Annotated in this window: 57 protein-coding genes (1 of these 57 only partly in view); 29 read left to right on the plus strand and 28 right to left on the minus strand. The window is 69.1% G+C overall.

The window, feature by feature from the left end; all coding sequences use genetic code 11:
• The first annotated feature begins 17 nt into the window (after positions 1-17).
• Both paaG and H261_RS01640 read left to right on the plus strand, forming a co-directional pair.
• The gene (gene paaG, locus H261_RS01635) at positions 18-803 is read left to right on the plus strand and encodes a 2-(1,2-epoxy-1,2-dihydrophenyl)acetyl-CoA isomerase PaaG (RefSeq protein WP_008613612.1); all 786 of its coding nucleotides are present in this window, start codon (positions 18-20) and stop codon (positions 801-803) included.
• Between the two features lie 53 nt (positions 804-856).
• Entirely contained in the window at positions 857-2,956 is a 2,100-nt protein-coding gene (locus tag H261_RS01640; RefSeq protein ID WP_008613613.1) for a thiamine pyrophosphate-dependent enzyme, read from the plus strand.
• Between the two features lie 2 nt (positions 2,957-2,958).
• Here H261_RS01640 and H261_RS01645 read toward each other — a convergent pair whose 3' ends face one another.
• Positions 2,959-3,357, minus strand: coding sequence for a hypothetical protein (locus H261_RS01645; protein WP_008613614.1), 399 nt, complete (start codon positions 3,355-3,357; stop codon positions 2,959-2,961).
• A gap of 30 nt (positions 3,358-3,387) precedes the next feature.
• Entirely contained in the window at positions 3,388-3,843 is a 456-nt protein-coding gene (locus H261_RS23160) for a BPSL0067 family protein (protein WP_008613615.1), read from the minus strand.
• A 131-nt stretch (positions 3,844-3,974) separates the two neighbouring features.
• Between H261_RS23160 and H261_RS01655 the strand changes: the two genes are divergently transcribed.
• Genes H261_RS01655 through H261_RS26630 form a run of 5 tightly spaced genes read left to right on the plus strand, consistent with a single transcriptional unit; the run spans position 3,975 to position 8,524 of the window.
• Positions 3,975-5,486: an indolepyruvate oxidoreductase subunit beta family protein gene (locus tag H261_RS01655; RefSeq protein ID WP_040475587.1), complete on the plus strand. Its 1,512-nt coding sequence runs from the start codon at positions 3,975-3,977 to the stop codon at positions 5,484-5,486.
• A 41-nt stretch (positions 5,487-5,527) separates the two neighbouring features.
• Positions 5,528-6,469, plus strand: a complete 942-nt coding sequence (locus H261_RS01660) for an HlyD family secretion protein (RefSeq protein ID WP_008613617.1) — start codon at positions 5,528-5,530, stop codon at positions 6,467-6,469.
• Entirely contained in the window at positions 6,466-7,392 is a 927-nt protein-coding gene (locus H261_RS01665; RefSeq protein ID WP_008613620.1) for an ABC transporter ATP-binding protein, read from the plus strand. The genes H261_RS01660 and H261_RS01665 overlap by 4 nt, the downstream gene beginning before the upstream one ends.
• A complete protein-coding gene (locus H261_RS26625; RefSeq protein ID WP_322096277.1) occupies positions 7,389-7,955 on the plus strand; it encodes an ABC transporter permease in 567 nt (188 codons plus the stop codon). The genes H261_RS01665 and H261_RS26625 overlap by 4 nt, the downstream gene beginning before the upstream one ends.
• Complete coding sequence (locus tag H261_RS26630) at positions 7,955-8,524, plus strand: ABC transporter permease (protein ID WP_322096278.1); 570 nt, start codon at positions 7,955-7,957, stop codon at positions 8,522-8,524. The genes H261_RS26625 and H261_RS26630 overlap by 1 nt, the downstream gene beginning before the upstream one ends.
• 44 nt (positions 8,525-8,568) lie before the next feature.
• Here H261_RS26630 and H261_RS01675 read toward each other — a convergent pair whose 3' ends face one another.
• Positions 8,569-9,252 (minus strand): lipid-binding SYLF domain-containing protein, encoded by a 684-nt coding sequence (locus H261_RS01675; protein WP_008613622.1) that lies wholly within the window; start codon positions 9,250-9,252, stop codon positions 8,569-8,571.
• 161 nt (positions 9,253-9,413) lie between these two features.
• Here H261_RS01675 and H261_RS01680 point away from each other — a divergent pair, with 161 nt between their 5' ends.
• From H261_RS01680 to ccmI, 7 genes are all read left to right on the plus strand, one after another.
• Positions 9,414-10,148, plus strand: coding sequence for a heme ABC transporter permease (locus H261_RS01680; RefSeq protein ID WP_008613624.1), 735 nt, complete (start codon positions 9,414-9,416; stop codon positions 10,146-10,148).
• Positions 10,149-10,156: 8 nt separating this feature from the next.
• Complete coding sequence (gene ccmD, locus H261_RS01685) at positions 10,157-10,354, plus strand: heme exporter protein CcmD (RefSeq protein ID WP_235062843.1); 198 nt, start codon at positions 10,157-10,159, stop codon at positions 10,352-10,354.
• Positions 10,351-10,794 (plus strand): cytochrome c maturation protein CcmE, encoded by a 444-nt coding sequence (gene ccmE / locus H261_RS01690; protein WP_008613628.1) that lies wholly within the window; start codon positions 10,351-10,353, stop codon positions 10,792-10,794. The genes ccmD and ccmE overlap by 4 nt, the downstream gene beginning before the upstream one ends.
• 117 nt (positions 10,795-10,911) lie before the next feature.
• Positions 10,912-12,888, plus strand: coding sequence for a heme lyase CcmF/NrfE family subunit (locus H261_RS01695; RefSeq protein WP_008613630.1), 1,977 nt, complete (start codon positions 10,912-10,914; stop codon positions 12,886-12,888).
• 10 nt (positions 12,889-12,898) lie between these two features.
• Positions 12,899-13,444, plus strand: a complete 546-nt coding sequence (locus tag H261_RS01700) for a DsbE family thiol:disulfide interchange protein (protein ID WP_008613631.1) — start codon at positions 12,899-12,901, stop codon at positions 13,442-13,444.
• Positions 13,441-13,911, plus strand: a complete 471-nt coding sequence (locus tag H261_RS01705; RefSeq protein WP_008613632.1) for a cytochrome c-type biogenesis protein — start codon at positions 13,441-13,443, stop codon at positions 13,909-13,911. Before H261_RS01700 ends, H261_RS01705 begins: the two co-directional genes overlap by 4 nt.
• Positions 13,908-14,744: a c-type cytochrome biogenesis protein CcmI gene (ccmI, locus tag H261_RS01710; RefSeq protein ID WP_008613633.1), complete on the plus strand. Its 837-nt coding sequence runs from the start codon at positions 13,908-13,910 to the stop codon at positions 14,742-14,744. Before H261_RS01705 ends, ccmI begins: the two co-directional genes overlap by 4 nt.
• Positions 14,745-14,750: 6 nt before the next feature.
• Here ccmI and ccmB read toward each other — a convergent pair whose 3' ends face one another.
• Together ccmB and ccmA are read right to left on the minus strand one after the other, a co-directional pair.
• Complete coding sequence (ccmB, locus tag H261_RS01715) at positions 14,751-15,416, minus strand: heme exporter protein CcmB (RefSeq protein ID WP_008613634.1); 666 nt, start codon at positions 15,414-15,416, stop codon at positions 14,751-14,753.
• A gap of 72 nt (positions 15,417-15,488) precedes the next feature.
• Positions 15,489-16,181 carry a heme ABC exporter ATP-binding protein CcmA gene (ccmA, locus tag H261_RS01720; protein WP_081608836.1) on the minus strand — a complete coding sequence of 231 codons (693 nt, stop codon included), beginning with the start codon at positions 16,179-16,181 and terminating at the stop codon, positions 15,489-15,491.
• Between the two features lie 100 nt (positions 16,182-16,281).
• On the opposite strand from ccmA, the gene H261_RS01725 reads away from it, so the two are divergent.
• Together H261_RS01725 and H261_RS23165 are read left to right on the plus strand one after the other, a co-directional pair.
• A complete protein-coding gene (locus H261_RS01725) occupies positions 16,282-19,110 on the plus strand; it encodes a DUF748 domain-containing protein (protein ID WP_008613636.1) in 2,829 nt (942 codons plus the stop codon).
• Between the two features lie 80 nt (positions 19,111-19,190).
• On the plus strand, positions 19,191-21,035 hold the full coding sequence (locus H261_RS23165) for a sensor histidine kinase (RefSeq protein WP_008613648.1): 1,845 nt from the start codon (positions 19,191-19,193) through the stop codon (positions 21,033-21,035).
• On the opposite strand, the gene H261_RS01735 is transcribed toward H261_RS23165, so the two are convergent.
• A complete protein-coding gene (locus H261_RS01735) occupies positions 21,030-21,671 on the minus strand; it encodes a GntR family transcriptional regulator (RefSeq protein ID WP_008613650.1) in 642 nt (213 codons plus the stop codon). The two genes, H261_RS23165 and H261_RS01735, sit on opposite strands and share 6 nt — an antisense overlap.
• Before the next feature lie 100 nt (positions 21,672-21,771).
• On the opposite strand from H261_RS01735, the gene H261_RS01740 reads away from it, so the two are divergent.
• On the plus strand, positions 21,772-23,157 hold the full coding sequence (locus tag H261_RS01740) for an SLC13 family permease (RefSeq protein ID WP_040475588.1): 1,386 nt from the start codon (positions 21,772-21,774) through the stop codon (positions 23,155-23,157).
• Here H261_RS01740 and H261_RS01745 read toward each other — a convergent pair.
• Complete coding sequence (locus tag H261_RS01745; protein WP_008613652.1) at positions 23,154-23,879, minus strand: metalloendopeptidase-like membrane protein; 726 nt, start codon at positions 23,877-23,879, stop codon at positions 23,154-23,156. The genes H261_RS01740 and H261_RS01745 overlap by 4 nt on opposite strands.
• Positions 23,880-24,076: 197 nt before the next feature.
• Here H261_RS01745 and ccoG point away from each other — a divergent pair, with 197 nt between their 5' ends.
• A complete protein-coding gene (ccoG, locus tag H261_RS01750; RefSeq protein WP_008613653.1) occupies positions 24,077-25,522 on the plus strand; it encodes a cytochrome c oxidase accessory protein CcoG in 1,446 nt (481 codons plus the stop codon).
• A 4-nt stretch (positions 25,523-25,526) separates the two neighbouring features.
• Here the strand turns inward: ccoG and H261_RS01755 are convergent, their stop codons facing one another.
• The gene (locus H261_RS01755) at positions 25,527-26,003 is read right to left on the minus strand and encodes a response regulator (protein WP_008613654.1); all 477 of its coding nucleotides are present in this window, start codon (positions 26,001-26,003) and stop codon (positions 25,527-25,529) included.
• A gap of 54 nt (positions 26,004-26,057) precedes the next feature.
• Entirely contained in the window at positions 26,058-26,831 is a 774-nt protein-coding gene (gloB, locus tag H261_RS01760; RefSeq protein WP_008613655.1) for a hydroxyacylglutathione hydrolase, read from the minus strand.
• A gap of 92 nt (positions 26,832-26,923) precedes the next feature.
• Here gloB and H261_RS01765 point away from each other — a divergent pair, with 92 nt between their 5' ends.
• Entirely contained in the window at positions 26,924-27,658 is a 735-nt protein-coding gene (locus H261_RS01765) for a class I SAM-dependent methyltransferase (protein WP_008613656.1), read from the plus strand.
• Positions 27,659-27,703: 45 nt separating this feature from the next.
• On the opposite strand, the gene H261_RS01770 is transcribed toward H261_RS01765, so the two are convergent.
• Positions 27,704-29,290, minus strand: coding sequence for a peptide chain release factor 3 (locus tag H261_RS01770; RefSeq protein WP_008613657.1), 1,587 nt, complete (start codon positions 29,288-29,290; stop codon positions 27,704-27,706).
• Positions 29,291-29,354: 64 nt separating this feature from the next.
• Between H261_RS01770 and H261_RS01775 the strand changes: the two genes are divergently transcribed.
• Positions 29,355-29,543 carry a hypothetical protein gene (locus H261_RS01775; protein ID WP_008613658.1) on the plus strand — a complete coding sequence of 63 codons (189 nt, stop codon included), beginning with the start codon at positions 29,355-29,357 and terminating at the stop codon, positions 29,541-29,543.
• Here H261_RS01775 and H261_RS01780 read toward each other — a convergent pair.
• Positions 29,518-31,134, minus strand: a complete 1,617-nt coding sequence (locus tag H261_RS01780; RefSeq protein WP_008613659.1) for a SagB/ThcOx family dehydrogenase — start codon at positions 31,132-31,134, stop codon at positions 29,518-29,520. The two genes, H261_RS01775 and H261_RS01780, sit on opposite strands and share 26 nt — an antisense overlap.
• A 77-nt stretch (positions 31,135-31,211) precedes the next feature.
• Between H261_RS01780 and H261_RS01785 the strand changes: the two genes are divergently transcribed.
• On the plus strand, positions 31,212-31,577 hold the full coding sequence (locus H261_RS01785) for a hypothetical protein (protein WP_008613669.1): 366 nt from the start codon (positions 31,212-31,214) through the stop codon (positions 31,575-31,577).
• 139 nt (positions 31,578-31,716) lie between these two features.
• On the opposite strand, the gene H261_RS01790 is transcribed toward H261_RS01785, so the two are convergent.
• On the minus strand, positions 31,717-32,619 hold the full coding sequence (locus tag H261_RS01790) for a diacylglycerol/lipid kinase family protein (RefSeq protein ID WP_008613671.1): 903 nt from the start codon (positions 32,617-32,619) through the stop codon (positions 31,717-31,719).
• Positions 32,620-32,790: 171 nt separating this feature from the next.
• On the opposite strand from H261_RS01790, the gene H261_RS01795 reads away from it, so the two are divergent.
• The 4 genes from H261_RS01795 to H261_RS01810 all read left to right on the plus strand — a co-directional run bounded on the left by H261_RS01795 (position 32,791) and on the right by H261_RS01810 (position 37,116).
• Complete coding sequence (locus H261_RS01795; RefSeq protein WP_008613672.1) at positions 32,791-33,627, plus strand: UDP-2,3-diacylglucosamine diphosphatase; 837 nt, start codon at positions 32,791-32,793, stop codon at positions 33,625-33,627.
• A complete protein-coding gene (locus H261_RS01800) occupies positions 33,555-34,592 on the plus strand; it encodes a glycosyltransferase family 4 protein (RefSeq protein ID WP_008613673.1) in 1,038 nt (345 codons plus the stop codon). The genes H261_RS01795 and H261_RS01800 overlap by 73 nt, the downstream gene beginning before the upstream one ends.
• A gap of 71 nt (positions 34,593-34,663) precedes the next feature.
• On the plus strand, positions 34,664-36,307 hold the full coding sequence (locus H261_RS01805) for an ArnT family glycosyltransferase (protein WP_008613674.1): 1,644 nt from the start codon (positions 34,664-34,666) through the stop codon (positions 36,305-36,307).
• Positions 36,304-37,116, plus strand: a complete 813-nt coding sequence (locus H261_RS01810) for a phosphatase PAP2 family protein (RefSeq protein ID WP_008613676.1) — start codon at positions 36,304-36,306, stop codon at positions 37,114-37,116. Before H261_RS01805 ends, H261_RS01810 begins: the two co-directional genes overlap by 4 nt.
• Here the strand turns inward: H261_RS01810 and pobA are convergent.
• From pobA to H261_RS01880, 14 genes are all read right to left on the minus strand, one after another.
• A complete protein-coding gene (pobA, locus tag H261_RS01815; protein ID WP_008613678.1) occupies positions 37,089-38,264 on the minus strand; it encodes a 4-hydroxybenzoate 3-monooxygenase in 1,176 nt (391 codons plus the stop codon). The genes H261_RS01810 and pobA overlap by 28 nt on opposite strands.
• Positions 38,265-38,292: 28 nt before the next feature.
• Entirely contained in the window at positions 38,293-39,129 is an 837-nt protein-coding gene (locus H261_RS01820; RefSeq protein ID WP_008613680.1) for a class III extradiol dioxygenase family protein, read from the minus strand.
• Between the two features lies 1 nt (position 39,130).
• Positions 39,131-39,484 carry a protocatechuate 4,5-dioxygenase subunit alpha gene (locus H261_RS01825; protein WP_008613682.1) on the minus strand — a complete coding sequence of 118 codons (354 nt, stop codon included), beginning with the start codon at positions 39,482-39,484 and terminating at the stop codon, positions 39,131-39,133.
• Positions 39,485-39,495: 11 nt separating this feature from the next.
• Entirely contained in the window at positions 39,496-40,488 is a 993-nt protein-coding gene (locus H261_RS01830; protein ID WP_008613684.1) for an aldo/keto reductase, read from the minus strand.
• 6 nt (positions 40,489-40,494) lie between these two features.
• Positions 40,495-41,448, minus strand: coding sequence for a Gfo/Idh/MocA family oxidoreductase (locus H261_RS01835; protein ID WP_008613686.1), 954 nt, complete (start codon positions 41,446-41,448; stop codon positions 40,495-40,497).
• The gene (locus tag H261_RS01840; RefSeq protein WP_008613688.1) at positions 41,445-42,371 is read right to left on the minus strand and encodes an amidohydrolase family protein; all 927 of its coding nucleotides are present in this window, start codon (positions 42,369-42,371) and stop codon (positions 41,445-41,447) included. Before H261_RS01840 ends, H261_RS01835 begins: the two co-directional genes overlap by 4 nt.
• Positions 42,368-43,288: a DUF1932 domain-containing protein gene (locus tag H261_RS01845; protein ID WP_008613690.1), complete on the minus strand. Its 921-nt coding sequence runs from the start codon at positions 43,286-43,288 to the stop codon at positions 42,368-42,370. The genes H261_RS01840 and H261_RS01845 overlap by 4 nt, the downstream gene beginning before the upstream one ends.
• The gene (gene ligK, locus H261_RS01850; RefSeq protein WP_008613692.1) at positions 43,278-43,961 is read right to left on the minus strand and encodes a 4-carboxy-4-hydroxy-2-oxoadipate aldolase/oxaloacetate decarboxylase; all 684 of its coding nucleotides are present in this window, start codon (positions 43,959-43,961) and stop codon (positions 43,278-43,280) included. Before ligK ends, H261_RS01845 begins: the two co-directional genes overlap by 11 nt.
• 2 nt (positions 43,962-43,963) lie before the next feature.
• Positions 43,964-44,992 carry an amidohydrolase family protein gene (locus H261_RS01855; RefSeq protein ID WP_008613694.1) on the minus strand — a complete coding sequence of 343 codons (1,029 nt, stop codon included), beginning with the start codon at positions 44,990-44,992 and terminating at the stop codon, positions 43,964-43,966.
• On the minus strand, positions 44,989-46,080 hold the full coding sequence (locus H261_RS01860; protein WP_008613696.1) for a 4-oxalomesaconate tautomerase: 1,092 nt from the start codon (positions 46,078-46,080) through the stop codon (positions 44,989-44,991). Before H261_RS01860 ends, H261_RS01855 begins: the two co-directional genes overlap by 4 nt.
• Before the next feature lie 110 nt (positions 46,081-46,190).
• Entirely contained in the window at positions 46,191-47,078 is an 888-nt protein-coding gene (locus H261_RS01865) for a LysR family transcriptional regulator (RefSeq protein ID WP_008613701.1), read from the minus strand.
• 13 nt (positions 47,079-47,091) lie between these two features.
• Positions 47,092-47,616, minus strand: a complete 525-nt coding sequence (locus tag H261_RS01870) for a 6-pyruvoyl trahydropterin synthase family protein (RefSeq protein ID WP_008613702.1) — start codon at positions 47,614-47,616, stop codon at positions 47,092-47,094.
• On the minus strand, positions 47,616-48,224 hold the full coding sequence (queE, locus tag H261_RS01875; RefSeq protein WP_008613705.1) for a 7-carboxy-7-deazaguanine synthase: 609 nt from the start codon (positions 48,222-48,224) through the stop codon (positions 47,616-47,618). The genes H261_RS01870 and queE overlap by 1 nt, the downstream gene beginning before the upstream one ends.
• A gap of 7 nt (positions 48,225-48,231) precedes the next feature.
• Positions 48,232-48,573, minus strand: coding sequence for a hypothetical protein (locus H261_RS01880; protein WP_008613707.1), 342 nt, complete (start codon positions 48,571-48,573; stop codon positions 48,232-48,234).
• Positions 48,574-48,727: 154 nt separating this feature from the next.
• Here H261_RS01880 and H261_RS01885 point away from each other — a divergent pair, with 154 nt between their 5' ends.
• Positions 48,728-51,169 (plus strand): sensor domain-containing protein, encoded by a 2,442-nt coding sequence (locus H261_RS01885; protein WP_040475589.1) that lies wholly within the window; start codon positions 48,728-48,730, stop codon positions 51,167-51,169.
• On the opposite strand, the gene H261_RS01890 is transcribed toward H261_RS01885, so the two are convergent.
• Positions 51,129-51,893, minus strand: a complete 765-nt coding sequence (locus H261_RS01890) for a 16S rRNA (uracil(1498)-N(3))-methyltransferase (RefSeq protein WP_008613709.1) — start codon at positions 51,891-51,893, stop codon at positions 51,129-51,131. The two genes, H261_RS01885 and H261_RS01890, sit on opposite strands and share 41 nt — an antisense overlap.
• Positions 51,894-51,994: 101 nt before the next feature.
• On the opposite strand from H261_RS01890, the gene def reads away from it, so the two are divergent.
• Genes def through truA form a run of 3 tightly spaced genes read left to right on the plus strand, consistent with a single transcriptional unit; the run spans position 51,995 to position 54,203 of the window.
• The gene (def, locus tag H261_RS01895; protein WP_008613711.1) at positions 51,995-52,507 is read left to right on the plus strand and encodes a peptide deformylase; all 513 of its coding nucleotides are present in this window, start codon (positions 51,995-51,997) and stop codon (positions 52,505-52,507) included.
• Positions 52,504-53,433, plus strand: coding sequence for a methionyl-tRNA formyltransferase (gene fmt, locus H261_RS01900; protein WP_008613713.1), 930 nt, complete (start codon positions 52,504-52,506; stop codon positions 53,431-53,433). Before def ends, fmt begins: the two co-directional genes overlap by 4 nt.
• Positions 53,433-54,203, plus strand: a complete 771-nt coding sequence (gene truA, locus H261_RS01905; protein WP_008613714.1) for a tRNA pseudouridine(38-40) synthase TruA — start codon at positions 53,433-53,435, stop codon at positions 54,201-54,203. Before fmt ends, truA begins: the two co-directional genes overlap by 1 nt.
• Here truA and H261_RS01910 read toward each other — a convergent pair.
• A protein-coding gene (locus tag H261_RS01910) for a glycosyltransferase 87 family protein (protein ID WP_040475590.1) crosses the window boundary here: on the minus strand, positions 54,151-55,272 show its 3' portion. 345 nt of this gene lie beyond the right edge of the window; the window shows 1,122 of its 1,467 coding nt (coding positions 346-1,467); its start codon lies off the right edge, out of view; it ends in the stop codon at positions 54,151-54,153. The two genes, truA and H261_RS01910, sit on opposite strands and share 53 nt — an antisense overlap.

Here is a 55,272-nt window from a genome sequence, read left to right on the forward strand (position 1 = left end):
GCTCAAGAGGAAACACCATGACCGAATCCGTTCTCGTCACCCGCGCCGGCGACGTCACCACCATCACCTTGAACCGGCCCGAACGCATCAACGCCTTCAACGTCGCCATGCACGGGGCGCTTCGCTCGGCCATCGCCCATGCGGCCGGGGACGGGACGCGCTGCCTGGTGATCACCGGGGCGGGGCGGGGCTTCTGCGCCGGCCAGGACCTCTCCGACCGGGTGTCCAAGCCCGGCGATCCGCCGCCCGAGCTGGGGGAATCCCTGGACGCCCGCTACAACCCGCTGATCCGCAGCCTGAAGGCCCTGCCCCTGCCGGTGATCTGCGCCGTCAACGGCATCGCCGCCGGGGCCGGCGCCAATCTGGCCCTGGCCTGCGATATCGTGGTGGCCGCCCGCTCCGCCGCCTTCGTCCAGAGCTTCTGCAAGGTGGGGCTGGTCCCCGATTCGGGTGGTACCTGGACCCTGCCGCGTCTGGTGGGCACGGCCCGGGCCACCGCCCTGATGATGCTGGGCGACAAGGTGACCGCCGAGCAGGCCGCCCAGTGGGGCATGATCTGGCAATGCGTCGAGGACGAGCAATTGCTGCCCACCGCGCTGGCCATGGCGGCGCAGCTGGCGGCGCAGCCCACCCGGGGCCTCGCCCTGATGAAGAAGGCCCTGGCCCGCTCGGGGGCCAATACGCTGGACGCCCAGCTGGACCTGGAGCGCGACCTCCAGGCCGAGGCCGGGCGCACCCATGATTATTCCGAGGGGGTGCGGGCCTTCATGGAAAAGCGCCCGCCCAGGTTCGAGGGGCGGTGATTCTTTGATGTATCGTTCCTACATGTAATCGGAATGACTTTCAGGAGGGCGGCATGGCCGAACGGTCGTTCCAGCATGAAATCGGTCTGTTGCGCTTGGGCGAAGGCGAGACCTTCCGCGGCGAGGGCATCCTGGCCGTCACCAAGGCGCTGCTGCAATCGGGCGTCACCTATGTGGGCGGCTATCAAGGCGCGCCCGTCTCCCACCTGATGGACGTGCTGATCGACGCCGAGGACCTGCTGGCCGAGTTGGGCGTGCATGTGGAGGCCGCCACCAACGAGGCCGGGGCCGCCGCCCTGCTGGCCGCCTCGCTGGCCTATCCGGTGCGGGGCGCCGTCACCTGGAAGTCGGTGGTGGGGACCAACGTCGCCTCGGACGCCCTGTCCAACCTGGCCTCGCCCGGGGTGATCGGCGGCGCCCTGATCATCATCGGCGAGGATTACGGCGACGGGGCTTCCGTCATCCAGGAGCGCAGCCACGCCTTCGCCATGAAATCCTCCCTGTGGCTGCTGGACCCGCGCCCCCATCTGCCTTCCATCGTCCACATGGTGGAGCAGGGTTTCGAACTGTCGGAAGCCAGCAATACGCCGGTGATGGTCGAGCTGCGCATCAAGGCCTGCCACGTCACCGGCAGCTTCCAGACCAAGGCCAACAGGGCGGGAGCCAAGCTGCAGGCCCCCGCCGCCTTTGATTACGGCCGCCTGTCCCATCCGCCCTCCACCTTCGCCCACGAGGTGGCCAAGGTGGAAAGCCGCCTGCCCGCCGCGCGGGCCTTCATCCGCGAGCACAAGCTCAACGAGGTCTTTCCCGGTTCGCGGTCCGACGTGGGCATCATCGTCCAGGGCGGCCTCTACAATTCCCTGATGCGCGCTTTGGCCAAGCTGGGTCTCGCCGACGCCCTGGGCAATTCGCAGATTCCCATCTACTGCCTCAACGTCACCTGGCCGCTGGTGCCCGAGGAGGTCGCGGAGTTCTGCGCCGGCAAGAATGCCGTGCTGATGGTCGAGGAGGGCACGCCGGAATACCTGGAACAGAGTCTGTCGCTGATGATGCGTCAGGCCGACATCCAGACAAGGCTGCACGGCAAGGACTGCCTGCCCCAGGCCGGCGAGTACACCGCCGACGTGCTGGTGGCCGGGCTGGCCAGGTTCCTCGAGTCCGGGCCGGGCCGGCAACTGGCCGCCGACACCGAGGCGCGGGCCAGGACGGCGGCCACCCTGCTGGACGCCCCCCTGCCGGGTCGCCCGCCCGGTTTCTGCACCGGCTGCCCCGAACGCCCGGTGTTCAGCGCGCTCAAGTTGGCGCAGCAGGAGATCGGCCAGACCCATGTGGCCGCCGATATCGGCTGTCATTCCTTCGGCACCCTGCCGCCCTTTTCCATGGGCAATTCCATCCTGGGCTTCGGCATGAGCCTCGCCTCGGCGGCGGCCATCAGCTCGGTGACCGGCAAGCGGCCGGTGGCGGTGATGGGCGATGGCGGCTTCTGGCACAACGGCATCATCTCGGGCGTCGCCGGCTCGCTGTTCAACAAGGGTGACGGCGTGTTGGTCATCCTGCAGAACGGCTACACCTCGGCCACCGGACAGCAATTCATGCCTTCCACCCTGGCCGAGGGGCACCGCAACGAGACTCCCATGGACATCGAGAAGACGCTGAAGGTCATGGGCGTCAAATGGCTGAGGACGGTGCGCTCCTACTCGGTCGCCACCATGCGCGAGACGCTGAAGGAGGCCATCCGGGGGGCGGGCAAGGGCCTGCGCGTCATCATCGCCGACGGCGAGTGTCAGCTGGCCCGCCAGCGAAGGGTCAAGGCCGAGGACGCCGCCAGGCTCAAGGCGGGCGAACGGGTGATCCGGGTGCGCTACGGCGTCGACGACGACATCTGTTCCGGCGACCATGCCTGCATCCGCCTGTCGGGTTGTCCCTCGCTGACCATCAAGCCCAACCCCGATCCCTTGCGCGACGATCCCGTCGCCTCGGTGATCCCGTCCTGCGTCGGCTGCGGGTTGTGCGGCGAGGTGGCCCACGCCGCCGCGCTGTGCCCCTCCTTCTGGCGGGCCGAGGTGATCCAGAATCCCACCCGCTTCGACCTCTGGCTGGACGGCCTGCGCCGCCGGGTCATCGGCTGGATGCAGGGGAGGGCGCGGGCATGACCCTAGGGCCGCGACGTGCACCAGACGCGCAGGAAGCGAACTTCGGTGGGGCCGCCGGTACCGGGCTCCGCGGGCTGGGGCTTCAGTACGTCCTGGGCCAAGTAGTCACAGCGGAGCATCAGGCCGGGGACCTTGAGAATGATGGCGCGGCCACCACCCTGGGGACCTCGATAGGAGCAGGTCAGATTGACATCCCGTTCATGCCACTGCTCAGTAATTTCGGTCTCCTGCCAAATGTCGCCGCGTCTTTGGATGGTGGAGTGCGATTGGGCTCCGGAAACTCCCTCTGCTCCGACAAGAACATGTTGCGGATTGTCCGGGTCCACCAATGGACATTCCACCACAGTACCGAAAGCCGGCGTGGCAAGAATAGCGGTGAAGATGAGCAGAAAGCGCAGCATGACGGTGTCTCCATCGTCATGCTGCCATATTCACTTGCACTTGATAACCGAGTAACGTTCGGCTTGGCTCCGGAATGGGATGTGTCGTCGCTTCGGTTCAAGCTTATTGGCTTGATCGAACACCCACATTCCGGTTCGTCCCTCGTGGAGGCCGTATTCCAGGAAAATGGCCGCATGGTTGCCGCTGGCCCGGTTCGGGTAGCGGTAGTTCTCGAAGGTGGCGATGGGTGTGCCGCGCTCCAGCGGCGGATTGCCGTAGCCCAGGATGGGCGGGCCTTCGTGCCAGTCGGCGGCACGTCCCACTTCGGGGACGAGGTGCTTGACCAGGGCGACGCATTCCTTGCTCTCTCCCACCTGTTTTCTGCCGGCGATGACCTTTTCCATCTTGTCGTCGATGTCCTTGACCACATATCCGTGCTCGGATGCTGTCTTGGCCCAGCGGCCATGGTCGTCGCGGGGCTGGGCGGGGTCGTAGGTGTCGGGCATGGCGAATCTCCCATGAAAAAGGCCGCCCGAAAGGGGCGGCCCGGTGCAAGGCGCAAGGGTGGCGTTGATGCCTCCAGCCTAGCCGCCAACGACAATGTTGTCAATTTGTTCTTTTCTGCCGGGAGGGCGGCATGAGCCCGATTTCCCGTCCCCTCTGTCTCGTCGTCGCCGCTATGGGCGGCGAGGGCGGCGGCGTGCTCACCGACTGGATCGTCGAGGCGGCCAACGCCTCGGGTCTGGCGGTGCAGAGCACCTCGGTGCCCGGCGTGGCCCAGCGCACCGGCGCCACCACCTATTACGTCGAGATCTTCCCCACTCCCCTGGCCGAATTGGGCGGGGCCGAGCCGATCCTGGCCCTATCGCCGTCGCTGGGCGAGGTGGACCTGATCGTCGCCACCGAGCTGATGGAGGCGGCGCGCAGCGTGACGCGCGGCTGGTCCGACCCGGAACGCACCCATCTGATCGCCTCGACCCACCGTGTCCATGCGGTGGCCGAGAAGATGGAGATGGGCGACGGCCGCTATGACGAGGAGCAGTTGCAGGCCGCCATCGTGGCGGGCACAGGCGGCCGCCTGCTGTTCGACATGGAGCAGGCGGCGAAATCGGCGGGCTGCATCGTCAACGCCGTGCTGCTGGGCGCCGTGGCGGGCAGCGGCCTGCTGCCCATCGCCCCCGAGACCTTCGAGGAGCAGATCGTGGCCGGCGGCAAGGCGGTGGAGAGCAACCTGCGCGGTTTTCGCCTGGGGCTCCAGGCGGCGCGCGGCGACATTCCCGCTCCGTCCGCCGTCTCCCACAAGCGGCCTCATCCGCCGGTGGCCGGGGCGGAAATCCTGATGGAGCGGCTGGCCTTCCTGCCGGCAGGCGCCCGCGCCGTGGCCGAGGAGGGGGCGAAGCGTCTGGTGGCCTACCAGGACGCGCGCTATGGCCGGCTGTACGTGGAGCGGCTCGACGCCCTGGCCGCCATCACCGGCGACGAGGCGGTATTGGCCCGCGTCGCCAAGCATCTGGCGGTGCGCATGAGCTTCGAGGACGTCATCCAGGTGGCCCGCCTCAAGACCGATCCCGCCCGCCTGGACCGCATCCGCGCCGAGGTCGCCGCCCGGCCCGGCCAGCCGGTGGTGGTCAGGGATTTCCTCAAGCCCGGCCTGGAGGAGGTCTGCGCCCTGCTGCCCGGCTTCGTGGCGCGGCCCATCCTGGCCGCCGCCCACCGGGGCGGCTGGGCCGGCAAGGCGGCCTGGGGGCGGCAGATCAACGCCAACGGCATTTTCGGCTTCGCCACCATGCGCCTGCTGGCGGGCCTGAAGCCCTGGCGGCGCCATTCCCACCGTTTCGTCCAGGAACAGGCGGGAATCGAGGATTGGCTGGCGGCGGTGGGCTCGGCGGCGCGGCTGTCGCCCGCCCTGGGGGTCGAGGTGGCCGAATGCGCCCGCCTGATCAAGGGCTATGGCGGGACTTGGACCCGCGGCATGTCGAACTTCCAGCGCATCCGCGACGCGGTGATCGCCCCCGCCGCCACCGGCATCTGGCCGTTGGCCTTCGCGCTCGACGCCGTCGCCAACGCCCGGGCCGCCGCCCTGGCCGATCCGGAGGGCAAGGGGCTGGAGCGCACCCTGGCGGCCATCCGGGAAAAGGCGGCGGCTTAAGCCGGATTGACTCTCCGGGACCGCCCGCCGATCCTGGCGGAATGAAGCCCCTGGTCGCCTGTCTCCTCTGCCTGTTGCCCGCCGTCGCGGTGGCCGAGCCGCTGCGCCTGCAGGGCTATGCGGAGGGCGAATACGTGCGGGTCGGCTCGCCCTCGGCCGGCATCCTGGCCCATGTGGCGGTGAAGGACGGCGACCGGGTGGCGGCCGGCGCCCCGCTGTTCGCCCTCGACGCGGTGATCGAGCGCGCCGCCCGCGACCAAGTCCGCGCCGATCTCGAGCGGGCCGAGGCGCAACTGGCCGACCTGGGAAAGGGCAAGCGGCCCGACGAGTTGAAAGCCATCGCCGAGCGAAAGGCCGAGGCGCAGGCGGCGTTGCGGCTGTCCGAGGCGACGCTGAAGCGCCAGGACGTCCTGGCCAGGGCCGATTACGCTTCACGCGCCCGGCTGGACGAGGCCAGGGCGGCGGTGGAGCGCGACCGCGCCCAGGTGCGCCGCCTGGAGGCCGAGTACCGCACCGCCCTGCTGGGCGCCCGCCCCGACGAGATCGCGGCGCAGGAGGCCGTGGTCGGCCAGAAGCGCCTGGAACTGCTGAAGGCCGACAAGCGCCTCGCCGACCTTGCCCCCGCGGCGCCCGCCGGGGCGGTGGTGGAGAAGGTCTATTACCGTCCGGGCGAGTTCGTCGCCGCCGGGCAGCCGGTGGTGTCGCTGCTGCCGCCCGGCAACGTCAAGCTGGTGTTCTTCGTCCCCGAACCCCGGCTGGGGGCGCTGAGGGTGGGGGATGCGGTGGCCTACGGCTGCGACCGCTGTCCGCCGGGCGAGGCGGAGGTGTCGTTCATCGCCGCCCAGGCGGAATATACCCCCCCGGTGATCTATTCGGTGGAAAGCCGCGACAAGCTGGTGTTCCGCGTCGAGGCCAGGGGGCGGGCGGCGGCGCTCGCCCTCAATCCCGGCCAGCCGGTGGACGTCGTGGTGCCGGGAAAGTGAACGTGGCGGCGGCCATCGATGTCGAAGGGCTGGAAAAGCGCTTTTCCGGCCGCGCCGTGGTCCGCGACTTCTCCATCCGGGTGCCCCGGGGCCGCATCTTCGGCTTTCTCGGCCCCAACGGTTCGGGCAAGACCACCACCATCCGCATGCTGTGCGGCCTGCTGACCCCCGATGCCGGGCGCGGCACCTGCCTCGGCCTCGACATCCGGACAGGGGCGGCCGAGATCAAGCGGCGGGTGGGCTACATGACCCAGCGCTTCTCGTTCTACGAGGACCTGACCATCGCCGAGAACCTGGATTTCGTCGCCCGCGTCTACGGCCTGGACCGCCGCCGTCGACGGGTCGACGCGGCGCTGGAGGAACTGGGCCTGATCGAGCGGCGGCGCCAACTGGCCGGCACCCTGTCGGGGGGCTGGAAGCAGCGTCTGGCCCTGGCCGCCTGCGTGCTGCACGAGCCCGAGCTGCTGTTGCTCGACGAGCCCACCGCCGGGGTCGATCCCAAGGCGCGGCGCGATTTCTGGGACCATATCCACCGGCTGGCGGCGGGCGGCATGACCGTGCTGGTCAGCACCCATTACATGGACGAGGCCGAGCGCTGCCACGAGATCAGCTATCTCGCCTATGGAAGCCTGATGGTGCGCGGCACGGTGGCCGAGGTGATCCGGGGCTCGGGTCTGGTCACCTGGCTGGTGGAGGGCCAGGGCGCCGACCGGCTGGCCCCGCGCATGGAAGGCCGCCCCGGCATCGCCATGGCCGCCCCGTTCGGCAACGCGCTGCATGTGAGCGGCACCAATGCGGCGGCGCTGGAGGCGGCCATCGCCCCCTGGCGCCATGATCCCGCCCTGGCGTGGAGCCGGACCGAACCCAGCCTGGAGGACGTGTTCATCCACCTGATGGGGCGGGCGGAGGACAATTTCCGATGAGCGGCTCCTTCTCGTGGTCGCGGCTCAACGCAGTGATGGTCAAGGAGGTCATCCAGATGCGCCGCGACCGGCTGACCTTCGCCATGATGGTGCTGGTGCCGCTGCTGCAACTGGTGCTGTTCGGCTACGCCATCAACTCCGATCCCAAGGCGCTGCCCACCCTGGTCAACGTCCAGGAAAGCGGCCCCTTCGCCCGTGCCCTGGTGGCCGGCCTGGGCAATTCCGGCTATTTCCGCGTGATCGGCGAGGTGCGCTCCGAGGCCGAGGCCGAGCGGTGGCTGGCCACCGGCGACGCCCAGTTCGTGGTGACGGTGCCGGCGGGCTTCGAGGCCGCCCTGGTGCGCGGCGAACGTCCGGCGCTGCTGCTGGAAGCCGACGCCACCGATCCGGCCTCGGCCAGCAACGCCGTGGCGGCGGCGGGCGCCCTGGTGCGCAATGTGTTCGACGCCGAGCTGAGCGGTCCGCTGGCCCGCCTCCGGGGCCAGCCCGACCCGGTCGACCTCCGGGTGCACCGGCGCTACAACCCGAAGGCATCACCCAGTACAACATCGTCCCCGGCCTGATGGGGGTGATCCTCACCATGACCATGGTCATGATGACCGCCCTGGCGGTGACGCGCGAACGCGAACGCGGCACCATGGAAAACCTGCTGGCCATGCCGGTGCGGCCCATGGAGGTGATGGTCGGCAAGATCCTGCCCTATATCGGGGTGGGCTATGTCCAGGTGGCGGTGATCGTCGCCTCGGGCCGCTGGCTGTTCGGGGTGCCGCTGATGGGCAGCCTGACCCTGCTGTCGCTGGCCCTGCTGCTGTTCATCGCGTCGAACCTGACGGTGGGTTTCACCTTCTCGACCATGGCCAGGAACCAGCTGCAGGCCATGCAGATGAGCTTCTTCTTCTTCCTGCCGTCCATCTTGCTGTCGGGCTTCATGTTCCCGTTCCGCGGCATGCCGGTCTGGGCCCAGTGGATCGGCGAGATCTTTCCGCTGACCCATTTCCTCCGCGTGGTGCGCGGCATCCTGCTCAAGGGCAACGGCGTGGCGGAAAGCTGGCCCGAGATGTGGCCGATCATCGTCTTCGTGGCGGCCAGCGCCGCCCTGGCCATGAAGCAGTACCGGCAGACCCTGGACTGACCGATCCGTGAAACAGCGTTTTCCCGTGGCCGGCCAGAACGCCATCAGCGCGACAGGATGTCCCGCAGCCGGTCGGCCTGGCGCGAATCCACGGCGCGGCTGAACAGGATGTCCTCCGGGCTGGGATTGCCGCCGTAATAGGCGGCGTTCCAGGCATGGCGGGGCAGGATGCCCGCCCCGTCCAGGGTGGCGCCGCCATACAGGCCGACGGCGCGCGAGAAGGCGTAGATGTCGGCCCCCACATTGGTGGTGGTGTTGGCCGCGGCGCCGGCGCCGATCACCGCCACCGCCACGCCGGCCTCGGCGCCGGCCTTGAACTGGTTCTCCACCACCGCCTTGAGGCCGCCCTCGTTCATGATGACGTAGACCGCCTCGGCGTCCTGCAGGCCGATCTGCAGGCCGATGCTGCCCGCCGCGATGGAGTAGAAGGCCGGGCCGCTCCAGCGCCCCGCGCCGTCGCGGGCCAGCAGCACGCCGGTACCGTACTGGGCGCCCAGGATGAAGCCGCCCTTGACCAGATCGGGAATCACCAGCACGGCGCGCGCCCGGCCCAGCAGGCTGGCCATCTGCGCGCTGAAATTGGGATCGGCCCGCAGCCGCTCCATCACGGTCACCGCCTTGCCCACCATCATGGTCTGGTCGGTGACCGGCTGGGCCCGGGCTCCCTGGCCGGGGCTCCCCGACACCAGGAAAAGCGCCGCCAGGGCCAGGGCGATCAGTCTCGGCATCTCGGACTCCCTTGCGAAACGGTTCCCCTCCACTCCAACCACGGGCGTGGTTAGGATTCTGTTAACCCTTGCCCATCCGGGCGCGACATGAACTTTTGTTCACCGTCCGCCCGTTCGACTCCGCTGGAAATGAGAATGGAACGGCGCTAAGAAGAGGCGCCATGCATCGATTCGCCAATCCCGCCCGCTTCCTGCGCCTCGCCAAGGTCATCCTGCCCTGGTCGAACGCCGTCGCCGCTCTCTGCCTGGGGGCCGGCCTCTACTTCGCCCTGCTCGGCTCGCCCGCCGATTACCAGCAGGGCGAAAGCGTCCGCATCATGTACGTGCACGTGCCGTCCGCCTGGATGGGCATGTTCTGCTATGTGGCCATGGCGGTGTTCTCGGCCATGGCGCTGATCTGGAAGCATCCGCTGGCCGACCTGCTGGCCAAGGCCACCGCGCCGGTGGGCGCCGCCTTCACCTTCCTGTGCCTGCTGACCGGAAGCCTGTGGGGCAAGCCCATGTGGGGCACCTGGTGGGCCTGGGACGCGCGGCTGACCAGCATGCTGATCCTGCTGTTCCTCTATTTCGGCTACATGGCCCTGGTCAACGCCTTCGACGATCCCGAGCGCGGCCACAAGGCCGCCGCCATCCTGGCCCTGGTCGGCGCCGTCAATGTGCCGGTGATCAAATGGTCGGTGGATTGGTGGAACACGCTGCACCAGCCGGCCAGCGTGGTGAAGATGGGCGGGCCGGCCATCGATTCCTCCATGCTGGTTCCCCTGCTGCTGATGGCGGTGGGCTTCAAGGCCTACTGGATTTCCATCCTGATCCTCAGGGGCCGCGCCGAGATCGCCGCCCAGAAGGTCCGCATCATCCGCATGGCGCAAATCCACGCCGCGGCCCAAGGGGAGTGACCAACGTCATGGAATCCTTCCAGGCTATGCTCCATATGGGCGGCTATGGCGGCTATGTGTGGCCCGCCTACGGCGTCGGCATCGCCGTGCTTGTTCTCGTGCTGGCGCTGTCGCTCTCCTCGGCGCGCAAGGCCGAGGCCGAGCTCGAGGTGCTGCAGCAGACCCGGCGCGCCCGCCGGGGCAAGGATTCGGAGAGCCAAGAGTGACCCGCAAGCAACGCAGGCTGTATTTCGTCCTTCTCGGCATGCTGGCCCTGGGGGGGGCCGTGGCATTGGTGCTGACCGCCATTTCCGACAGCCTGGTCTATTTCTACTCGCCCACCGACATCGTCGAGCAGCGCATCCCCGAGGGGCGGCGCATGCGCATCGGCGGATTGGTGGAGAACGATTCGCTGGTCAAGGACGGCAAGACCGTGACCTTCAAGGTCACCGACGTGACCAACGCCGTTCCGGTGACCTATACCGGCGTGCTGCCCGACCTGTTCCGCGAGGGCCAGGGCGTGGTGGTCGAGGGCCGCATGGACAAGGGCGGCCAGTTCAAGGCCACCGAGGTGCTGGCCAAGCACGACGAGAACTACATGCCCAAGGAAGTGGCCGACGCCCTGAAGAAATCCGGGCAGTGGAACGACGGCAAGCAGCAGAAGTGACGGACGGACCTGCGGGCGGGACGCCCGCGCTCCATGCCGATGGCTTCACCCCGGAGCGCGGGCGTCCCGCCCGCATGATACGGTGGACGGAAAAGGCCAAGGATAAGGATTGACCCCATGATCGCCGAGATTGGCCATTTCGCCCTGGTGCTGGCTTTGTGCGTCGCATTGGTGCAGGCGGTGGTGCCGCTGGTGGGGGCCGGGCGCGGCAACGCCGCCTGGATGAACGTGGCCGGCCCCGCCGCCACGCTGCAGTTCCTGTTCATCGCCGTGGCCTTCGGGGCGCTGACCAACGCCTATGTCACCAGCGACTTCTCGCTGATGAACGTCGCCCAGAACAGCCATACCGACAAGCCCATGCTCTACAAGGTGGCCGGCGTGTGGGGCAACCACGAGGGCTCGCTGCTGCTATGGATCACCATCTTGGCCCTGTTCGGCTTCGCCGTGACCCTGTTCGGCCGCAACCTCCCGCCGGGCCTCAAGTCCCGCGCCCTGGCCGTGCAGGCGATGATCAGTGTGGGCTTCCTGGCCTTCATCCTGCTGACGTCGAACCCCTTCGCCCGGCTGGAGCCGCCGCCGGTCAACGGCCAGGGCCTCAACCCCATGCTGCAGGACCCGGGGCTGGCCTTCCATCCGCCCTTCCTCTACCTGGGCTATGTGGGCTTCTCCATGGCGTTCTCGTTCGCCATCGCCGCCCTGCTGGAAGGCCGCGTTGACGCGGCCTGGGCCCGCTGGGTGCGGCCCTGGACGCTGGCCGCCTGGGTGTTCCTCACCGCCGGCATCGTGCTGGGGTCGTGGTGGGCCTATTACACGCTGGGCTGGGGCGGCTGGTGGTACTGGGACCCGGTGGAGAACGCCTCGTTCATGCCCTGGCTGGCCGGCACCGCCCTGCTGCATTCCGCCATCGTGGTGGAGAAGCGGGACGCGCTGAAAAGCTGGACCATCCTGCTGGCCATCGTCGCCTTCGGCCTGTCGCTCTTGGGCACCTTCCTGGTGCGCTCGGGCGTGCTGACCAGCGTGCACGCCTTCGCCACCGACCCGGCGCGCGGCGTGTTCATCCTGCTGCTGCTGTGCGCGGCGGTGGGCGGCTCGCTGACCCTTTACGCGGCGCGCGCGCCGGCCATGAAGATGGGCGGCCTGTTCGCCCCCGTCTCGCGCGAAGGCGCCCTGCTGCTCAACAACGTGCTGATGGCCACCGGGGCGGCCACCGTGCTGCTCGGCACCCTCTACCCGCTGATCGCCGACGCGCTCAACCTCGGCAAGGTGTCGGTGGGGCCGCCGTTCTTCAACGCGGTGTTCCTGCCCCTCATGGCCCCCATGGTGCTGGTGATGGCCGCCGCGCCCATGATGTCGTGGAAGCGCGGCGATCTGGCCGGCGTGCTGGGCCGCCTGAAGTTCATCGCCGCCCTGGCGCTGGGCGTCGCCATGCTGGTGTGGTTCCTCCAGGGCGGGTCCGCCGGCCCGTGGTGGACGGGGGCCGGCTTCGCCCTGGCCGTCTGGCTGGGACTCGGTACCCTGTGGGACCTGACCGAGCGCATCGGCCTGTTCTCGCGGCCGGCCGGCGCGCTGGCGCGCGCCGCCAAGCTGCCCAATTCCGCCTGGGGCATGGTGCTGGGCCATTTCGGCCTGGCGGTGTTCATCGTCGGGCTGACCGCCTCGTCGGCCTGGACCACCGAGCACATCCAGAGCCAGAAGCTGGGCGAGACCATCCTGGTGGGCGGCTTCGGCGTGACCTTGAAATCGGTGGATCAGGTTCCCGGCCCCAACTATACCGCCACGCGGGCCACCTTCGAGATTTCCAGGGATGGCAAGGCCATCGACGTGATGACCCCGGAAAAGCGCATGTACCGCCAGCCGCCGCGCCCCACCACCACGGCCTCCATCCGGTCGGGCTTCACCGGCGACCTCTACGTGGTGATCGGCGATCCCGATCCCAAGGGCGGCTGGGTGACCCGCCTCTACTTCAATCCCTGCATTCCCTGGCTGTGGGCCGGCAGCCTGCTGCTGATCATCGGCGGGCTGATCTCGCTGGCCGACCGCCGCCACCGGGTCGGTGCCCCGACGCGGGCCGCCAGCGCCGCCGCCAAGGCCTGAGGAGACGATCATGCGCCGTATCCTCTATGTCCTGCCGGTGGTGGTGTTCACCGTGCTGGCCCTGTTCTTCCTGAAGGGGCTGACCCTGAACCCGCGCGACATCCCCTCGGTGCTGATCGACCGCCCGGTGCCGGAGATGAGCCTCGCCCCCCTGCCCGGCCGGGGCGAAGGCTCGGGCCTCGCCACCAAGGACCTCAAGGGCCGGGTGTCGCTGGTCAACATCTTCGGCTCGTGGTGCATCTCCTGCGTCCAGGAGCACCCGACCCTGATGGAGATCAAGCGCCGCGGCGACGCGCCCATCCACGGCATCGACTGGCGCGACGATCCCGTCGCCGGCGCCGCCTGGCTGAAGAAGAGCGGCGACCCCTACGAGCGGGTGGGAATCGACCCGCCGCCGGGCCGCACCGCCGTGGATTTCGGCGTCACCGGCGCCCCGGAAAGCTTCATCGTCGATAAGGCCGGGGTCATCCGCTACAAGCATGTGGGCCCCATCTCGCCCGAGATCTGGAGCAAGACCCTGCTGCCCATCATCCGCCAGCTGGAGAAAGCGCCATGAGGCGGCTTCCCGTCCTTCTCCTCCTGCTCGGACTCGCCGCCCCGGCTCTCGCGGTCAATCCCGACGAGATGCTGAAGGACCCGGCCCAGGAGCACCGCGCCCGCGAGTTGGGCAAGGATCTGCGCTGCCTGGTCTGCCAGAACCAGTCCATCGACGATTCCGACGCCGACCTGGCCAAGGATCTGCGGGTCATCGTGCGCGAGCGCATCAGCGCCGGCGATTCCGACGACCAGGTGAGGAAGTTCGTGGTCGACCGCTACGGCGATTACGTACTGCTCAAGCCGCCGTTCCGGGCCGGCACCCTGGCCCTGTGGCTGGGGCCGCTGGCACTGTTCGCCGGCGCCCTGTGGGCGGTGCTGGCCTTCTATCGCCGCCGCCCGGCGGAACAGGCCGCGCCGCCGCCCCCGCCGCTGTCGGCGGAGGAACGGCGCAGGCTGGACACGTTGCTGAAGGAGAGCGAGCGGTGATCTGGATCGTTTTCGCCGCCATGGTGGCCCTGTCGCTGCTGGTGCTGCTGCGCCCGCTGCTGGCCGCCCCCGCCAGGGCCGCCGCCCGTTCGGACTATGACCTGATGGTCTACAAGGACCAGCTGGGCGAGATCGCCCGCGACGTGGAACGCGGCCTGATGACCGCCGCCCAGGCCGAGGCGGCGCGCACCGAGATCCAGCGCCGCATGCTGGCCGCCGTCGAAGGCGACAAGGGAGCCAAGGCCGCCGCCCCCGCCAAGGCGGGGAAGACCGCCCCCATCCTGATCGGCCTGCTGCTGCCGCTGCTCGCCCTGGTGCTGTACCTGCCGCTCGGCGCCCCGGAACTGTCCGACCGCCCCTATTCCGGCCGCGCCGCCCAGATCGCCGAGATGAAGGAACGGACCGCCACCATCCAGGCCATGGTGGAGCGCCTGGCCGAGCGGCTGAAGCAGGACCCGTCCGACGGCAAGGGCTGGGCCATGCTGGGCCGCTCGTACCGGGCGCTGGGGCTTGCCGACGAGGCCAAGGACGCCTACCGCAACGCCGTCACCCTGCTGCCCGGCGATTCCCAGTCGCGGGTCGAACTGGCCATCATGCTGCTGGACGAGGCCGAGGGCGACACCCTGCCCGAGGAAGCCGTCGGCCTGATGGAATCCGTGCTGGCCATCAGTCCCGACCAGCCCGACGCCCTGTACTTCACCGGCCTGTCGGCGGCCATGAAGGGCGATACCCCCCGCGCCAAGGCCCGCTGGAACCGCCTGCTGCTGGTCCTGCCCGCCGATTCCCCGGCGCGCGGCCAGGTGGAAAGGGACATGGCGCGGCTGGACGGCTGATCGCGTCTATTCCAGCGCCTGCCGCAGCGCGGCGGCGCTGGCCCAGGGGGCGAGCACCAGGGCGGCGGCCAGCATGGCGGCCAGGATCAGCAGATGCGGCTTGGCCGACATGCCCTGGACGGCGGCGTCGATGGCCCCCACCCCGAAGATCAGCACCGGCACGTAGAGCGGCAGGATCAGCAGCGACAGCAGCACGCCGCCCCGCCTTGCCCCCAGCACCAGGGCGGCGCCGATGCCGCCCACCAGGGACAGCACCGGGGTGCCCAGCGCCATGGCGGCCAGCAGGGTGAGGAAACCGTCCTCGTGCATGTGCAGCAACACGGCCAGCACCGGCGCGGCGGCCATCAGCGGCAAGCCGGTGGTCAGCCAGTGGGCCAGCATCTTGGCCGCCACCACCATGCCCAGCGGCGCCGGGGTCAGCACCAGCAATTCCAGCGAGCCGTCCTCGTAATCGGCCTGGAACAGCCGGTCGAGCGACAGCATGGAAGCCAGCAGGGCGGTGACCATCAGCACGCCGGCCGAGACGCGCTCGAGCACGTTGGCTTCCGGCCCGATGCCGAAGGGAAACAGCACCACGGTCAGCACGAAGAAGGTCACCACCATGACGCTGTCCGAGCCCTGGCGCAGCGCCAGACGCAGGTCGCGGCGCACCACCTCGAAGAATCTATTCATTTTCCTGCCCCTCAGTCGCCGGGCGGGTCGTCTGCGCCGACCCTTGGCTCCCGCGCCATAAGGCGCGCGCGCTCAACGCGCCACCTCCGAACCGCCGGCCAAGGCCGCCGGCTCGTCGAATTCCTCCGCCACGCTGAAGCGGTCCAGATGCAACTCCCGGGCGCCCGGCATGTTGATGTCGGCATGGGTGGACAGCACCACCATGCCGCCCGCCGCCCGGTGCTCGGCCAGCACGTCCTCCAGCACCTTGATGGAGGCCCTGTCCAGCGCGGTGGTCGGCTCGTCCAGCAGCCACAGCGGCGAGGGCGCCGCCAGCAGGCGGGCCAGGTTGGTGCGGCGCTTCTGCCCGGCCGACAGCATCTTGCCGGGAATGGTGGCCAGCCGGGCCAGCCCGAAGCGCGCCAGCGCCGCATCGACGGCGCGCCCGGCCCGTTCGGCGTGGGGGTCGTGGAGATGGGCCCAGAAGCGCAGATTCTCGGCCACCGACAGCACCGGCTTCACCGCGTCGTGATGGCCGAGATAATGGGTGCGCGCCGCATGGGCCTCGGGGTCCTCGGCGACCGGCTGGCCGTCCCAGGCCAGCAGGCCGTGGGCCGGCTTCAGCAGCCCGGCCAGCACGCGCAGCAGCGACGACTTGCCCGAGCCGTTGGGCCCCAGCAGCACCAGGGCGCCGCCCGTCGCCAGGGAGAAGCCAAGCCCGGCGAACACCACGCGCCCACCGCGCACGCAGGCCAGATCCTTTGCGGAGAAGGTCGAATCGCTCATGGCCCGCACCATGGCAAAAATCAACGCCTTTGACGAGGGGCTTGGTGGAAGGGGTGATTGCCCCCTTGCCTTTTGCCGCCGCCGACCGATCATGGGAGGCATGAAACTGGTCGGCGGAATACTCTGGGGACATGAAATCCGGCGGCGCCACGTGGTGGCGGCGGTGGCGGGGCTGGTCGGCCTCGTCCTCGCCCTGGCCTGGCAGCTGTTGCCCGAGGCGGGGCTGCGCTGGGGGCTGGCCAAGGGCCTGCGCGGCTTAGGCATGGTCGAGGTCAGCATCGCCGACACCGACATCTCGCTGTTCGGCGGACGGCTGACCGTGCGCAAGGTGGTGGCGCAGCCCGCTTTGGGCCATGCGCTGGGCATCGGCGATTTCGACCTGAAGTTCCGCTGGAAGCCGCTGCTCGACCGCCGTCTGGTGCTGGACCGGGTGGCGGCCGAGGGCATCGACATCGACCTGAAGCGCCAGGATGGCGGCTTCGTGCTCAACGGCCTGCCCCTGGCGGTGACGGCCCCCGCCGCTTCTGACCGCTCCGCCCCCGCCTGGAGCATCGACATGGCCGGGCTGGAGCTGACCAAATCCCGCCTGCGCCTTGCCGACGGCGACTTCGCCGCCGACATCGCCATCGAGCGGCTGGTGGTGGAGAACCTCAACAGCCTGGAGCCCGGCCGCGCCGTCTCGTTCAGCCTGAAAGGCAGCCTGAACGGCGCCGCCATCACCCTGTCGGGCACCGCCCACCCCTTCGCCGACGAGCCGGCCTTCGCCGTCGCCGCCCATGCCCAGCGCCTGTCGCTGGCCGATTTCGCCGCGCTGGCCGCCCCGGCGGGGGTGACGGGGTTGGCCGGGCAGGCCGACGCCGCGGTGACAGCCGAGGGCGCGCTGCGCCGCAAGGGGCCGGACCTCAAGGTCAATGGCCGCCTCGTCCTGGACGCCCCGGCCATGGACGCCCCGGTGGCAGCCAAGGTCGGGCGGCTGGAACTGGAGCTGGGCCGCCTCGTCTGGGACGGCGCCAAGGTGGAACTGGCCGCCGGATTGGTGGCCGAAGCCCTGGCGGTCGCCGCGCCGGGCGGCGGCGGTTCGGCCGGCAAGCTGTCCCTCGACCTCAAGGCGCTGAGCTGGGACGGCAGCCGGCTGGGGCTGGAAGGCCGCGCCGAGGGCACCGTCCTGGCCGGCAAGGCCGAGGGCGGCGAAGGCGCCGCCGCCAAGCTGCTCCTGGAGGCCGGACACCTCGGCTGGGACGGGCGGCGATTGGGCTGGCGGGGCGGGCTGAAGCTGTCGGGCGCCCATATCAGGGCCGCCGGGCACGACGCGGTTCCCGAGTCCGTGGACTGGTCCGGCCGCCTTGACCTGGATATTGCCGAACTGGCGGGCAAGGCGGACGGTCGCCTCGCCCTGGGGCCGCTGCGCCTGGTGGTCGGCGACATCCGCACCGCGCTGCGCGCCGCCGAGGCCCAGGGCTGGGTGGAGTTCGGCAAGGCGGTGGCCGGCGAACTGCCCAAGGCCCGCCTCGACGGCCTGAGCGTGCACGATACCGGTCGCAAGGTGGATTGGGCGGAGGTGGAGAAGATCGAGGCCGACGGGGTGCGGATGGAGCGTGATGGGGCCGTTGCCGTCGCCCGTCTGGATGCCGGCGGCCTCAACGCCCTCAGGAAGGAGGGCCAGGGAGGCTATTCCTGGCGCGTCACGGCGCGGCACCTGCGTCTCGGCCAGGCCAGGCGCGATGCCAAGGGCGAGGTTTCGCTGGACGAAGTGCATCTCGATGGCCTGCTGGCCCGCCTCAACCGCACCCCCGAGGGACTGGTGGGGTTCGAGTTCGGCGATGGCGGGGCCAAGGCCGGTCCCGGCGACGCCCCCCGCATCCGGGTCGGGCGGCTGGTGGTGGGCGGCGGCAGCCGGATCAACCTGCGCGACCGCACCCTGGCGGAGACGGTGCGCCTGGACGTGACGCCGCTGGAGCTTTCCATCACCGGCCTGGACAGCAAGTCCCCCGACCGCGACAGTCCGTTCGAGCTCAAGGCCGGGGTGGGGCGCGGCCTGGTGGTGGCCGCCGGCACGGCGCGGCCCTTCGCCGAGAAGGTTTCCGGGCGGATCGACGGCAAGATCACCGCCTTCGAATTGCCGCCATTGTCGCCCTATCTGGCCGAGGCGCTGGGCGTCCACCTGCAATCGGGCCATTTCGACGGCACGCTGGGGGTCGGCGCCGACCAGGGCAGGCTGTCGGGCGCCCTGGATGTGGCGCTGTCCAACCTGTTCATCGCCGTCGCCGATCCCAACGCCCCGGTGGCGGTGAAGGCCGAGATGCCCATCGAGACGGTGCTCGATCTGCTGCGCGACGGCGAGGACCGCATCCGTCTGTCCCTGCCCATCCGGGGCGATACGGCCAATCCCGACGTGGACGTCAGCGACGCGGTGGCCCAGGCGGTGGCCGGGGCGCTGAAATCCACCGTGCTGACCACCCTGAAGCTGGCCTTTCCGGTGGCCATGCTGATCGAGATGGCGGTGGACGCCGACGACAAGGCCCATCTGGCCCTGCCGCCGCTGGCCTTCGCCCCCGGCGCCGACGTTCTGAGCGCCGAGCACGAGAAGGCCCTGGCCGGCATCGCCGAGCTGATGAAGGGCCGCCCCGGCCTCCGGCTGACCCTGTGCGGCAAGGCCGACGACAGCGACTGGCCGCCGGTGGCCGCCCGGCGCCGCGCCGCCGACAAGCCGCTGCTGTCCCGGCTGGAGCAACTGGTCGGTTTCGAGCGCGCCGCCGAAACCCTGGGCCCGCCCGACCGCAACCTGCTCTCCGCCCTGGCCCAGCGCCGCACCAACGCGGCCCGCGATTTCCTGGCCGACAAGGGCGGCGTCGAGACCGCCCGCCTGTTCGGCTGCCGCCCCCTGGTGGAAGCGTCCGGCAAGGGGCCAAGGGTGGAATTGCTGTTGTAGAGAGGGGCGGGGGTTGCGGCCGTGCGGCATCGGGGTCATGTTTACCCATGCCGACGCCATAGTCATAACGGATTGATTTCATGATGCTCGACAACAGCACACCGGAGGGAGAGAGGCTGGCGGCGTCGCCGGCCCCCGCCGGAGGATTGCCGGGCATCCGTTCCAGGCTGGTGCTGCTGGTCGTCGTCTGCCTGCTGCCCAGCATCCTGGCCGTCGGCCTGCTGATCCACGATTTCTACAATCGCCAGCGCCGTCTGCTGGAACAGAACATGGTGCAGACCGCCCATGCCCTGGTCCTGGCCGTCGACCGTGAAATCGCCCGGAGGGTAGCGACCCTGCAGACCCTGGCCACGTCTCCCCATCTCGCCAACGACGATCTGGCCAGCTTCTACGAACAGGCCCGGGCGATCCTGCGCGACCAGGGCGGGGACAATATCGTGCTCAGCGACGCCTCGGCGCAGCAGGTCCTCAACCTTACCCGTCCGTTCGGCGCGCCGCTGCCCCGCCATGGATCGCCGGAACAGATCGCCAAGGTCTTCGCCTCCGGCCAGCCGGCCATTTCCGACCTGTTCATCGGCGGCGTGCGCAAGCGCTACCTGATCACCGTGGATGTGCCGGTGTGGAAGAACGGCAAGGTAGCCTACACCTTGAGCATGGCCCTCCTGCCCGAGAACCTGGGCCACCTGCTGACCGAGCAGCAGCTTCCCCCCGGCTGGATCGCCGGCATCTTCGACTCCCGCGGCATCATCGTCGCCCGGACCCACCTGCCGGAGAAATTCATCGGCCAGGGGGGGAGTCCCATCCTGGTGGAGCGCATGCGGCAGTCCCAAAAGGGCCTGTCGGAAAACAACACCCTGGAAGGCATTCCGGTCTACGGCGCCTTCAGCCGGGGCAGCCTTTCCCAATGGTCGGTGGCGGTGGGCGTGCCCAAGCAGGTGCTGCTGGCCGAGCTGCGCAACTCCATCCTGCTGGTCTCCGCCTCGGCGCTGGCGCTGACCATCGGCGGTCTCGGCCTGGCGTGGATGATCGGTGGCCGCATCCGCCGGTCGATGCGCTCGCTGATCGCCCCCGCCCTGGCCCTGGGGGCCGGCACGGACGTCCAGACGCCGCGCCAGAACATCCAGGAGGTGGACGAGGTGGCCGCCGCCCTGGTCACCGCCTCGGCGCTGCTGCGGCAGCGTACCGCCGAGCGCGATCTGGCCCGCCGCAACGAGGCCGAGACCCAGCGGCTGCTGCAGGAACTGATCAACGCCAACGGCGAATTGCAGCGCTTCGCCCACATCGCCTCCCACGACCTGCAGGAACCCCTGCGGATCGTCACCTCCTTCACCCAGCTGCTGGCCCGCCGCTTCACCGGCCGCCTGGGCGTGGAGGGCGACGAATATGTCGCCTTCATCGTCGGCGCCGCCAAGCGCATGCACGAACTGATCAACGGCCTGCTGGTCTTCGCCAACGTCTCGGGCCAGGGGCCGCTGATGGCGCCGGTCTCGGCGGCTCAGGCCTGCCGGGCGGCCATGGACAATCTGCGCGACAGCATCGCGGGCAGCGGCGCCGAAATCACCGTGGGCGACCTGCCGGTGGTGATGGCCGCCGAGATCCAGCTGATGCAGGTCTTCCAGAACCTGATCGGCAACGCCATCAAGTTCCGGCAGCCCGGCCAGACGCCCCGGATCGCGGTCACCGTCGAGCAGCACCAGGACATGTGGGTCTTTTCCGTGGCCGACAACGGCATCGGCATCGAGAAATCCGACCAGGACATCTTCCAGATTTTCCGCCGCCTGCACACCCGCGACGTCTATCCGGGAGCCGGCGTCGGACTGGCGGTGTGCAAGATGATCATCCAGGGCTGCGGCGGCGAAATCTGGGCCGAACCCGCCCCCGAGGGCGGCAGCGTCTTCCGCTTCACCATTCCGGTCACGTCATAGGGTGGCGAGCCCGTCGGCGATGCGGCGGATATGGGCGCGGATTTCCGCCTCGGCCGCCTCGCCGTCGCGGCGGCCGACGGCGTCGACCATGCGGGCATGCTCGTCCACCCGTTCGTCCAGCAGGGCCGGACGGGCGCCGGGGCGGATGCACATGGCCTTGGCCCGCGCCCACAGGCGCTCGATGATCTTCACCATCACCTTGTTGCCCCCGGCTTGCGCCAGCAGGGAATGGAAGCGGGCGGCCTCGGCGGCGTAATCCTCCAGGGCGCCCCGCGCGATGGCCTCGCGCTGAAGGGTTACCGAGGCCCGCAGCCCCGCAACCTGCGCCGGGCCGGCCTTTTCGGCGGCCAGACGGGCGGCGGCGCCCTCCAGCACCTCGCGGACCGCCATGATCTCCAGCAGCCGCTCGCGGTCGAAGCCGACGAAGAACACTCCCTGGCGCGGCCGCACCTCGACGATGCCGTCGGCTTCCAGCCGGGCGACGGCGTTCCACACCGGCGAGCGGCTGACGCCGAGCTGGCGGGCCAGATCCTCGACGCTGATCTTGTCGCCGGGCATGAAGCGTTCGCCGCCCAGCAGCATGTCGTGCAGCGCGGTGTAGGCCTGTTCCGCCAGATTGGTTTTCTGCAGCTTCATGCCGCCGGGTCTCCTCTTACCTCGTCGAATTCTGCCCAAGCTGGACTCCGGACGCAAACAGGAATAACGTATCACGTAACATGAAACACGAGGTGATACGATGAGCCTGTCTCTCCTCCGGATGCCCTTGCCCCGCCTCCTGGCCTGGATGGCCGTGGCCGCCGGAACGGCCATCGTCATCCTCGACCCGCTGCCGGGGACCGAGGGCAAGGTGCTGGGCCTTGCCGTGGCGTTCATCGGCCTGTGGGCTACCGCCGTGATGCCCGAGCCCATCATCGCCGTGTTCTTCTTCACCATGGCCATGCTGCTGAAGGCGGCGCCGTCCCCGGTGGTGTTCGGCGGCTTCCAGTCGGCGGCGCTGTGGCTGGTGTTCGGCGGGCTGGTGATGGGGGTGGCGGTGCGCTCCACCGGCCTGGGCGAGCGCCTGGGGGCGCGGCTGAGCCACGCCTTCGGCTCCAGCTATTGGGGGGTCATCACCGGGGTGACCCTGGTGGGGGTCGCCATGGGCTTCCTGATGCCGTCCTCCATGGGCCGCGCCATCCTGCTGATGCCCATCGCCCTGGGGCTGGCCGAGCGCTACGGCTTCGCGCCCGGCTCCAACGGCCGCCTGGGGGTGGTGCTGGCCGCCGCCTTCGGCTGCCACGTCCCCACCTTCTCGATCCTGCCCGCCAACCTGCCCAATCTGGTGATGGTGGGCGCCGCCGAGACCCTGTGGCACTACACGCCCAGCTACGGGGCCTATCTGCTGCTGCACTTCCCCATCCTGGGCTTCCTCAAGACCGCCATCATGATTCCGCTGATCGTCAAGCTGTGGCCCGACACGCCGCGTCCCGAGGCGGCGGCCGCCCGCCCGCTCGGCCCCATGAAGCGGCAGGAGGGGCAGTTGGCCCTGCTGCTGGCCGCCGCCCTGGTGCTGTGGGCCACCGATTTCGTCCACCATGTCAGCCCGGCCTGGGTCAGCATGGCGGCCGGCGCCCTGCTGCTGCTGCCCGGCATCGGGCTGGTGGACCGCAAGGCCTTCAACGAGCAGATCAATTTCGGCTCCATGTTCTATGTGGCCGGCATCATGGGTCTGGGGGCGGTGGTGGACCAGTCGGGGCTGGGCGCGCGCCTCGCCCGCGCCATCCTGGAAGTGCTGCCGCTGGCCCCCGGCCAGCCGGGCACCAACTTCGCCGCCCTGGCCGTGCTGTCCACCCTGGTCAGCATCGTCACCACCCTGCCCGGCGCCCCGGCGGTGCTGACCCCCATGGCCGGCCAGATGGCCGAGGCCTCGGGCCTGTCCATCGAGGCGGTGCTGATGAGCCAGGTGCTGGGCTTTTCCAACCCCGTCCTGCCCTACCAGTCGGCCCCCATGGTGGTGGCCATGCAACTGGGCGGCGAGCGCCTGGGCCCGGCCCAGAAACTGTGCCTGTGGCTGGCCGTCATCACCTTTGTCGTCCTGCTGCCGCTGGACTTCCTGTGGTGGCGTCTGCTGGGGTGGATTTAGAACAGGGCGTACTGGTTGGCTGGAACCGCCGGCTTTCCCCGCCGGGCCATGGCCGGCGGCGGCGTGCTGGGGCGGCGGGGGGCCGGAGCGGAGGCGACCACCGACACCGGCTCGGCCCGCGCCGCCGGGGCCGGCGGCGTCACCGGCGGCAGGGGATGGGTACGGTCGGCGATGCGCTCGTCCAACTCGCCCTTCAGGGCGGCGGCCACCAGGCCGAGACGGCGGTTCTCGGCCTCCAGCCGGTCGGCGCGGCCCTTCAGGGACTCGAACTGGACGGTCAGGCGTTCGGCCGCCCCGATGGCCTGGGCGAGATCGGCGTGCAGGGCCCGCTCGGCCGCCTGGGCGGTATCGGCGCGGCGCTTCTCGGCCCCCAGGGTCTCGCGCAATTCATCCAGCTCGGCCTTCAGGCGGATGGCCTGGGCGGCGTCCTGGGCGGCGGAGGCCAGGCCACCCGCCGGGCCGGGGCCGGTCTGGCGCAGCTTCTCGTTCTCGGAGCGCAGATGGCGGACTTCGTTGCGCAGATCGAAGACGGTGTCTTCCAGGTCCTCCATCCGGGTGGCGCTGACCACCGGGCCGCTCTCGGCCAGCCGCGAGGCCAGGGCGATGAAGTCCAGCCCGGCGGCGTCCAGCAGCCGGCCGGCGGTGCGCAAGGCGTGCAGCGCCTCGGCGTCGTTGTCCGAAGCGGCCAGCGCCAGCACCTTGGCGAGTCTTTGAACGTCCATGAACCCTTGTCCCCCGAGAAGGAGCGATTCTGTCAAAAGGCGAGTCCGGGGGCAAACCATATTTTGTGGCCGATACCCAAGTCGCCCCCCAAGTTCTCGGCCCGAACCGCAACCCCTCCATGCGCAAATCGGCTCAAGACTTTTCGGGATGGTTTTAATATAGTGCGGTTCTAATATAAATTCCGGAGAGCCCCGCCATGGACGCCAAGCCAGCCATACCGGCCTTGCCGCTGCACAAGGGCGAGGTGCCGGTCTACATGGAAACCGGCAAGGCCCAGCCCCGCGCGGTGAGCGGCACCTTCCGTTCATGGAAGTGGTGGGCCATGCTGGCCACCCTGGCGTGGTGGCATCTGGGGCCGTTCCTGCGCTGGGACCGTGGGCCGGGGGCGCCCGACCAGGCCATCCTGATCGACATGCCGGGCCGGCGGGCCTATTTCCTGTTCATCGAGATCTGGCCGCAGGAGATCTACTACCTGACCGGCATCCTGTTGATCTCGGCCATCCTGCTGTTCCTGATGAGCGCGGTGGCGGGACGCGTCTGGTGCGGCTTCATCTGCTGGCAGACGGTCTATACCGACCTGTTCGTGGCGGTGGAGCGGCTGGTGATCGGCGACCGCAGCCAGCGCATCGCCTTCGAACGCCAGCCGTTCTCGGCGGGCAAGCTGGCGAGGAAGGCGGTGATCAACCTGGCCTGGCTGGCGATTTCGGCGGCCTGCGGCATCGGCTTTACCCTGTGGTTCGGCGACGCCTTCGAGATGCTGCGAGACATCGTCACCGGCCGGGCCAGCCTGCCGGTCTATGCCTTCATCGCTATCCTGGGGGGCTTCTGTTTCCTGCTGGCCGGCTATGCGCGGGAACGGGTCTGCGTCTATCTCTGCCCCTATTCCCGCTTCCAGTCGGCCATGTTCGACGAGCATTCGCTGATCGTCACCTACGAGGCGTGGCGGGGCGAACCGGGCGGCGCGGCGCGCAAGGGCCAGAGCTTCGAGGGGCGCGGCCATTGCGTCGATTGCCGCGCCTGCGTCCAGGCCTGTCCCACCGGCATCGACATCCGCCAGGGCAACCAGCTGGCCTGCATCGGCTGCGCGCTGTGCGTCGACGCCTGCAACCAGGTGATGGACCGCTACGGCCTGCCGCGCGGCCTGATCTCCTATGATTCCACCCACAACATCGAATCACGCAGCTGCGGCAGGCCCGGCGGCCTGCGCATCGTCAGGCCGCGCACCCTGATCTATGGCGGCATCATGGCGGCGGTGGCGGGCGTCATGCTGTTCCGCCTGAGCACGCGGCCCGACGTGGACGTCAACGTGCTGCACGAGCGCTCGCCGCTGTTCGTCCAGATGTCGGACGGCTCCATCCGCAACGGCTATGCCTACAAGGTGCTGAACATGAAGGCCGAGGACCGCGCCTTCAGCGTGCGCCTGGAGGGCGCCCCCGGTGCCACCCTCTCGGTGGTCGGCGGCGAGAGCAACGCGGCCGCCGCCGAGCTGCGGGTGCCCCGTGATTCCGTGGGTGAATTCCGGCTCTACGTCACCGTTCCGGCGGAAGAGGCGGCGTCGAAGAGTATGCCGGTGACCTTCGTCCTCAACGGCTCGAGCCGCGAGGTGCGCACCCGGACCATCTTCGCCGGGCCGGAGAAATAGGGCCTCAGCCGTCGTCCTCGACCATGTCCACCCAGCTGGGGTCATGACCGGCCCGGCTGGACGGCGTGGCCAGGGTCGGCTTGGAAATCGGCGCCGCCAGTTCGGGCAGCACCGCCTCGCCCAGGGCGTCGCGGATGGCGGCCACCAGCTGTTCCGGCGAGATGGGCTTGCCGAGGAAGCGCACCGCCGGCCCGACCTGACGGTGGGACACGGCGGGGGTCCAATGCCCGGACAGCACCAGGACGACCACGTCGGGGAAGGCTTCGTACATTTCGGTGATCAGCGCCTTGCCGTCCATCACCGGCATGGCGATATCGGTGACCACCACATGGACCGGCCGCTCGGCCAGGATGTCCAGGGCCTGGAGGGCGCTGCCGGCGAACAGGCTTTCCCACTGTTCGGCATAGGCCGCCATGGTGCGCCGGATGCCTTCCAGCACCCGGGGCTCATCGTCGACGAACAGAACGCAGGACCCAGCCATTCGTCTCTCCGGCGGAAACATTCCACCCGCCACAGTTTATACCAAACCCGGCGGTCAGAACACGTCCTTGCGCCGCCGCAGCTCGGCGAAGACGCGCGCCGGATCGGTTCCCGGCTCCATGCCCACCGCCTTGGCCACCGCGGCGGTGTCGGCGCGCAGGAAGGGGTTGGCGGCGCGCTCGTCGGCCAGGGTGACCGGCACGGTCGGCCGGTTGTGGGCCCGCAGGCTCTCCACCTGATCGAGGCGGGCCTTCAGCGCCGGGTTGTCGCGCTCCACCAGCCGGGCGAAACGGCCGTTGGCGGCGGTGTATTCGTGGGCCGGGTAGGCGATGGTGTCGGGCGGCAGGTCGCGCAGCTTCTTCAAGGACGCCCACATCTCCTCGGCCGTCCCCTCGAACAGCCGGCCGCAACCCAGCGAGAACAGGGTGTCGCCGCAGAACAGCGCATGGCTGTCGGCGAACCAGTAGGCGATGTGGCCCGAGGTGTGGCCCGGCACCTCCAGTACGGTGACGGCGGCATGGCCCAGCATGAAGGTCTCGCCCTCCGAGACCTCCTGGGTAATTCCGGGAATGCGCTCGGAATCCCGGGCGGCGCCCAATACGGCGCAGCCGGTGCGCCGCACGAGGTCGAGATTGGCCCCGGTGTGGTCGCCGTGATGGTGGGTGTTGAGGATGTGGGTGAGCCGCCAGCCCCGCTCGGCCAGACGCTCCAGCACCGGCTCGGGCACCGCCGGGTCGATGGCCGCGGTGATTCCGCCCACCGGCTCGTGCACCAGGTAGATGTAATTGTCCGACAGCACCGGAATCTGTTCGACGACGATCTTGGCCATGGGCGTTCCGCCTTTTCGATACTCCGGTTGTAGCACCAACCGGCCAAAACGCCTATCCTCGAGCCATGAACGGAGATTTGTCCTACCCCGCCATGTGGACCGACGTGGTCGATCTGCGCGACTTCTACAGCGGCAGCCTGGGCCAGAGCGCCCAGCGATTGATCCGCCGGCAGCTGCGCGCCCTGTGGCCCGACGTCGGCGGCCAGCGGGTGCTGGGCCTGGGCTTCGCCACCCCCTATCTGCGGGTGTTCCTCAACGAGGCCGAGCGGGTGATCGCCGCCATGCCGGCCAGCCAGGGGGTGCTGCCCTGGCCGCCGGAAGGGCCGGGCCTCGCCACCCTGGTGGACGAGACCGACCTGCCGCTGCCCGACCGTTCCATCGACCGGCTGCTGCTGGTCCACGCCCTGGAATCCGCCGAGCAGGTGCGCGCCATGATGCGCGAGGCCTGGCGGGTCCTGGCCGATGGCGGGCGGCTGGCGGTGGTGGCTCCCAACCGCCGCGGCATCTGGGCGCGCCTCGAGCGCACCCCGTTCGGCAACGGCCGGCCCTACACCATGGGCCAGTTGAACCGGCTGCTGCGCGACAACATGTTCACCCCCATCCACAGCGCCTCGGCGCTGTTCCTGCCGCCCACCACGTCGCGCATGCTGCTGCGCTCGGCCCCGGCGGTGGAGCAGATCGGGCGGCGCTGGTTCGAGACCTTCGGCGGCGTGATCATCGTCGAGGCCGCCAAGCAGATCTATGCCGGCTCGGCGGTGCGCGAAGCCAAGGGCAAGCGCCGCTCCTACCTGCCGGTGGCGGAAGGGTTCTCGCGGATGATGAAGTAGCCCATCGGGGCCTTCGCCCCGAGCCTCAATCGGGAATCCGCCCCCTCAGTGCTGCTCGCGCGTCGCGGTGAAGCGGACCTTCTCGAAATCCTGCTGGGCGCGGTTGAGCTGCCAGGAATTGCGCGCCAGATAGACCATGGCGCCGTCGCGGTCCTCGGCCATGTTGGACTTGTTGGAGTCCATGAAGCGCTTCATCTCGGCCTCGGATTCGGCGGCCACCCAGCGGGCGGTGACGAAGCCGCCGTCCTCGAACCCGGCCTTGATGTTGTATTCGGATTCGATGCGGGTGGTCAGCACGTCGAACTGCAGCGGCCCGACCACGCCGACGATCCAGGTGGAGCCGTCCAGGGGCTTGAACACCTGGGAGACGCCTTCCTCGGCCAGATCCTCCAGCGCCTTCTTCAGCTGCTTGGCCTTCATGGGATCGTCGAGCCGCACCCGGCGCAGCACTTCCGGCGCGAAGGTAGGGATGCCGAGGAAGTTCATGTCCTCGGATTCCGACAGCGTGTCGCCGATGCGCAGCTGCCCATGGTTGGGAATGCCCATGATGTCGCCGGGAAAGGCCTCTTCCGCCAGCTCGCGGTCGCGGGCCAGGAAGAACACCGGATTGACCAGGGCCATCACCTTGCCCGAGCGCACGTGCTTCATCTTCATGCCGCGCCGGAAGCGGCCCGAACAGATGCGGAAGAAGGCGATGCGGTCGCGGTGGTTGGGGTCCATGTTGGCCTGGACCTTGAAGACGAAGCCGGTGACCTTGGCCTCGTCCGGCTCGACGGTGCGGGTGTCGGCCTTGCGCGAAATGGGCGGCGGCGCCAGCCGGCCGATACCCTTCAGCAATTCCGCCACGCCGAAGGTCTTCAGCGCCGAGCCGAAGAACACCGGGGTCAGGTGGCCGGCCAGGAAGCTTTCCAGGTCGAATTCGGGATAGCCGCCCCTGACCAGTTCCACCTCCTCGCGCAGGCGGTCGGCGGCGGCCTTGCCCACCGCTTCGTCCAGCCGGGGCGAATCCAGCGGGGCGTCGACGCTGATCTCGGCGATATGGTCGCCGCGGCCGGGGTCGAACATGATGACCCGGTCGTTGACCAGGTCGTAGACGCCCTTGAGGTCGCGGCCCATGCCGATGGGCCAGGTGACGGGGCAGACGTCCAGCGCCAGGGTCTTCTCCACCTCGTGCAGCAGGTCGAAGGTCTCGCGGCCCTCGCGGTCGACCTTGTTGACGAAGGTGATGATCGGCACGTCCCTGAGACGGCAGACCTCGAACAGCTTCAGGGTCTGGGTCTCGATGCCCTTGGCGGCGTCCAGCACCATGACGGCCGAATCCACGGCGGTCAGCGTGCGGTAGGTGTCCTCGGAAAAGTCCTCGTGGCCGGGGGTGTCCAGCAGGTTGAAGGACAGGCCGGCATACTCGAAGCTCATCACCGAGGCCGACACCGAGATGCCGCGCTCCTTCTCGATGGCCATCCAGTCCGAACGGGTACGGCGCTGCTCGCCGCGGGCCCGCACCGCGCCGGCCATCTGGATGGCGCCGCCGAACATCAGCAGCTTTTCCGTCAGCGTGGTCTTGCCGGCGTCGGGGTGGGAGATGATGGCGAAGGTGCGCCGCAGGGCGATGGCGTCGGAGAGTGTGCTCATGGGGCTGGGTTTTCGCCTCCCTTGGTGCAAGAATCAAGGGGTTTAGCTCTGGAGCGCAGCGACTATGCGCATCGACCTCGATCCCGATCTGGCGTCCCGCCTCCACACCGTGGCCCGCCAGCTCAAGCGCGACCCGGCCGAATACGCCCGCGCCGCCATCCTGGCCTTCGTGACGGATTGCGAGGACGCGGCCCGCATGCGGGCGCAACTGGCCGGCGGCGACTGGGTCAGGATGGAGAGCCAGCCGGATTGAGATGCCCATAGGCCGGACGGGTGGTGATGCGGGCGTCCTCCACCGCGCCGCCCACCGTGAAGTGGTAGAGCGACTGCCACGCCCCGCCGCCGGGCGGCAGCCCCAGCAGGGCGTGGACCTCGTCGTCGTGGTAGCAGCCGATGCCGGTGCCCGACAGGCCGCACGCCGTGGCCTCCAGGTAGAGCGCCTGGCCGATCATCCCCGCCTCCCAGAACAGGCGGCGATAGGCCCATTGCCCGTCTTCCGCCAGGGTGCGGCCGAAATCGGCCAGCATGCCCAGCGAAAAGGCGCCGCGCCCGGCGATATCCTGGGTGCATGACACCTGGGCGGCCGCCCGGGTGAGGTCGCCATCGGCCAGACGGTAGAGCGGCAATTCCACCGCCGCCTTCTCCCAGGCGAAGCGGGAATGGCAATCGCCGCGCAGCCGCTCCAGGGCATCGGGATCGCGGACCAGGGCGTAGAGACCGGGAACCAGCCCCTCCACCCGGTGGACGAACAGCATCAGCGACAGCCGCGCGGCCCAGGGCCAGGACCGCCACGGCACCCGCTCCCGGTCGGGCAGGGTGGCGGCCAGCAGGCGCAGGAAGGCGTCCTTGCCCATGCCGCTCACCCCGTCCATGGCCTGGGCGCTGCGGCGCCGCCGGATGATGGTGGCGACGGGCTCCGGACTGGCCGGCAGCGGCGGCATGGGCAGCGAGGGCGGCACAGGGGCGGGCGGGGTGGCGGGTTTTTCCGACAGGGCGAGGGCCTGGCCGATCACCTCCCACACCACATGGTCCGGGCTCAAACCATTGGCCTCGCCGGCCCATTCCCCCGTCACCGGACGCAGCGCGGGCTCGGCGGCCAGGGGGACGGGCGACACCCATGCGATCAGGTCGGGATGCTCGGGCTCGAAGCGGCGGCAGGAATCGGGGCGGTCAAGGCCGAGCAGCGCCGCCAGATCCTCGTCCCCCGGCGCGGTCAAGGCGCGGAGATGCCAGCCCAGGCAGGCGGCGGCGTAAGAGGCGGCGGCCAAAGCGTGGCCGGCATCGTGCTGGCAGTAGCGGAAGGCGCGCTCGCCGTACTTCCACGCTTCCCGCCAGGGAATGGACGACAGGGCCAGCAGGAAACCGCCCTCCGGCAGGTCGGCGGGCATTGCCTCGAGGCGGCAACGCTCCTCGAGGGCATGGTGGAAGGGGGCGTAGTGATAAAGGCCCGGCCCCCCATTACCGATACCGGCGCCGATCCCGTCCAGCGGCGGCAGGACCACCCAGCCCTCGGTGGGGTGGAGATTGCCGCTGCTGGGATTGTTGCGCAACGCCCAGCGGGCCTCGCCCACCTCCTTCCAGGCCGACAGGCCGAGCGCCAGTTCCAGGAACAGCCCCAGCCCGTCCGGGTCCAGCGGCGCCGGCACGCGCCCCTCCAACGCCCCGAAGGGCGGGGTTTCGGCGTCCAGGCCCAGGGGCAGGGCGATGCGCCGCGCCCCGGCGAAGGCGCGGAACGGGTCGGGCTGGGTCTCCCAGTCGAGGAAGCCCGGCCCGCGCGCGTAGCGCCGGCTGTGATGCTTGGTGCGCTCATGGTAGGCGGCGACGTGGTCCAAAGGTTCTTCCATCCCCGTCTTTCCCCCTTGCGGTCCGCACCATATATTGGAATGGAACCAGACGGCATCATCCCCGGACACCGAAGATCATGGCCACGCCTCCCCCCACCGACCTCGCCGGCGAACGGCTGGTGCGCAAGACGCCCGACCGCATCCTGCCGCTCGACCGGGGCGACCAGGACTATATCCGTGCCGGGCTGGAGGCGGTGCAGGAGGCCTTCGGCATCGCCGCCCTGCCCGACGTGCCCATCGCCCTGATGCCGGGACGCACGCTGATGCGGCTGCTGGTCGACCTGCGGGCCGGGCTGCGTCCGCGCAATCCCGGCCAGACCGAGGCCTGGGGCCGCCTGGCCGGCGCCATCCTGGTGCTGGACACGGCGGGCGAGTTCGCCGCCCAGCATTCCCAGGCGGAGGAACGCCGCCGCGCCATGGAGCGCGACGACCTGGACGATTAGAGCGCTGAGCCTTGTATGGCGGTAGCAGCGTCGGCGCTCATGCGAGCATTGAGCGAGCGGCCAAGGGCGCGGAGGCGCCCGCCCGGCGAGGGCAAAACAAATAAAGCTAAAGCGGGATGCACATTTAAGGCGTCACGTTTTAAGGGCAGATAAGCTCCACCGTCTCGTCGGCGATGGAGATTTCGGCGGGCAGGCGGGCGACGATGTCGCCGTCTCCCTGGACCGGGGCGCCGCGCGGCCCGGTGATCAGGATGTTGCGGGCCGATACCACCCGCACCTCGGGCAGGCTGGGCAGCTTGCCCAGCGGCAGGGCCAGCCCATAGCGCAGCATGCCCGCCAGACCCGGATTGGGCAGGATGCACAATTCCAGCATCGGCGAGGACAGGTCGGCGTCGGGGGCGGCGATGAACGGGCCGCCGTAGAAGCGGCCCTTGCAGGCCACCACCATGCGCCCCTCGTACTCCACCCCGTCGGCCCGGATGGTCAGCTTGGGATAATCGTAGCCCACCGCCTGGCGCAGGCTTTCCACCACATAGGCCAGCTTGCCCGCCCGGCGCTTGAGCGCGGTGCTCACCCCCGCCACCACATGGGCGTCGAGGCCGGCCCCGGCCATCAGCAGGAAACGCCGCCGGTTGACCAGACCCACATGAATCCGCCGCAGCGGACCGAAGGCGACGGTGCGCGCCACCTGCTCCACGTCGTCGGGGTCGAGCCCGATCTCGCAGGCCAGGACGTTGGCGGTGCCCAGCGGAATCACCCCCAGGGCCAGCCCGCTTTTCCCCGCCCCCAGGCCGTTGAGGACCTCGTTGACCGTGCCGTCGCCTCCCGCCGCGATCACCGCGTCGAAATCGTCGGCGGAGGCCTGGGCGGCGAAATCCTCGGCATCGCCACTCTGCCGCGTCTCGCGGCAGGTGACCCGCCCCCCCAATCCGGTGATGCCCGTCACCACCATCTCCAGAAGCCGGCCGCGGCGCTGGCCGGCGGCAGGATTGTGAATCACCAGGACTCGGCGGGGCACCATGGCGTCTTGATCGCTGATCATGGGGCGAGTGTATAGCGCGCCACACGGCGAGGCACGGTGAATTATTTATTGCCGATAAATGTCAGCATCATGAAATAATTCAGAAATAACAATAAATCATATGGATAACGACAGGAAATTGGCTATTGAATCGGGCAGTACAGCGCGGCATCAACCTCGGATTACTGCAAGATGAACGCCAATATCGATATCACACGGCGTTACAGGACCATCTGGATTTCCGACATTCATCTGGGTACCCGCGGCTGCAAGGCCGACGACCTGCTGGACTTCCTGAAGAGCACCGAGAGCGAGACGCTGTATCTGGTGGGCGACATCGTCGACGGCTGGCGGCTCCGGCGGTCGTGGTACTGGCCGCAAAGCCACAACGACGTGGTGCAGAAGCTGCTGCGCAAGGCGCGCAAGGGCACCCGCGTGATCTTCGTCCCCGGCAATCACGACGAATTCGCGCGGGACTATCACGGATTGCTGTTCGGCGACATCTCTGTGGTGACGACTGTCATCCACCAGACCGCCGACGGCAAACGCCTGCTGGTGCTGCACGGCGACGCCTTCGACGGGGTGGTCAAGCACGCCCGGTGGCTGGCCCATCTGGGCGATGGCGCCTACACCCTGGCGCTGGCGCTCAACCACTGGCTCAACGTGGCGCGGCGCGCGCTCGGCTTTCCCTACTGGTCGCTGTCGGCCTACCTCAAGCACAAGGTCAAGAACGCCGTCCAGTACATGGCCAGCTTCGAAGACGCCATGGCCGACGAGGCGCGCCGCCACGGCGCCGACGGCGTGGTCTGCGGCCACATCCACCACGCCGAGAAGCGGGAGGTGAACGGCATCCTCTACTGCAACGACGGCGACTGGGTCGAAAGCTGCACGGCGCTGGCCGAGGACTTCGACGGCCGGCTCGAAATCATCCGCTGGCTGGAGGACGAAGGAAACCCATGCGCATACTCGTCGTCACGGATGCCTGGCTCCCCCAGGTCAACGGCGTCGTCCGCACCCTCGACACCCTGAGGACAGAACTGGAACGGAGCGGCCACGAGGTGGTGATGGTCACCCCCGACAGCTTCCGCACCCTTGCCTGCCCCACCTATCCGGAAATCCGCCTGGCGCTGCGCCCCGGCGCCAAGCTGGCGGCGATGATCGAGGCCGCCCAGCCCTGCGCCATCCATATCGCCACCGAAGGTCCCCTGGGCTGGGCGGCGCGGGCCTGGTGCCGGCGCCGCGGCCTGCCCTTCACCACCGCCTACCACACCAGATTCCCGGAATACATCAAGGCGCGCTTCGGCGTGCCGCTGACCCTGTCCTACGCGGTGATGCGCCGCTTCCACGATTCCTCGTCCCGCGTCATGGTGGCGACCCAGGGAATCGAGGACGAACTGGCCGGGCGCGGCTTCCGCAACATCGGCCGCTGGTCGCGGGGCGTCGATACCGGATTGTTCCGCCCCCGCCCCGAAGCCAGGGGAGCGGACGGCCCTTTCGCCCATCTGCCCCGGCCGGTGTTCCTCAACGTCGGGCGGGTGGCGGTGGAGAAGAACATCGAGGCGTTCCTGACGCTTGACCTGCCCGGCTCCAAGGCGGTGGTGGGCGACGGGCCGCAACTCGACGAGATGAAACGCCGTTTCCCCGCAATCCACTTCGCCGGCCCCCGTCTGGCCGAGGACCTGGCCCGCCACTACGCCGCCGCCGACGTCTTCGTCTTTCCGTCGCGCACCGACACCTTCGGGCTGGTGCTGCTCGAAGCCCTGGCCTCGGGCCTGCCGGTGGCGGCCTATCCGGTGCCCGGCCCCAACGATGTGATCGGCGGTTCGCCCTCCGGCGCGCTGGACGGCGACCTGGGCAGGGCGGCGCTGGCGGCGCGGGCCATCGATCCCGCCCTGTGCCGCGCCCACGCCATGACCTTCTCGTGGGAGGCCTGCACCCTGCAGTTCCTCGACAATCTGCGGCCCTTCGAGACGGGGGGGCGGGCGGCGGCGTAGCTCACCCTTGACCATCCGCCCCGCTTCATGCTGTTGATGCCGCGTCCCGAGTCTGCACGGATCGCCCCATCGTGGAACGACTGACCGGCGGTATCCGCCCCTATCTCCTGCTTTCGCTGCTTTCGCTGTTCCTCTATCTGCCGGGTCTGGTGGCGCTGCCGCCCATGGACCGCGACGAATCGCGCTTCGTCCAGGCCACCCGCCAGATGCTGGAGACCGGCGACTACGTCCGCATCCAGTTCCAGCAGGAGATGCGCGCCAAGAAGCCGGTGGGCGCCTACTGGCTGCAGGCCGGTTCGGTCAGCCTGTTCTCGGACAAGGCCAGCCGCTCCATGTGGCCCTATCGCCTGCCTTCGGCCCTGGCGGCCTGGGCGGCGGTGCTGATGACCTTCGCCTTCGGGCAGCACCTGTTCGGCCGCCAGGTGGCGCTGCTGGGCGGCGCCCTGCTGGCCTCGTCGCTGATCCTGGTGTCCGAGGCCCATCAGGCCAAGACCGACGCCATCATGCTGGCCACGGCCGTGGCGGCCCAGGGCGCGCTGGCCCGTTTCTACCTGGCGTCCAGGGGCCGGTCGGCGGTGCCCGGCCCCCTGGTGGCGCTGGTGTTCTGGGTGGCCATCGGCGCCTCGATCCTGATCAAGGGGCCGGTGATTCCCGCCGTCGCCATCCTGACCATCCTGGCGCTGGGCTTCGCCGACCGGCAATGGGCGTGGCTGGTGGGCCTGCGCCCCTTCACCGGGATGATCGTCGCCGCCGCCATCGCCGCGCCGTGGTTCGTGGCCATCTCCCAGGCCACCGGCGGCGCCTTCGTCGGCGAGGCGGTCAAGGGCGACCTGCTGCCCAAGCTGCTGGGTGCCCAGGAAAGCCACGGCGGCTGGCCCGGCACCTATCTCGCCCTGGCGGCGGTGATCCTGTGGCCCGGCTCGCTGCTGCTGTGGCCGTCGCTCACCGCGGCCTGGAAGGTGCGGCTGCGCCCCGAGATCCGCTTCTGTCTCGCCTGGCTGGTCCCCGCCTGGGTGATGTTCGAGATCGTGCCGACCAAGCTGCCCCATTACGTGCTGCCCACCTTCCCGGCCCTGGCGCTGCTGATGGCGGTGGCGGTGGTGGGCCGCGCCCCCGACCTGCTGTCGAAGCCGGCCAAGGTCTGGTACGCCGTCTGGTGCCTGATCGGGCTGGTGCTGGCCGCCGCCGTGGTGATCGCGCCGCACCAGTTCGCCATGGCCCTGCCGGTGATGAGCATCCCCTCGGCCCTGCTGGTGGCCGGCACCGCCCTGGCCGCCGGCTGGCTGGCGTTCCGGGAGCGGCTGCGTCCGGCGGTCATCGCCCTGGTGCTGACGGCGGTGACCAGCTTCCAGGTGGTGTTCGAGGGCGTGCTGCCCGGCCTCGACTACCTGTTCGTCAGCCGTCAGGCCGCCGAGCTGGTCGCCCAACGCCCCCATCGCGGCGCCGTGGTGGTGGCCGGCTATGCCGAGCCCAGCCTGGTGTTCCTGCTGGGCACCGACACGGTGCTGACCAGCGGCGAGGCCGCCGCCCAGCACCTGACCAACGGCCCGGCGGCGCTGACCCTGGTGGCCGACCGCGAGGAGGAGAAGTTCTTCGCCGCCGCCGCCCGCATCGGCGTCAAGCCGGTGGTGGTGGGCATGATCAAGGGCTTCAACTATTCGCGCGGCAAGAAGGTGACGCTGACCGCCTACGCCGTGGAGGGCAAGGCGCCATGAGACCGCTCGATCTCGTCGTCCGCCAGTGGGAAAAGGGCGGGAACCGTGTCGCCCTGGTCTGGGAGGAACTGGCCGGTTTCCGCAGCTTCACCGCCGGGCAATGGGCGCGCACCGTCCAGCGGCCCCGCACCTGGGGCACCGTCTATTGCGCCCTGCTGGTGCTGATCGGCTATGTCATCCTCGACCGGCCGCTGGCCCGCTTCCTCAAGGCCCAGGTCACCGGCGAGTTCGAGGGCTTCTGGAAGACCATCACCCATCTGGGCCTGGGTGGCGTATGGATGGTTCCGGCCGGATTGCTGGCGCTCGGCCTGATCCTGTCGGCCCTGGCGGCGCCGGGGCTGGAAGAGCGCGCCCGGCTGCGGCGCATGGCCTGGGTGCCGGGCTTCCTGTTCCTGTCCATGGCGGCGTCGGGCATCGCCGGCAACATCGTCAAGATGCTGGTCGGCCGCACCCGGCCCGCCGCCCTGTTCGACAGCGGCATCTACGATTTCGTGCCGCTGACCCGGGGCTATCTCACCAATTCCTTCCCGTCGGGCCACACCCAGGCCATTTTCGCCGCCATGACGGCGCTGGCCCTGATCTTTCCGCGCTACGACCTGGCGTTCATCGCCGTGGCGCTGCTGGTGGGTTTAAGCCGGGTGCTGACCACCGTGCATTTCCTGTCGGACGCGGTGGCCGGGGCCTGGCTGGGGGTCATGGTCACCCTGGTGCTGCATTCCCTGCTGATCAAGCGCGGCATCGACGTCCGCGTCCGGTTCGAGCGGGACAAGAGGCTTCTGGATCAGTCCTCGAAGGGCAGCCCCACGTAATTCTCGGCCAGGGTGGTCCGCCCGGCCAGGGAATGGACCACATAGTCCAGTTCGGCCTCCAGCGCCCGCTGCTCGAAGGGCGGCGTGTCGGGGAAGCGGTGCAGCAGGTTGGTCATCCACCACGAGAAGCGCTCGGCCTTCCAGATCCGGCGCAGGCAGCGTTCGGAATAGCGCTCGATACCGTCCGTGCTGCCGCCGTAGAACGCGATCAGGGCATGGCCCAGGGTCCGCACGTCCGATGCCGCCAGGTTGAGGCCCTTGGCCCCGGTCGGCGGCACGATGTGGGCGGCGTCGCCGGCCAGGAACATCCGGCCGAAGCGCATGGGCTCGGCCACGAAGCTCCGGAGCGGCGCGATGCTCTTTTCCAGCGACGGGCCGGTGACCAGGGCGGCGGCGGCCGGCGCGTCGAGGCGGGCGCGCAGTTCGTCCCAGAAACGGTCGTCGGACCAGTTCTCCACCTTCTCGGTCAGCGGCACCTGGACGTAATAGCGCGACCTTGTGTGCGAGCGCATGGAGCACAGCGCGAAGCCCCGCTCGCTCTTGGCATAGATCAGCTCGTCGCAGACCGGGGGCGTGTCCGACAGCAGACCCAGCCAGCCGAAGGGATAGACCCGCTCGAACGTGCGCAGGGATTCCTTGGGCACCGAGGCGCGGCACACTCCGTGGAAGCCGTCGCAGCCGGCGATGAAGTCGCAGGCGATCTCGTGCCGCACCCCGTCCTTGAGGTAGGAGACGCGGGGATGGTCGGTGTCGAAGCCCGATACCGCCACCTCCTTGGCCTCGTAGACGGTGGCGAGGCCGGCCTTGGCGCGGGCGTCCATCAGGTCGCGGGTCAGCTCGGTCTGGCCGTAGATCATCACCTGCTTGCCGCCGGTCAGGCCGTGGAGGTCGATGCGGTGGCGCAGCCCCCCGATCAGCAGTTCGATGCCGTGGTGGGGCAACCCCTCGCGGTGCATGCGCTCCCCCACCCCGGCCTCGTCCAGCAGGTCGATGCAGACCTGCTCCAGCACCCCGGCCCGGATGCGGCCCAGGACGTAGTCGGGGGTATGGGCCTCGAGAATGACGGCGTCGATGCCCGCCTTGGCCAGCAACTGGCCGAGGATGAGGCCGGACGGGCCGGCCCCGATGATGGCGACTTGGACTCTCATGTTCGTCCTCCCATACCCCGCATTACGCCTACACCGTCTCCATGGCGATCAGGCCGGCGGCGGTGTTGGAGATGGGGATGTGGTAGTTGGTGTGGATGGCCTTGACCGTGTCGCCCAGGGCGCCGCGGGCGGTCAGCCAGTTGATCAGCTCGACGCCCTGGGTGCCGGTCAGTTCCACCAGATCGGGGATCGAGTATTGGGTGACCCAGTCGGGATCGCTGACCAGCTTGTCGAGGAATTCCAGGTCGAATTTCTTGTTGATGAAGCCGGCCCGCTCGCCGTCCAGCTGGTGCGACAGGCCGCCGGTGCCCAGCACCACCACGCGGGCGTCGGAATCCCAGCTCTCGATGGCCTTGCCGATGGCCCGGCCGAAGGCGAGGCAGCGCTTCGGGGTCGGCAGCGGGAACTGCACGGTGTTCTGGCAGATGGGCACGGTGCGCAAGCCGGCGTTGCGCTTCGGCCACAGCAGCTCCAGCGGCAGGGTGAAGGCGTGGTCGACCAGCATCTCCTGGCAGGTGACCAGGTCGAACCCGTCCTCGATCAGGTTGTCGATCAGGTGCCACGACAGGTCGAGATCGCCCTTGAACGGCGCTACGGTGGGAATGCCCCAGCCCTCGTCGGCGTTGTGGTATTCCTCCACCGCGCCGATGGCGAAGGTGGGCATCTTGTCGAGGAAGAAGTTCAGGCCGTGGTCGTTGTAGACCACCACCGCCACGTCCGGCTTGACCTTGTCCAGCCAGGCATGGACCGGCGGAAAACCGTCGAAGAACGGCTTCCAGTAGGGGTCCTGCTGCAGGTTGTTGGCGATGGCGCGCCCGATATAGGGCACGTGGGTGACGGAGATGCCGCCGACGATCTTGGCCATGTCAGTTCTTTCCCGCTTCGACGAGTTTCGCCTGGAATTCCGCCTTGGTCATGCCGGTCTGCTGCGCGCCGACGTCCTGCATGTCCAGCTTGTAGATGCCGCCCAGCTTGGCGATGAAATAGGCGTTGCCGCCCGCCGCCAGCATGGCCAGCACGCTGAGGTCGAGAACCGCCTTGGTCTGCTCGGCGTTGAGGCCGAACCGGGCGCAATAGCCTTCGCGGTCGGCGAGGAAGGCCTGGCGGTTTTCCTCGGAATTGAACGAGTAGCACATCTTGTTCAGCGCGTAGCCCTTGCGGGCCATGTCGCCGTCGAAGATGGTGGTGCCGGGTATGACCCGCTTGGATTTGCTTGCCACGTGGTGCCTCCTCAAGAGAATTCTTCCGTGTCGATCTCGGTCTGGATGGCCGCGTTGTAGCGGGCTCCCCACACGGTGTTCCGGTTGATCAGCAGGTCCAGCCGGGAGATCGTCTCCGGTGGAAGGGTGAGCCCGTCGGCCCCCAGATTCTCGTCCAGGTGGTCGCGGGATTTGGTGCCGAACAGGGCGATGACGTTGGAGCCCCGGGCCAGGACCCAGGCCAGGGCCAGCTGGGCCGGGGTGCAGCCGGCCTCGGCCGCGATGGCCTTGTAGCCGTCCAGCAGCCCGAGGTTGCGGGCATAGGGCTCGGGGTCGAAGCGCGGCATCTGGCGGCGGATGTCCTTGGCCTCCAACTGGGTGGCCGGGTCGGTCAGCCGCCCGGTGAGGAAGCCCCGGGCCAGCGGGCTGAAGGCCACGAAGGCCACCCCCAGCGCGCGGCAGGCGTCGAGCACCGCGATCTCGGGATTGCGGGTCCACAGGGAATATTCGCTTTGCACCGCCGCGATGGGGTGCACGGCATGGGCGCGGCGCAGGGTGGCGGCCGAGACCTCGGACAGGCCGACGGCCCTGATCTTGCCCTCTTCCACCAACTCGGCCAGGGCGCCGACGCTGTCCTCGATGGGCACCGCCTTGTCCCAGCGGTGCAGGTAGTAGAGGTCGATCACCTCGGCGCCCAGGCGGGCGAGGCTGTCCTCGCAGGTGCGCTTGATGGTCTCGGGGCGGCCGTCGATCACCTTCCGGCCGTCCACCCCGGTCATGCCGCATTTGGACGCCAGGGTGATGCGGTGGCGATGGGGCTTCAGCACCGGGCCGACCAGGGATTCGTTGGCGCCGAAGCCGTAGAGGGCGGCGGTGTCGAAGAAGTCCACGCCGCAATCCAGGGCGCGGCGCAGCACCGCCTCCGCCTCGCCGCGTCCCGGCGGCGTGCCGTAGGCGTGGCTGAGGTTCATGCAGCCCAGGGCCAGGGCCGAAACGTTGAAGGGGCCGATTCGGCGCTGTTCCATGGGGGTCTACTTCAACTGCTGTTCGAGCTTGGCGAGGGTGCGGTAGCAGGGCAGCACCCTGGCCACCGAGGCGTTGGGCTCGCGCCCCTCGCGGATGGCGGCGATGAATTCGCGGTCCTGCAACTCGATGCCGTTCATGGAGACGTCCACCGTGGTGACGTCGATGGGCTGGTCCTTGCCGTCGAACAGGTCGTCGTAGCGGGCGATATAGGTGCCGCTGTCGCCGATGTAGCGGAAGAAGGTGCCCAGCGGTCCGTCGTTGTTGAACGATAGCGACAGGGTGCAGATGGCCCCGGTGCTGGATTTCAGCTGGATGGACATGTCCATGGCGATGCCGAGCTCGGGATGGATCGGCCCCTGCACCGCGTTGGCGGCGACGATCTCGCCGCCGGTCTGGTAGGCGAACAGATCGACGGTATGGGCGGCGTGGTGCCACAGCAGATGGTCGGTCCAGCACCGCGGCTGGCCCAGGGCGTTGATGTTGGAGCGGCGGAAGAAATAGGTCTGCACGTCCATCTGCGAGATATTGAATGCGCCCGCCGCGATCTTGTTGTGGATCCACTGGTGGCTGGGGTTGAAGCGCCTTGTATGGCCGCACATGGCCACCTTGCCGCTCTGCCTTTGCAGCGCCACCAGGGATTCCGCGTCGGCCAGAGTGTCGGCCATGGGGATTTCCACCATCACATGCCGGCCGGCCTTCAGGCAGGCCATGGCCTGGGCGGCATGGATTTGGGTGGGCGTGCACAGGATGGCGGCGTCGACGTCGGGGCGGGCCAGGGCGTCGGCCAGATCATGGGCGACATGGGGAATGCCGTACTTGGCGGCGATCTCCTCGGGCTTGTCCTCGGCCCGGCTGACCACCGAGACCACGCGGACGCCGTCGATCAGCTTCAGCGCGTCCAGATGCTTGACGCCGAAGGCGCCGGCGCCGACCAGGGCGATGTTGACGGGCTTGTTCATGACGTCGGGGTCCTTTCTTCCGGCCAGTACAGCCGCATGGGATTGTCCACCAGCAGCTTGCGCTGCAGCTCGGGCGTGGGGGCGATGCGGGGGATGAAGTCGACCAGCAGCCCGTCGTCGGGCATGTGGTCCTTCAGGTTGGGATGGGGCCAGTCGGTGCCCCACAGCACCCGGTCGGGGAAGGTCTCGACGATGGTCCTGGCGAAGGGCACCACGTCGTCATAGGCGGCGCGCTGGCCGTCCAGGGCCTTGGGGCCGCTGACCGACAGGCGCTCGGGGCAGCTGACCTTGCTCCACACATTGGCGTGCTCGCGCATGAACTTCAGGAACAGGCCGAATTCCGGCCCGTCCACCGGCTTGGCGACGTCGGGGCGGCCCATGTGGTCGACCACCACGGTGGTGGGCAGGGCGGTGAAGAAATCCACGAGCTCGGGCAGGTCCGCCGCCTCGAAATAGATCACCACGTGCCAGCCCAGCGGCGCGATGCGCGACGCGATCTCCATCAGTTCGTCCTTGGGGGTGAAATCCACCAGACGGCGCACGAAGTTGAAGCGCACGCCGCGCACCCCGGCTTCGTGCAGGCCGCGCAGCTCGCCGTCGCTGATGGAGCGCTTCACCGTGGCGATTCCGCGCGCCCGGCCGCCCGACGCCTTCAGTGCGTCCACCATGGCGCGGTTGTCGGCGCCGTGGCAGGTTGCCTGGACGATGACGTTGCGGGCGAAGCCGAGATGGTCGCGCAAGCTGAACAGCTGGTCCCTGGAGGCGTCGCAGGGGGTGTACTTGCGCTCGGGGGCGAAGGGGAACAGGCGGCCGGGGCCGAAGACGTGGCAATGGGCGTCGACACTGCCCGGCGGCGGGGTGAAGGCGGGCTTGGACGGGTCGGCGTACCAGTCGAGCCAGCCGGGAGTCTTCTCGAAGGTCATGGCTGCTCCTTGTGCTTGAGGGCGGCCAGGATGCGGTCGGCCTCGACCCGCCAGTCGCCCGACCTGGCGAACCCGGCGGAGGATTTGGAACCGAACACGCCGTCATCGGCCAGATCGGCCACCCAGGCCTGGCGCAGGGCGGTGCCGGCGGCCGAGAAGGGGTCGAGGCCGGCCTCGCGCACCGTCTCGGCCGCCTCGCGGACCTCCTCGGCGCGCCGCCGCCCATGCTGGATCACCCGCTGGAAGAAATAGGCGCCCAGCTTCTCCCACTCCAGGCCGGGAAAGGTCTCCTCCAGCGAGGCGATCACCGCGTCCTCGACGCCGTGGGCCCTGGCGGCGGTGAAGCTCTCGATCACCATGGCCTCCAGGCCCTTGATCATCACCGAGCGGCACATCTTGGTGGCCGAGGCGATGCCGAGGCGGTCGGAGGCCACCCTGGCGGCGAAGCCCAGGCGGTTCAGCAAGGGCTCCAGCGCGGCGGCATGGGGGCCGCCCAGCAGCAGTGGCACCTTGATGCGGTAGGGCGGCACCGAGGTCATCACCGCGCCTTCGACGAAGCGCCCGCCGGCCCCGTTGACTAAGGCGGCGGCCCGGGCCTTGGCCCCGGGCGAGGCCGAGTTGAAGTCCAGGAACCAGGTGCCTTCGCGCAGCCCCGGCGTGCAGGCCTCGGCCACCGGCACCGCCTGCGACGCGGTCACCGCCGAGATCACCAGACCGGACCGGGCCGCCAGGGCGGCATGGCCGGACACCAACTCCACCCCGAAGCGGGCGGCGTGCCCGAGCAGATCGCCCCCGGCCGGTCCGCCCAGCTTGATGTCGCAGGCGGCCACCCGCACACCCTGGACGCGGAGATCCTCCGCCAGGATGCGGCCCACCTCGCCATAGCCGATCAGGCCGATGGAGAGATCAGTCGACATACTTCAGCCCCGCCTTTTCCAGGGCCTCGCGCATCTTGTACATGTCGAGCCCCAGTTCGCCGGCGGCGAGGCGCCGGCGCTTGGCCGTCTCGTTGTCTTCCCGCGCCTGGGCGGCGTCGGCGGCCTGTTGCGCGATGGCCGCCGGGACCACCACCACGCCGTCGTCGTCGGCCACCACCACGTCGCCGGGATTGACCAGCGCCCCGGCGCAGATCACCGGAATGTTGACCGAACCCAGCGTCGCCTTGATGGTGCCCTTGGCGCTGATCGCCGTGGAGAACACCGGAAAGCCCATGGCGGTGAGATCTTTCACATCCCTCACTCCGGCGTCGATCACCAGCCCCACCGCGCCCCGCGCCCGGAACGAGGTGGCCAGCAGGTCGCCGAAGAAACCGTCGGTGCAGTCGGCGGTGATGGCGGCCACCACCACGTCGCCGGGCTGAACCTGCTCGGCCGCCACATGCATCATCCAGTTGTCGCCGGGATGCAGCAGCACGGTCACCGCCGTGCCGCACAGATGGGCGCCGGTGTAGATGGGCCGCATGGTGGGCTTCATCAGGCCGACCCGGCCCATGGCCTCGTGGATGGTGGCGACGCCGAACTTCGACAGCCTTTCGACCGCCACCTTGTCGGCGCGGACGATATTGCGCTTCACGATGCCGAGATTGTTCATGGTCAGAGTCCCTTCGCCTTGAGCGCCCGGTCGAGGCGGGGATAGACGTGCCGCGCGTTGCCCTCGTAGACCTTGAAACGGTCTTCCGGGCTCAGATTCAGCGTCGCCTCGATGTAGCGCTTGGTGTCGTCGTAATGGTGCCCGGTCTCGGGATCGATGCCCCTGACCGCGCCGATCATCTCGGAGGCGAACAGGATATTGTCCACCGGGATCACCTTGGTCAGCAGGTCGATGCCCGGCTGGTGGTAGACGCAGGTGTCGAAGAAGATGTTGTTGAGCAGATGGTCGCGCAGGTGCGGCTTCTTCAGTTCCTGGGCCAGACCGCGGAAGCGGCCCCAATGGTAGGGCACCGCCCCGCCGCCATGGGGGATGACGAATTTCAGGGTGGGGAAATCCTTGAACAGGTCCGAGGTCAGGCACTGCATGAAGGCGGTGGTGTCGGCGTTGAGGTAGTGCGCGCCGGTGGTGTGGAAGCAGGAATTGCACGAGGTCGAGACGTGGACCATGGCCGGCAGCTCGTATTCCACCATGGCCTCGTAGATGGGGTACCAATGGCGGTCCGACAGTGGCGGCGACGTCCAATGGCCGCCGGACGGGTCGGGATTGAGGTTGATGGCGACGAAGCCGTATTCCTTGACGCACTTCTCGATCTCGGGGAGGCAGGTCCTGGGATCGGCGCCCGGCGATTGCGGCAGCATGGCCGCGCCGATGAAATGGTCGGGGAACAGGCCGGCGACGCGGGCGCACAGCTCGTTGCAGATGGCGGCCCAGGTGGAGCTGGTCTGGACGTCGCCGATATGGTGGGCCATGAAGCTGGCCCTGGGCGAGAAGATGGTCAGGTCGGAGCCGCGCTCCTTCATCTTGGCCAGCTGGTTGACCTCGATGGACTCGCGCAGTTCGTCGTCGCTGATGTTCAGGTCCGAGACCCTGGGAGTCTGGGACGGGTCCTTCAGCCCGGCGATCTGGCGGTTGCGCCACGCCTCCAGCGCCTGGGGCGCCGTGGTGTAGTGACCATGAATGTCGATGATCATGCGCTTTTTCCTTCCCAGATCGCGGCGGGGATCATCACCTCGCCCTTCATCAACAGGCGCGCGGTGCGCAACAGGGCGGCGCGGACCACCTTGCCGGGATCGGCGGGATCGAGTTCCAGCTCGACGCCGAATTCGCCGGTGGGGTGCTCGACGGCGACGGTCTTGACGCGGCCCGCCGGCACCACCGCCAGGCCCTCGGCCACCGAGCCGGTCAGCACGCAGGCGGTGGCCACGGTGACGGCGGCCAGCACGCCGATGGCGTCATGACAGACATGGGGAATGAAGCAGCGGGTTCCCACCGCCCCGCCGGCGCTGGGCGGGGCGATCAGGCACATCTTGGGATAATTCTTCGGTCCCACGTCGCCCAGGCCCATCAGATGCCCGGCCTTGAGGCGCAGGGACTCGAGGCGGGCCTTCAGCTCCGCGTCGGCATTCAAGGCCTCGACGCTCTCGGCGCCGGTGCGGCCCAGGTCGGCGGCGCGGAACAGCACCATGGGCATGCCGTTGTCGATGCAGGTCACCTCGAGGCCGTCGATGACGTCCCTGACCCGGCCGGTGGGCAGCAGGCCGGAGCACACCGAACCGGCGGTGTCGAGGAAGTTGATGGCGATGGGCGACGCGGTGCCGGGCACCCCGTCGATGCGGGCGCTTCCCGCGTACTCCACCTTTCCGCCCGGGGTCTGGACGGTGATGTCGCACTGCATGCCGGTGTTGAGCGTGAGCACGCGCAGCGTGGTGGCGTCGCCCTGTGCCGTGACGATGCCGCGCTCCAGGGCGAAGGGCAGGACGGCGGCCAGCATGTTGCCGCAATTGGGGGTGGTGTCCACCGTCTCCCTGTCGGGCTGCAACTGGGCGAACAGGAAGTCGAGATCGACGCCCGGCAGGGTGCCGGGCCGCACGATGCCCACCTTGGAGGTCAGCGGATGGCAGCCGCCCAGCCCGTCGATCTGCCGGGCATGGGGCGAGCCCATCACCGCCAGCAGCACCCTGTCTCTGAGCGCGATGTCGGCCGGCAGGTCGCTCTCCAGGAAGAACGGCCCGCGCGAGGTGCCGCCGCGCATGAACAGGCAAGGGATCGGGGTCTGCATCTGTCGGGCCTCCCAGCGTTCGACCTTGCCATGGTGACAAAATCCTGCCGGTCCACCAAGCCCCCCGGGGCCACTTTCAGCTATAGCGGATCGGCATAGCTTGAATAGTTTCAGCCCATTTCTGTTTTTACCAAATCCTGCAACAGGGCCATGGCGCGGCGTCCCAGCGGCGTGATGGGCTTGTGGGCCGAGACCGCCATGAACAAGGTGCTGGCCACGGACGGCTCCACCAGCCGGCTCAGGCTGAACGTTCCGGCGCGGCGCCAGGCGGCCAGCGCCGTCTCGGTCAGCACCGCATGGCCGTAGCCGGCGGCCACCAGATCGAGGATCGAGGGGATGGACGACACCTCCATCACCACCTTGAGCCGCGCCTCGGCGAAGGCCGCCTGGGTCTCCAGCAGCTTGCGCATGGCGTGGCTGCGCTCGGGCAGGATCAGGGGATAGGCCCCCAGCTCGGCCCAGCGCAGCGTGGCGGGTGCATCGCCGGCCGGGCCGACCAGGCCCAGCGGCTCGTCCAGCAGGCGCGACAGCTCGATGGCCGGGTTGGGCTCGGGGTTGTGGACGAGGCCGAGGTCGACGCGCCCGGTGGCGATCCACTCGCTGACATGGGTGGACAGCCCTTCGACCACGGCGAGGCGCGCCTTGGGCAGGGTGGCGCGGAAGCCCTCCACCAGGGGCAGGATCAGGCGCCGCCCGATGCTGGGCGGCAGGCCGACGACGATGCGGCCCGCCGGCTCGCCGCGCGCCGATTCCAGGTCCTCGGTGGCGCGGGCCACCGATTGCAGGATGCCCACCGCGTGGTCGAACAGCCGCTGCCCGGCCTCGGTCAGCGCCACGCCGCGCCCGGTGCGGTTGAGCAGGGTGATCCGCAGGTCGGTCTCCAGCAGGCGCACCTGCCGCGACAGGGCCGGCTGGGCGATCTCGAGCACCATGGCCGCCTTGCTGAAGCTGCCCAGCTCGGCGACGCGGACGAAGTATTCCAACTGCTTGAGGTTCATGGCCCCCCCCCAATCAACCCGGCGCGTATTCCGCCATGCAGTTGGGGGTTTCCCACACGCGGACCGCCACCAGCCGGGCGGTGGAATCGGAACGTTCGCGCACCGGCTCCTTCAGCACCTCGAACCAGTGTTTGGCCAGGCATTCGGCGGTGGGCTGGAACGGCACCACATAGAGCTTGGTGCCCATGCGGGTCCGGGTGGTCAGCGCCGCGCCGTTTTCCCGCACCTCGGCCAGGATGGATTCGGTCCAGTCCTGGGCACCCTGGGGCGCGAACAGGGCCAGCAGCTCGGCATCGGCGGAGGCCGCGATGAAGCCGTGATCGCAAGGCGCGTCGATGAGACGCATCATCTCGTGCTTGAGGAAACCGAAATCCACCACCATGTCGGTCTGCTCGCCGCTGGGATGCAGGTGGGCGGCCTCGCACTCCACCTCGATCACGTAGCGGTGGCCGTGCAGGTTCCGGCACTTGGAGCCGTGGGTCATGATGCGGTGGCCGGCATCGATCTCGATGCGGCGGCGGACGCGGAAGGTGGACATCAGGGTATTCCGACGATCTTGTGGGTCTGCAGGCTGAGCCGCCAGCGCGGCCGAGTCAAGCAATGGGCGATGGCGGCGCGGGTATTGGCGTCGCGCTCCGGCCCGTCCATGGGCTGCACCAGGAAATGGGTGAAGTCCAGATGCTCGAACGTCTCGGGCGCGGCGCCGGCCTGCGGGAACACCAGCTTCAGCTCGTCGCCCCGGGTCACCTTCAGGGTGGTGCCGGCCTTGGGGCTGACGCACACCCAGTCGATGCCGGGGGGCAGGTCCACCGTGCCGTTGGTCTCCACCGCCACCTCGAAGCCGAGACCGTGCAGCGCCGCCACCAGGGCCGCGTCCAGTTGCAGCCCCGGCTCGCCGCCGGTCACCACCACGGTGCGGGTGGCGCCGCCCACGTTCCGCACCGCCCCGGCCAGGGCTTGCGCGTCGGGATACTTCTCGCCGCCGACGAAATCGGTGTCGCAGAAGCGGCAGGCGGCGGCGGCGCGATCCTCCTCCCGCCCGCTCCACAGATTGCAGCCGGAAAAGCGCAGGAAGACCGCCGGCCGGCCGGCCTGCACGCCCTCACCCTGCAACGAGTGGAAGATTTCGCGGACGGTGTAGGGCATGGCGCCTTTAGTGGTCCGAGCCGTGGAGGATCTCGTCGGTGATGCCGGTCTCGTAGTCCAGGCCGGCGGGGGTCAGGGTCACCGCCATGGGGAAGCTGGCGCGGATCAGGCCCTTCCTCTCCAGCGCCACCCACACCGCGCCGTTGGCGAGGCCGCTGGCGTCCTTGCTCATCACCACCTTGCGGCCGACGTGGAAGTGGTTGCCGTGGGGATGGGGCAGGGCCGACAGGAAGACTTCGCCGCCGTCCATGCGGGTCGAGGTCTCGGGATGGCGGGCCAGTTCCTGGAACAGCACCAGGGTCTTCAGTTGCAGCGGATTGAGCTTCAAGGGATTGGCGCGGGGCGGCATGGGCGTCGGTTCCAAGGAAAGGGGGGGCGGCATCATGGCACCAGCCGCCCCCGGATTCCAAGAGTCATGCCGACGAATGGACTAGACGGATCAGCCGCCCGGCCTTATCCGTAGACGAAAGGAATGGAAGGCTGGTGAGGGGGTGCCGGTTCCCATGGACGTAAGGCAGACCATCAAGGCACTGTTCGACAACGCGGTCGATGCGGTCTGCGCCCATCGCGACGGCGTCGTGGTTGCCGCCAATCCTGCCTATGCCCGCCTGTTCGGCTATGACGTCGCCGACGACATGGCGGGCCACCCCATCATCGAGACCCTGGCCCCGGAGGAGCATTCCAGGGTTGGCGAGATCATCCGCCGCCGCGCCGCCGGCGCGGATGTCGCCCCGGTCTACACCGCCAAGGGCCTGCGGCGGGACGGCAGCCGCTTCGACCTGGAAATCGGCGCCTCGGTCTTTCAGATGGATGGGGAAAGCTACTTCATCGCGGTGCTGCGCGACGTCTCCGAGGCGGAGGATTCGAAGCGGCGGCTGACCGAGAGCGAGGAGCGCTTCCGCAACCTGTTCATGATGTCGCCCGACCCCACCTGGATCATCCAGGACAACCGGTTCGTCGAGTGTAATCAGGCGGCGGTGAACATCCTGGGATACCCGGACGCCGATTCGCTGAAGAACGTCCATCCGTCCGAGCTGTCGCCGGACGCCCAGCCCGACGGCGAATCCTCGTTCGCCAAGGCCGAGCGGATGATGGGCCTGGCCATGGCCAACGGCTTGCACCGCTTCGAATGGGCGCACCGGCGCCACGACGGCAGCGTCTTTCCCGCCGAGGTGACCCTGTCGGCCACCCTGCTGCAGGGCCGGCCCTCCATCTACTGCACCTGGCGCGACATCACCGAGCGCCACCAGGCCGAGGCACAGATGCGGCTGGCCGCCGGCGTGTTCGATTCCACCCACGAGGGCATCGTCGTCACCGACACCAACGGCATCATCCTGTCGGTCAATCCCGCCTTCACCCGGATCACCGGCTATGCCGGCTGCGAGGTGATCGGCAAGACCCCCGCCGTGCTGAAATCCCACCGCCAGGATCGGAACTTCTATCGCGCCATGTGGGACGATCTGCTGAAGAAGGGGGAATGGCGGGGCGAATTGTGGAACCGGCGCAAGGATGGCGAGGCCTATCTGGAATGGCTGACCATCAGCGCGGTGGCCGGGCCGGACGGCAAGCCGTCGCGCTATGTGGCGGTGTTCTCCGACGTCACCGAGCTGCGGCGCAAGGACGACCAGATCCGCCATCAGGCCTATCACGACGCCCTGACCGGCCTGCCCAACCGTTTCCTGCTGGCCGACCGCCTGGACCACGCGCTGGAGGTTTCGCGCCGGGTCCAGACCCAGGTGGCGGTGCTGTTCCTCGACCTCGACCGCTTCAAGGTGATCAACGACAGCCTGGGCCATCACGAGGGCGACAAGCTGCTGGTCGAGGTGGCCCGCCGCGTCGGCCAGACGGTGCGCCGGAGCGACACCGTCTCGCGCCTGGGCGGCGACGAGTTCGTGGTGGTGCTCTCCAGCTTCAGCGACACCACCGAGGTGGCCCTGGTGGCGGAGAAGATCATCGCCGCCCTGGCCCGTCCCCTGCGGCTGGCCGGCAAGGCGGTGCATTCGGGCACCAGCATCGGCATCGCCGTCTTTCCCCAGGACGGCGAGGACGCCGCCACCCTGCTGAAGAACGCCGACACCGCCATGTACCAGGCCAAGGCGGGGGGGCGGCGCTGCTTCCGCTTCTTCGACCGCTCCATGAACGAGCACGCGGTGCGCCGTCTGGAGCTGGAGGCGCAGTTGCGCCAGGCCATCGATTCCAACCAGCTGGAGTTGCACTACCAGCCCAAGGTGCTGGTGGAGACCGGCGGGCTGGCCGGGCTGGAGGCGCTGCTGCGCTGGAACCATCCCGAGCAGGGGCGGATTCCCCCCATGGAATTCATCCCCCTGGCCGAGGAGACCGGGCTGATCATCCCGCTCAGCTATTGGGTGATCGAGGAGGCCTGCCGCAAGCTGGCCAAGTGGCGCAAGGGCGGCGCCGACGTCAAGGTGGCCATCAACCTGTCGGCCCGGCAGTTCCACGACGAGAAGCTGCCGCAGCGGATCGAGGCCATCCTGCAGCGCAACAAAGTGCCGGGCAGCGCGCTGGAAATCGAGCTGACCGAGGGCGCGGTGATGGACGATCCCGGCCGGGCCATCGTCATCCTGCAGCGGCTGCGCGCCCTGGGCCTGCGCGTCTCGGTCGACGATTTCGGCACCGGCTATTCCAGCCTGGCCTATCTCAAGCGCTTCCCCATCAACGCGGTGAAGATTGACCGCTCCTTCGTCATGGACCTGCCCGGCGATGCCGAGGACGCGGCCATCGTCCGCGCCATCCTCGACCTCGCCCGCGCCCTTAACCTGGACGTGGTGGCCGAAGGGGTGGAAACCGCCGAACAGCTGGACTTCCTGGCCCAAGCCGGCTGCGGCCAGGTCCAAGGCTATTACTTCAGCCCGCCGCGCCCCGCCGCCGAACTGGACGCGTGGATCAGCAAGGCGTCCTGGGCGTACTCCCCCAATCGCCCCTGATAGCCTGCACCACAGCCAGGGCGGCAATGGCTGCGGTCTCGGCCCGCAGGATGCGCGGCCCCAACCCCACGGCGCGGGCGAAGGGCTGGGCGGTGATCAACCGGCGCTCCCCGTCGTCGAAGCCGCCCTCCGGCCCGACCAGCAGGGCGAGCGGGCCGGGCGGCAATCCGGTCAGCACCTGGGTCAGGGGCGGGCCGCCGCCGCCCTCGTCGAGGAACAGCAGCACCCGTTCCGCCGGCCAGCCGGCCAGTACCTTGTCCAGGGCGGCGGGCTCGGCCAGGTCGGGGACAGTCAGGCGTTCGCACTGCTCGGCGGCTTCCGTCAGGTGGGCGCGCAGCCGCTCGATATTGACCCGCCCGGCATTGGTGCGCCGGGTGAACACCGGCCAAAGGCGGGAAACGCCCAGTTCGGCCGCCTTTTCCACCACCAGATCGGTGCGGTCCTTCTTCAAGGGCGCGGCCAGCAGCCAGAGGTCGGGCTCGGGCGTCTGGGGCCGGGTCCGGCGCTCCGGCACCAGGGCGGCGCCGGCCTTGGCCAACGCGGCGATGCGGGCCAGCCACTCGCCGTCGGCACCGTTGAACAGCAACACCATCTCGCCCGGTTCGGCCCGCATCACCGCGGCGAGGTAATGGGTCTGGTCGCGGGTCAGCGCCACGGCGACGCCCGCCGCCAGCGGGGCCGGGACGAACAGGCGGAAACGGGGGCGGGATGCGGAATCGGTCATGACTTCCTTTTACGCCGCCGGCCGCCGATGGGGAAGCACGCTTGACCTCGCCCGCGACCGGGCCTATGTCGGACGGTAGAGAGTCCATCGAAGGTTCCGCCATGGCCGTGCTGCCCATCCTGACCGCGCCCGATCCGGTGCTGAAGTCCAAGTCCAAGCCCGTCGCCGCCGTGGACGACCGTATCCGCGCCCTGCTGGCCGACATGCTGGAGACCATGTACCACGCCCCGGGCATCGGGCTGGCGGCGCCGCAGATCGGCGTGCTGGAACGGGTGATCGTCATGGATATCGGCCGCAAGGAAGAGGACCGCGACCCCATCCGCATGGTCAATCCCGAGATCGTCTGGGCGTCGGACGAGGACAACACCTACGAGGAAGGCTGCCTGTCGGTGCCCGAGCACTATTCCAACGTGGTGCGCCCGGCGGCGGTCAAGGTCCGCTATCTCGACGAGACCGGCGAGAAAAAGGAAATCCACGCCGACGGCCTGCTGGCCACCGTGGTGCAGCACGAGATGGACCACCTGGACGGCATCTTGTTCATCGACCACCTGTCGTCGCTGAAGCGTAACATGATCCTGCGCAAGCTGCTCAAGGCCCGGAAGGACGCGGAATGAAACTGGTGTTCATGGGGACGCCGGACTTCTCGGTCCCCATCCTGGACTCGCTGATCGAGGCCGGGCACCAGGTGGTCTGCACCTATTCCCAGCCGCCCCGGCCCGCCGGGCGCGGCCACAAGGAACAGCCGACCCCGGTCCACGCCTTCGCCCACCAGCGCGGCATTCCCGTCCGTACCCCCAAAAGCCTGAAATCCCCCGAGGCTTGCTCCGAGTTCGCCGCCCTGGACGCCGACGTGGCGGTGGTGGCGGCCTATGGCCTGATCCTGCCCCAGGCGGTGTTGGACGCGCCGCGCCTCGGCTGCCTCAACGTCCACGCCTCGCTGCTGCCGCGCTGGCGCGGCGCGGCGCCCATCCAGCGGGCCATCCTGGCCGGCGACCATGAGACCGGGGTCACCATCATGCAGATGGATGCCGGACTGGACACCGGGGCCATGCTGCTCAAGGAAAGCATCCTGCTGCTGCCCGACACCACGGCGTCCTGGCTGCACGACATGCTGGCCGCCATGGGGGCGCGGATGATCGTCGATGCGGTGGGCCGGCTGGAGGCCGAGGAACCTCTGCCCGCCACCCCCCAGCCGGCAGAGGGGGTGACCTACGCCCACAAGCTGGCCAAGGAGGAGGGCCTTCTCGACTGGAGCCGTCCGGCGGTGGAGCTGGACCGCAAGGTTCGCGCGCTGAACCCCTGGCCCGGCGTGTGGTTCGAGATGGGAGGCGAGCGCGTCAAGGTCATCGAGGCGGCGGTGGTCCCCGGCGCGGGCCCGCCGGGCACCGTGCTCGACGGCCAGCTGACCGTCGCCTGCGGCAAGTTCGCCCTGCGTCCCCTCAAGGTCCAGCGGGCCGGCAAGGCGGCCATGACCGTTTCCGAGATGCTGCGCGGCCATGCCATCCCCAAGGGCACGGTGCTGGCCCAGAGCGCCCGGTAATGCCCCGCTACCGCCTGCTCGTCGAGTACGACGGCACCCCCTTCAACGGCTGGCAGCGCCAGGACAAGGGCCTGTCGGTCCAGGGCGTGCTGGAAAAGGCCGTCGAGAAGCTGTGCGGCACCCCCTGCACCATCAATGCGGCGGGACGCACCGATGCCGGAGTGCACGCCACGGGACAGGTGGCCCATGTGGACCTGCCCCGCGATTATCCCGCCGATACGGTCAGGGACGCGCTCAACTACCACATGAAACCCAAGCCGGTGGCGGTGGTGGCCGCCGAGAAGGTCGGAGACGACTTCCACGCCCGCTTCTCGGCGATTGGGCGGGCCTATCTCTACCGCATCGTCAACCGCCGCGCCCCGCTGGCGCTGGAACAGGACCGGGCGTGGTGGGTGCCGGTGGCGCTGGATGCGGATTCCATGGCCGAGGGGGCGAGGCGGCTGCTCGGCCACCACGACTTCACCACCTTCCGCGCCTCGGAATGCCAGGCCAAGAGCCCCATGAAGACCCTGGACGTGCTGGACGTCACCCGGGTGGGCGAGGAAATCCGCATCGTGGCGGAGGCCCGCTCGTTCCTGCACCATCAGGTGCGCAACATGGTCGGCACCCTGAAGCTGGTGGGCGAGGGCAAGTGGAGCCCCGACGACATGGGCCGGGCGCTCGCCGCCCGCGACCGCACCAAGGGCGGCCCCACCGCCCCGGCGGCGGGTCTGGTCCTCACCGGGGTGACGTATCCCCCTTCGGGCGATAGAAGCGGCCCGACAGGCTGACCCGGTCGATCACGTATTCCTCGCGCAGCACCTGGAACACCTCGTCCTGGAAATCCTTCCAGCGGGCCGGCATCTCCTGGGCCCCCGGATTGGCGTCCTCGGGATGCCTGGGCGGATCGAGGATCTGCACCACGGCGATCTCGTGGCGGCGCAGCATGCCGGTCAGGGTATCGGCGGGCAGGCGGCCCATGGTCATGGCCTGCAGCATGTTGATGGGGTCGTAGAAGGCTGGCTTCCCCGCCCTGAGGCACAGCAGGTGCGATTGGCACAGCGCGGTGCCGGGAATGGACCTCACATAGGCGACCTCGTCGCGGAACAGGGCCATGTGGTCTTGCGCCTCGCCCGCCAGGTCGACGCCGATGCGCCCCAGGCTGAGCGGCGCGTAGAACAGCACGCCGGCATTGACCAGCAACGCCATCGCTGGCCGCGCCCGGGGAAAGGGGGCAAGGCGCAGCACCAGCCCGGCGCCCGCCGCCAGGGCCACGTAGACGTCGAAGAAGACGTTGACGTCGGTTCCCGCCCCGCCCGAGAAGAAAATGCCGAAGGCCAGCGCCGCCCCGAGATAGGCGAGGATCAGGCCGGCCGGCCGGGTGCTGCGCGCCGCGATCAACCCGATTCCCACCAGGGCCATGGGCGCCTGGAACTGGCCGAGGATTTCGACGGTGAACAGGAACGACCGGCTGACCTCCCAGGTGCGGGACGCCAGCAGTTGGGTGAAGAAGGCGCCGTTCGAGGACAGCCACAGCAGCCCGCCGCTCAGGCCGGCCAGGGCGAGGCCGGTGAGGAAGAAGCCCAGCCGGGCGCGGGCCGGGCCGCGCAGCAGCACGTCCAGGCCGACCAGCAGCGGCAGGCAGATCAGGTTGTGCTTGACCAGCACCCCGGCCGAGAACAGCAGGGCGGCCAGGGCGGCGCGGCGCGCCCCCGCCGTTCCGCCCAGATGGACGGCCAGCCCCCACAGGACCAAGGCCTGGCCCAGCAATTGCGGATTGTTCTTGCCCACGTAATCGGTGACCAGGGCGGCGAAGAACAGGGCGCAGGTGACGGCGCCGAACCAGCCGTCGAGCCTTGA

It is taken from the genome of Paramagnetospirillum caucaseum, from assembly GCF_000342045.1.
GTDB classification, from domain to species: domain Bacteria; phylum Pseudomonadota; class Alphaproteobacteria; order Rhodospirillales; family Magnetospirillaceae; genus Phaeospirillum; species Phaeospirillum caucaseum.

Coding starts and splice junctions, on each gene's coding strand:
- paaG (WP_008613612.1), top strand. CDS start 18: ATGACCGAATCCGTTCTCGTCACCCGCGCCGGCGACGTCACCACCATC.
- H261_RS01640 (WP_008613613.1), top strand. CDS start 857: ATGGCCGAACGGTCGTTCCAGCATGAAATCGGTCTGTTGCGCTTGGGC.
- H261_RS01645 (WP_008613614.1), bottom strand. CDS start 3,357: ATGCTGCGCTTTCTGCTCATCTTCACCGCTATTCTTGCCACGCCGGCT.
- H261_RS23160 (WP_008613615.1), bottom strand. CDS start 3,843: ATGCCCGACACCTACGACCCCGCCCAGCCCCGCGACGACCATGGCCGC.
- H261_RS01655 (WP_040475587.1), top strand. CDS start 3,975: ATGAGCCCGATTTCCCGTCCCCTCTGTCTCGTCGTCGCCGCTATGGGC.
- H261_RS01660 (WP_008613617.1), top strand. CDS start 5,528: ATGAAGCCCCTGGTCGCCTGTCTCCTCTGCCTGTTGCCCGCCGTCGCG.
- H261_RS26625 (WP_322096277.1), top strand. CDS start 7,389: ATGAGCGGCTCCTTCTCGTGGTCGCGGCTCAACGCAGTGATGGTCAAG.
- H261_RS26630 (WP_322096278.1), top strand. CDS start 7,955: ATGGGGGTGATCCTCACCATGACCATGGTCATGATGACCGCCCTGGCG.
- H261_RS01675 (WP_008613622.1), bottom strand. CDS start 9,252: ATGCCGAGACTGATCGCCCTGGCCCTGGCGGCGCTTTTCCTGGTGTCG.
- H261_RS01680 (WP_008613624.1), top strand. CDS start 9,414: ATGCATCGATTCGCCAATCCCGCCCGCTTCCTGCGCCTCGCCAAGGTC.
- ccmD (WP_235062843.1), top strand. CDS start 10,157: ATGGAATCCTTCCAGGCTATGCTCCATATGGGCGGCTATGGCGGCTAT.
- H261_RS01695 (WP_008613630.1), top strand. CDS start 10,912: ATGATCGCCGAGATTGGCCATTTCGCCCTGGTGCTGGCTTTGTGCGTC.
- H261_RS01700 (WP_008613631.1), top strand. CDS start 12,899: ATGCGCCGTATCCTCTATGTCCTGCCGGTGGTGGTGTTCACCGTGCTG.
- H261_RS01705 (WP_008613632.1), top strand. CDS start 13,441: ATGAGGCGGCTTCCCGTCCTTCTCCTCCTGCTCGGACTCGCCGCCCCG.
- ccmB (WP_008613634.1), bottom strand. CDS start 15,416: ATGAATAGATTCTTCGAGGTGGTGCGCCGCGACCTGCGTCTGGCGCTG.
- ccmA (WP_081608836.1), bottom strand. CDS start 16,181: ATGAGCGATTCGACCTTCTCCGCAAAGGATCTGGCCTGCGTGCGCGGT.
- H261_RS01725 (WP_008613636.1), top strand. CDS start 16,282: ATGAAACTGGTCGGCGGAATACTCTGGGGACATGAAATCCGGCGGCGC.
- H261_RS23165 (WP_008613648.1), top strand. CDS start 19,191: ATGATGCTCGACAACAGCACACCGGAGGGAGAGAGGCTGGCGGCGTCG.
- H261_RS01735 (WP_008613650.1), bottom strand. CDS start 21,671: ATGAAGCTGCAGAAAACCAATCTGGCGGAACAGGCCTACACCGCGCTG.
- H261_RS01740 (WP_040475588.1), top strand. CDS start 21,772: ATGAGCCTGTCTCTCCTCCGGATGCCCTTGCCCCGCCTCCTGGCCTGG.
- H261_RS01745 (WP_008613652.1), bottom strand. CDS start 23,879: ATGGACGTTCAAAGACTCGCCAAGGTGCTGGCGCTGGCCGCTTCGGAC.
- ccoG (WP_008613653.1), top strand. CDS start 24,077: ATGGACGCCAAGCCAGCCATACCGGCCTTGCCGCTGCACAAGGGCGAG.
- H261_RS01755 (WP_008613654.1), bottom strand. CDS start 26,003: ATGGCTGGGTCCTGCGTTCTGTTCGTCGACGATGAGCCCCGGGTGCTG.
- gloB (WP_008613655.1), bottom strand. CDS start 26,831: ATGGCCAAGATCGTCGTCGAACAGATTCCGGTGCTGTCGGACAATTAC.
- H261_RS01765 (WP_008613656.1), top strand. CDS start 26,924: ATGTGGACCGACGTGGTCGATCTGCGCGACTTCTACAGCGGCAGCCTG.
- H261_RS01770 (WP_008613657.1), bottom strand. CDS start 29,290: ATGAGCACACTCTCCGACGCCATCGCCCTGCGGCGCACCTTCGCCATC.
- H261_RS01775 (WP_008613658.1), top strand. CDS start 29,355: ATGCGCATCGACCTCGATCCCGATCTGGCGTCCCGCCTCCACACCGTG.
- H261_RS01780 (WP_008613659.1), bottom strand. CDS start 31,134: ATGGAAGAACCTTTGGACCACGTCGCCGCCTACCATGAGCGCACCAAG.
- H261_RS01785 (WP_008613669.1), top strand. CDS start 31,212: ATGGCCACGCCTCCCCCCACCGACCTCGCCGGCGAACGGCTGGTGCGC.
- H261_RS01790 (WP_008613671.1), bottom strand. CDS start 32,619: ATGATCAGCGATCAAGACGCCATGGTGCCCCGCCGAGTCCTGGTGATT.
- H261_RS01795 (WP_008613672.1), top strand. CDS start 32,791: ATGAACGCCAATATCGATATCACACGGCGTTACAGGACCATCTGGATT.
- H261_RS01800 (WP_008613673.1), top strand. CDS start 33,555: ATGCGCATACTCGTCGTCACGGATGCCTGGCTCCCCCAGGTCAACGGC.
- H261_RS01810 (WP_008613676.1), top strand. CDS start 36,304: ATGAGACCGCTCGATCTCGTCGTCCGCCAGTGGGAAAAGGGCGGGAAC.
- pobA (WP_008613678.1), bottom strand. CDS start 38,264: ATGAGAGTCCAAGTCGCCATCATCGGGGCCGGCCCGTCCGGCCTCATC.
- H261_RS01820 (WP_008613680.1), bottom strand. CDS start 39,129: ATGGCCAAGATCGTCGGCGGCATCTCCGTCACCCACGTGCCCTATATC.
- H261_RS01830 (WP_008613684.1), bottom strand. CDS start 40,488: ATGGAACAGCGCCGAATCGGCCCCTTCAACGTTTCGGCCCTGGCCCTG.
- H261_RS01835 (WP_008613686.1), bottom strand. CDS start 41,448: ATGAACAAGCCCGTCAACATCGCCCTGGTCGGCGCCGGCGCCTTCGGC.
- H261_RS01840 (WP_008613688.1), bottom strand. CDS start 42,371: ATGACCTTCGAGAAGACTCCCGGCTGGCTCGACTGGTACGCCGACCCG.
- H261_RS01845 (WP_008613690.1), bottom strand. CDS start 43,288: ATGTCGACTGATCTCTCCATCGGCCTGATCGGCTATGGCGAGGTGGGC.
- ligK (WP_008613692.1), bottom strand. CDS start 43,961: ATGAACAATCTCGGCATCGTGAAGCGCAATATCGTCCGCGCCGACAAG.
- H261_RS01855 (WP_008613694.1), bottom strand. CDS start 44,992: ATGATCATCGACATTCATGGTCACTACACCACGGCGCCCCAGGCGCTG.
- H261_RS01860 (WP_008613696.1), bottom strand. CDS start 46,080: ATGCAGACCCCGATCCCTTGCCTGTTCATGCGCGGCGGCACCTCGCGC.
- H261_RS01865 (WP_008613701.1), bottom strand. CDS start 47,078: ATGAACCTCAAGCAGTTGGAATACTTCGTCCGCGTCGCCGAGCTGGGC.
- H261_RS01870 (WP_008613702.1), bottom strand. CDS start 47,616: ATGTCCACCTTCCGCGTCCGCCGCCGCATCGAGATCGATGCCGGCCAC.
- queE (WP_008613705.1), bottom strand. CDS start 48,224: ATGCCCTACACCGTCCGCGAAATCTTCCACTCGTTGCAGGGTGAGGGC.
- H261_RS01880 (WP_008613707.1), bottom strand. CDS start 48,573: ATGCCGCCCCGCGCCAATCCCTTGAAGCTCAATCCGCTGCAACTGAAG.
- H261_RS01885 (WP_040475589.1), top strand. CDS start 48,728: ATGGACGTAAGGCAGACCATCAAGGCACTGTTCGACAACGCGGTCGAT.
- H261_RS01890 (WP_008613709.1), bottom strand. CDS start 51,893: ATGACCGATTCCGCATCCCGCCCCCGTTTCCGCCTGTTCGTCCCGGCC.
- def (WP_008613711.1), top strand. CDS start 51,995: ATGGCCGTGCTGCCCATCCTGACCGCGCCCGATCCGGTGCTGAAGTCC.
- fmt (WP_008613713.1), top strand. CDS start 52,504: ATGAAACTGGTGTTCATGGGGACGCCGGACTTCTCGGTCCCCATCCTG.
- truA (WP_008613714.1), top strand. CDS start 53,433: ATGCCCCGCTACCGCCTGCTCGTCGAGTACGACGGCACCCCCTTCAAC.